Source organism: Bradyrhizobium sp. 27S5 (genome assembly GCF_037217225.1).
Taxonomy (GTDB): Bacteria; Pseudomonadota; Alphaproteobacteria; order Rhizobiales; family Xanthobacteraceae; genus Bradyrhizobium; species Bradyrhizobium septentrionale.
Genome location: NZ_CP147714.1, coordinates 855,134 through 909,426 on the forward strand (window position 1 = coordinate 855,134; position 54,293 = coordinate 909,426).

Annotated in this window: 61 protein-coding genes and 1 riboswitch (1 of these 62 cut by a window edge); of the genes, 37 read left to right on the plus strand and 24 right to left on the minus strand. The window is 65.1% G+C overall.

From position 1 onward, the window contains the following. Positions 1-72 precede the first annotated feature (72 nt). Positions 73-885 carry a response regulator gene (locus tag WDM24_RS04085; protein WP_016847263.1) on the plus strand — a complete coding sequence of 271 codons (813 nt, stop codon included), beginning with the start codon at positions 73-75 and terminating at the stop codon, positions 883-885. A 71-nt stretch (positions 886-956) separates the two neighbouring features. Here the strand turns inward: WDM24_RS04085 and WDM24_RS04090 are convergent, their stop codons facing one another. Then, positions 957-2,183, minus strand: a complete 1,227-nt coding sequence (locus tag WDM24_RS04090; protein ID WP_338830537.1) for a cytochrome P450 — start codon at positions 2,181-2,183, stop codon at positions 957-959. A gap of 106 nt (positions 2,184-2,289) precedes the next feature. Between WDM24_RS04090 and WDM24_RS04095 the strand changes: the two genes are divergently transcribed. The 3 genes from WDM24_RS04095 to WDM24_RS04105 all read left to right on the plus strand — a co-directional run bounded on the left by WDM24_RS04095 (position 2,290) and on the right by WDM24_RS04105 (position 4,220). Beyond that, positions 2,290-3,012, plus strand: a complete 723-nt coding sequence (locus WDM24_RS04095; protein ID WP_338830538.1) for a TetR/AcrR family transcriptional regulator — start codon at positions 2,290-2,292, stop codon at positions 3,010-3,012. A gap of 125 nt (positions 3,013-3,137) precedes the next feature. Further along, positions 3,138-4,019, plus strand: coding sequence for a DMT family transporter (locus tag WDM24_RS04100; RefSeq protein ID WP_338830539.1), 882 nt, complete (start codon positions 3,138-3,140; stop codon positions 4,017-4,019). Between the two features lie 60 nt (positions 4,020-4,079). Then, positions 4,080-4,220 (plus strand): hypothetical protein, encoded by a 141-nt coding sequence (locus tag WDM24_RS04105; protein WP_156928304.1) that lies wholly within the window; start codon positions 4,080-4,082, stop codon positions 4,218-4,220. Positions 4,221-4,250: 30 nt separating this feature from the next. On the opposite strand, the gene WDM24_RS04110 is transcribed toward WDM24_RS04105, so the two are convergent. After that, on the minus strand, positions 4,251-4,493 hold the full coding sequence (locus WDM24_RS04110) for a hypothetical protein (protein WP_029077723.1): 243 nt from the start codon (positions 4,491-4,493) through the stop codon (positions 4,251-4,253). A 178-nt stretch (positions 4,494-4,671) separates the two neighbouring features. On the opposite strand from WDM24_RS04110, the gene WDM24_RS04115 reads away from it, so the two are divergent. The 10 genes from WDM24_RS04115 to WDM24_RS04160 all read left to right on the plus strand — a co-directional run bounded on the left by WDM24_RS04115 (position 4,672) and on the right by WDM24_RS04160 (position 8,994). Then, on the plus strand, positions 4,672-4,845 hold the full coding sequence (locus WDM24_RS04115) for a hypothetical protein (RefSeq protein ID WP_166302109.1): 174 nt from the start codon (positions 4,672-4,674) through the stop codon (positions 4,843-4,845). Further along, a complete protein-coding gene (locus WDM24_RS04120; RefSeq protein ID WP_338830540.1) occupies positions 4,814-5,005 on the plus strand; it encodes a hypothetical protein in 192 nt (63 codons plus the stop codon). The genes WDM24_RS04115 and WDM24_RS04120 overlap by 32 nt, the downstream gene beginning before the upstream one ends. Before the next feature lie 60 nt (positions 5,006-5,065). Continuing rightward, positions 5,066-5,126, plus strand: a riboswitch (Fluoride riboswitch). A gap of 72 nt (positions 5,127-5,198) precedes the next feature. Then, positions 5,199-5,372 (plus strand): hypothetical protein, encoded by a 174-nt coding sequence (locus tag WDM24_RS04125; RefSeq protein WP_338695498.1) that lies wholly within the window; start codon positions 5,199-5,201, stop codon positions 5,370-5,372. Next, positions 5,369-5,755, plus strand: a complete 387-nt coding sequence (gene crcB, locus WDM24_RS04130; RefSeq protein ID WP_338830541.1) for a fluoride efflux transporter CrcB — start codon at positions 5,369-5,371, stop codon at positions 5,753-5,755. Before WDM24_RS04125 ends, crcB begins: the two co-directional genes overlap by 4 nt. A gap of 132 nt (positions 5,756-5,887) precedes the next feature. Then, a complete protein-coding gene (locus WDM24_RS04135; protein ID WP_224741888.1) occupies positions 5,888-6,148 on the plus strand; it encodes a hypothetical protein in 261 nt (86 codons plus the stop codon). Between the two features lie 30 nt (positions 6,149-6,178). Beyond that, on the plus strand, positions 6,179-6,859 hold the full coding sequence (locus tag WDM24_RS04140; protein ID WP_338830542.1) for a transglutaminase family protein: 681 nt from the start codon (positions 6,179-6,181) through the stop codon (positions 6,857-6,859). Between the two features lie 77 nt (positions 6,860-6,936). Then, positions 6,937-7,863, plus strand: coding sequence for a DMT family transporter (locus WDM24_RS04145; protein WP_338830543.1), 927 nt, complete (start codon positions 6,937-6,939; stop codon positions 7,861-7,863). A gap of 80 nt (positions 7,864-7,943) precedes the next feature. Then, positions 7,944-8,141, plus strand: a complete 198-nt coding sequence (locus WDM24_RS04150; RefSeq protein ID WP_166302120.1) for a hypothetical protein — start codon at positions 7,944-7,946, stop codon at positions 8,139-8,141. A gap of 133 nt (positions 8,142-8,274) precedes the next feature. Then, positions 8,275-8,448 (plus strand): hypothetical protein, encoded by a 174-nt coding sequence (locus tag WDM24_RS04155; protein WP_165126501.1) that lies wholly within the window; start codon positions 8,275-8,277, stop codon positions 8,446-8,448. A 342-nt stretch (positions 8,449-8,790) separates the two neighbouring features. After that, on the plus strand, positions 8,791-8,994 hold the full coding sequence (locus tag WDM24_RS04160) for a hypothetical protein (protein ID WP_338830544.1): 204 nt from the start codon (positions 8,791-8,793) through the stop codon (positions 8,992-8,994). Between the two features lie 403 nt (positions 8,995-9,397). Here the strand turns inward: WDM24_RS04160 and WDM24_RS04165 are convergent, their stop codons facing one another. From WDM24_RS04165 to WDM24_RS04175, 3 genes are all read right to left on the minus strand, one after another. Then, positions 9,398-9,844, minus strand: a complete 447-nt coding sequence (locus tag WDM24_RS04165; protein WP_338832576.1) for a hypothetical protein — start codon at positions 9,842-9,844, stop codon at positions 9,398-9,400. A 134-nt stretch (positions 9,845-9,978) separates the two neighbouring features. Next, positions 9,979-10,350 carry a DUF883 family protein gene (locus WDM24_RS04170; protein WP_166302124.1) on the minus strand — a complete coding sequence of 124 codons (372 nt, stop codon included), beginning with the start codon at positions 10,348-10,350 and terminating at the stop codon, positions 9,979-9,981. 137 nt (positions 10,351-10,487) lie between these two features. Then, positions 10,488-11,600 (minus strand): AI-2E family transporter, encoded by a 1,113-nt coding sequence (locus tag WDM24_RS04175; protein WP_338830545.1) that lies wholly within the window; start codon positions 11,598-11,600, stop codon positions 10,488-10,490. A 229-nt stretch (positions 11,601-11,829) separates the two neighbouring features. Between WDM24_RS04175 and WDM24_RS04180 the strand changes: the two genes are divergently transcribed. The 3 genes from WDM24_RS04180 to WDM24_RS04190 all read left to right on the plus strand — a co-directional run bounded on the left by WDM24_RS04180 (position 11,830) and on the right by WDM24_RS04190 (position 13,662). Then, on the plus strand, positions 11,830-12,648 hold the full coding sequence (locus WDM24_RS04180) for a L,D-transpeptidase (RefSeq protein WP_166302130.1): 819 nt from the start codon (positions 11,830-11,832) through the stop codon (positions 12,646-12,648). Positions 12,649-12,674: 26 nt separating this feature from the next. Continuing rightward, on the plus strand, positions 12,675-13,307 hold the full coding sequence (locus tag WDM24_RS04185; RefSeq protein WP_338830546.1) for a DUF2865 domain-containing protein: 633 nt from the start codon (positions 12,675-12,677) through the stop codon (positions 13,305-13,307). 199 nt (positions 13,308-13,506) lie between these two features. Next, positions 13,507-13,662, plus strand: coding sequence for a Thivi_2564 family membrane protein (locus WDM24_RS04190; RefSeq protein WP_061880958.1), 156 nt, complete (start codon positions 13,507-13,509; stop codon positions 13,660-13,662). A gap of 175 nt (positions 13,663-13,837) precedes the next feature. On the opposite strand, the gene WDM24_RS04195 is transcribed toward WDM24_RS04190, so the two are convergent. The 4 genes from WDM24_RS04195 to cysD form a co-directional block, all read right to left on the minus strand. Next, a complete protein-coding gene (locus tag WDM24_RS04195; RefSeq protein ID WP_224496526.1) occupies positions 13,838-15,004 on the minus strand; it encodes an integrase core domain-containing protein in 1,167 nt (388 codons plus the stop codon). Positions 15,005-15,264: 260 nt separating this feature from the next. After that, positions 15,265-17,427, minus strand: a complete 2,163-nt coding sequence (locus tag WDM24_RS04200) for a malate synthase G (RefSeq protein WP_338830548.1) — start codon at positions 17,425-17,427, stop codon at positions 15,265-15,267. Positions 17,428-17,686: 259 nt separating this feature from the next. Next, positions 17,687-19,606 (minus strand): adenylyl-sulfate kinase, encoded by a 1,920-nt coding sequence (gene cysC, locus WDM24_RS04205; protein ID WP_338830549.1) that lies wholly within the window; start codon positions 19,604-19,606, stop codon positions 17,687-17,689. A 48-nt stretch (positions 19,607-19,654) separates the two neighbouring features. After that, a complete protein-coding gene (cysD, locus tag WDM24_RS04210; RefSeq protein WP_338830550.1) occupies positions 19,655-20,449 on the minus strand; it encodes a sulfate adenylyltransferase subunit CysD in 795 nt (264 codons plus the stop codon). A 247-nt stretch (positions 20,450-20,696) separates the two neighbouring features. Between cysD and cysG the strand changes: the two genes are divergently transcribed. The 9 genes from cysG to WDM24_RS04255 all read left to right on the plus strand — a co-directional run bounded on the left by cysG (position 20,697) and on the right by WDM24_RS04255 (position 29,441). Beyond that, a complete protein-coding gene (gene cysG / locus WDM24_RS04215; protein WP_338830551.1) occupies positions 20,697-22,148 on the plus strand; it encodes a siroheme synthase CysG in 1,452 nt (483 codons plus the stop codon). Next, positions 22,145-22,462, plus strand: coding sequence for a DUF2849 domain-containing protein (locus WDM24_RS04220; RefSeq protein WP_029077708.1), 318 nt, complete (start codon positions 22,145-22,147; stop codon positions 22,460-22,462). The genes cysG and WDM24_RS04220 overlap by 4 nt, the downstream gene beginning before the upstream one ends. 12 nt (positions 22,463-22,474) lie before the next feature. Next, positions 22,475-24,130 (plus strand): nitrite/sulfite reductase, encoded by a 1,656-nt coding sequence (locus tag WDM24_RS04225; RefSeq protein WP_165126489.1) that lies wholly within the window; start codon positions 22,475-22,477, stop codon positions 24,128-24,130. Beyond that, positions 24,117-24,632, plus strand: coding sequence for a DUF934 domain-containing protein (locus WDM24_RS04230; protein WP_338695515.1), 516 nt, complete (start codon positions 24,117-24,119; stop codon positions 24,630-24,632). Before WDM24_RS04225 ends, WDM24_RS04230 begins: the two co-directional genes overlap by 14 nt. Next, positions 24,629-25,360 carry a phosphoadenylyl-sulfate reductase gene (locus tag WDM24_RS04235; protein ID WP_338830552.1) on the plus strand — a complete coding sequence of 244 codons (732 nt, stop codon included), beginning with the start codon at positions 24,629-24,631 and terminating at the stop codon, positions 25,358-25,360. The genes WDM24_RS04230 and WDM24_RS04235 overlap by 4 nt, the downstream gene beginning before the upstream one ends. Positions 25,361-25,570: 210 nt before the next feature. Then, entirely contained in the window at positions 25,571-26,560 is a 990-nt protein-coding gene (locus tag WDM24_RS04240) for a sulfate ABC transporter substrate-binding protein (protein WP_338830553.1), read from the plus strand. An 85-nt stretch (positions 26,561-26,645) separates the two neighbouring features. After that, a complete protein-coding gene (gene cysT, locus WDM24_RS04245; protein WP_234583975.1) occupies positions 26,646-27,431 on the plus strand; it encodes a sulfate ABC transporter permease subunit CysT in 786 nt (261 codons plus the stop codon). An 8-nt stretch (positions 27,432-27,439) separates the two neighbouring features. Continuing rightward, a complete protein-coding gene (gene cysW, locus WDM24_RS04250; RefSeq protein ID WP_414645680.1) occupies positions 27,440-28,402 on the plus strand; it encodes a sulfate ABC transporter permease subunit CysW in 963 nt (320 codons plus the stop codon). Continuing rightward, positions 28,392-29,441, plus strand: coding sequence for a sulfate/molybdate ABC transporter ATP-binding protein (locus WDM24_RS04255; RefSeq protein ID WP_028342240.1), 1,050 nt, complete (start codon positions 28,392-28,394; stop codon positions 29,439-29,441). The genes cysW and WDM24_RS04255 overlap by 11 nt, the downstream gene beginning before the upstream one ends. Positions 29,442-29,629: 188 nt before the next feature. Here WDM24_RS04255 and WDM24_RS04260 read toward each other — a convergent pair whose 3' ends face one another. Beyond that, complete coding sequence (locus WDM24_RS04260) at positions 29,630-30,100, minus strand: YybH family protein (RefSeq protein ID WP_166302164.1); 471 nt, start codon at positions 30,098-30,100, stop codon at positions 29,630-29,632. A 398-nt stretch (positions 30,101-30,498) separates the two neighbouring features. Between WDM24_RS04260 and WDM24_RS04265 the strand changes: the two genes are divergently transcribed. From WDM24_RS04265 to WDM24_RS04275, 3 genes are all read left to right on the plus strand, one after another. After that, on the plus strand, positions 30,499-30,996 hold the full coding sequence (locus WDM24_RS04265; RefSeq protein WP_166302167.1) for a CAP domain-containing protein: 498 nt from the start codon (positions 30,499-30,501) through the stop codon (positions 30,994-30,996). 206 nt (positions 30,997-31,202) lie between these two features. Continuing rightward, a complete protein-coding gene (locus WDM24_RS04270) occupies positions 31,203-32,372 on the plus strand; it encodes a patatin-like phospholipase family protein (RefSeq protein ID WP_338695519.1) in 1,170 nt (389 codons plus the stop codon). Positions 32,373-32,384: 12 nt separating this feature from the next. Next, the gene (locus tag WDM24_RS04275) at positions 32,385-33,173 is read left to right on the plus strand and encodes a 3-hydroxybutyrate dehydrogenase (protein ID WP_166302170.1); all 789 of its coding nucleotides are present in this window, start codon (positions 32,385-32,387) and stop codon (positions 33,171-33,173) included. A gap of 88 nt (positions 33,174-33,261) precedes the next feature. Here the strand turns inward: WDM24_RS04275 and WDM24_RS04280 are convergent, their stop codons facing one another. The 4 genes from WDM24_RS04280 to WDM24_RS04295 all read right to left on the minus strand — a co-directional run bounded on the left by WDM24_RS04280 (position 33,262) and on the right by WDM24_RS04295 (position 36,246). Then, the gene (locus tag WDM24_RS04280) at positions 33,262-33,615 is read right to left on the minus strand and encodes a type II toxin-antitoxin system RelE/ParE family toxin (protein WP_338830554.1); all 354 of its coding nucleotides are present in this window, start codon (positions 33,613-33,615) and stop codon (positions 33,262-33,264) included. After that, entirely contained in the window at positions 33,561-33,797 is a 237-nt protein-coding gene (locus WDM24_RS04285; RefSeq protein ID WP_166302175.1) for a hypothetical protein, read from the minus strand. The genes WDM24_RS04280 and WDM24_RS04285 overlap by 55 nt, the downstream gene beginning before the upstream one ends. A 33-nt stretch (positions 33,798-33,830) precedes the next feature. Then, a complete protein-coding gene (locus WDM24_RS04290) occupies positions 33,831-35,222 on the minus strand; it encodes an oligosaccharide flippase family protein (protein ID WP_414645681.1) in 1,392 nt (463 codons plus the stop codon). Positions 35,223-35,406: 184 nt separating this feature from the next. Next, complete coding sequence (locus WDM24_RS04295) at positions 35,407-36,246, minus strand: protein-disulfide reductase DsbD domain-containing protein (RefSeq protein ID WP_338830555.1); 840 nt, start codon at positions 36,244-36,246, stop codon at positions 35,407-35,409. A 136-nt stretch (positions 36,247-36,382) separates the two neighbouring features. Here WDM24_RS04295 and WDM24_RS04300 point away from each other — a divergent pair, with 136 nt between their 5' ends. Further along, entirely contained in the window at positions 36,383-37,042 is a 660-nt protein-coding gene (locus WDM24_RS04300; protein ID WP_166302183.1) for a YqgE/AlgH family protein, read from the plus strand. Positions 37,043-37,184: 142 nt separating this feature from the next. Here WDM24_RS04300 and WDM24_RS04305 read toward each other — a convergent pair whose 3' ends face one another. Further along, positions 37,185-38,072 (minus strand): TauD/TfdA family dioxygenase, encoded by an 888-nt coding sequence (locus tag WDM24_RS04305; RefSeq protein WP_338695526.1) that lies wholly within the window; start codon positions 38,070-38,072, stop codon positions 37,185-37,187. Positions 38,073-38,300: 228 nt separating this feature from the next. Then, the gene (locus WDM24_RS04310) at positions 38,301-39,080 is read right to left on the minus strand and encodes an SDR family NAD(P)-dependent oxidoreductase (RefSeq protein WP_338830556.1); all 780 of its coding nucleotides are present in this window, start codon (positions 39,078-39,080) and stop codon (positions 38,301-38,303) included. 176 nt (positions 39,081-39,256) lie between these two features. On the opposite strand from WDM24_RS04310, the gene WDM24_RS04315 reads away from it, so the two are divergent. Further along, the gene (locus tag WDM24_RS04315) at positions 39,257-39,991 is read left to right on the plus strand and encodes an SDR family oxidoreductase (RefSeq protein WP_338695530.1); all 735 of its coding nucleotides are present in this window, start codon (positions 39,257-39,259) and stop codon (positions 39,989-39,991) included. A gap of 61 nt (positions 39,992-40,052) precedes the next feature. After that, positions 40,053-40,418 carry a CsbD family protein gene (locus WDM24_RS04320; RefSeq protein ID WP_338830557.1) on the plus strand — a complete coding sequence of 122 codons (366 nt, stop codon included), beginning with the start codon at positions 40,053-40,055 and terminating at the stop codon, positions 40,416-40,418. A 171-nt stretch (positions 40,419-40,589) separates the two neighbouring features. Here WDM24_RS04320 and WDM24_RS04325 read toward each other — a convergent pair whose 3' ends face one another. Continuing rightward, complete coding sequence (locus WDM24_RS04325) at positions 40,590-42,320, minus strand: DUF459 domain-containing protein (protein WP_338695534.1); 1,731 nt, start codon at positions 42,318-42,320, stop codon at positions 40,590-40,592. Positions 42,321-42,654: 334 nt separating this feature from the next. Beyond that, a complete protein-coding gene (locus tag WDM24_RS04330; RefSeq protein ID WP_338832579.1) occupies positions 42,655-43,968 on the minus strand; it encodes a lytic murein transglycosylase in 1,314 nt (437 codons plus the stop codon). Positions 43,969-44,274: 306 nt separating this feature from the next. Between WDM24_RS04330 and galU the strand changes: the two genes are divergently transcribed. Next, entirely contained in the window at positions 44,275-45,150 is an 876-nt protein-coding gene (gene galU, locus WDM24_RS04335) for a UTP--glucose-1-phosphate uridylyltransferase GalU (protein WP_338830558.1), read from the plus strand. A gap of 984 nt (positions 45,151-46,134) precedes the next feature. On the opposite strand, the gene WDM24_RS04340 is transcribed toward galU, so the two are convergent. Further along, complete coding sequence (locus tag WDM24_RS04340) at positions 46,135-47,094, minus strand: LysR substrate-binding domain-containing protein (protein WP_338830559.1); 960 nt, start codon at positions 47,092-47,094, stop codon at positions 46,135-46,137. A 118-nt stretch (positions 47,095-47,212) separates the two neighbouring features. Here WDM24_RS04340 and katG point away from each other — a divergent pair, with 118 nt between their 5' ends. After that, complete coding sequence (gene katG / locus WDM24_RS04345; RefSeq protein ID WP_338830560.1) at positions 47,213-49,378, plus strand: catalase/peroxidase HPI; 2,166 nt, start codon at positions 47,213-47,215, stop codon at positions 49,376-49,378. 111 nt (positions 49,379-49,489) lie between these two features. On the opposite strand, the gene WDM24_RS04350 is transcribed toward katG, so the two are convergent. The 3 genes from WDM24_RS04350 to WDM24_RS04360 form a co-directional block, all read right to left on the minus strand. Further along, positions 49,490-49,687 (minus strand): hypothetical protein, encoded by a 198-nt coding sequence (locus WDM24_RS04350; protein WP_338830561.1) that lies wholly within the window; start codon positions 49,685-49,687, stop codon positions 49,490-49,492. A gap of 122 nt (positions 49,688-49,809) precedes the next feature. Beyond that, a complete protein-coding gene (locus WDM24_RS04355) occupies positions 49,810-50,820 on the minus strand; it encodes an aldo/keto reductase (RefSeq protein WP_338830562.1) in 1,011 nt (336 codons plus the stop codon). Positions 50,821-50,922: 102 nt separating this feature from the next. Beyond that, positions 50,923-51,348, minus strand: coding sequence for a PaaI family thioesterase (locus WDM24_RS04360; protein WP_338830563.1), 426 nt, complete (start codon positions 51,346-51,348; stop codon positions 50,923-50,925). Positions 51,349-51,441: 93 nt separating this feature from the next. Between WDM24_RS04360 and WDM24_RS04365 the strand changes: the two genes are divergently transcribed. Then, on the plus strand, positions 51,442-52,071 hold the full coding sequence (locus tag WDM24_RS04365; RefSeq protein ID WP_338830564.1) for a CoA pyrophosphatase: 630 nt from the start codon (positions 51,442-51,444) through the stop codon (positions 52,069-52,071). 10 nt (positions 52,072-52,081) lie between these two features. Here the strand turns inward: WDM24_RS04365 and WDM24_RS04370 are convergent, their stop codons facing one another. Further along, a complete protein-coding gene (locus tag WDM24_RS04370; protein ID WP_338830565.1) occupies positions 52,082-52,303 on the minus strand; it encodes a hypothetical protein in 222 nt (73 codons plus the stop codon). A gap of 132 nt (positions 52,304-52,435) precedes the next feature. On the opposite strand from WDM24_RS04370, the gene WDM24_RS04375 reads away from it, so the two are divergent. Beyond that, positions 52,436-53,629, plus strand: a complete 1,194-nt coding sequence (locus WDM24_RS04375) for a hypothetical protein (RefSeq protein WP_338830566.1) — start codon at positions 52,436-52,438, stop codon at positions 53,627-53,629. Between the two features lie 116 nt (positions 53,630-53,745). Here WDM24_RS04375 and WDM24_RS04380 read toward each other — a convergent pair whose 3' ends face one another. Further along, positions 53,746-54,045 carry a hypothetical protein gene (locus tag WDM24_RS04380; RefSeq protein ID WP_166302207.1) on the minus strand — a complete coding sequence of 100 codons (300 nt, stop codon included), beginning with the start codon at positions 54,043-54,045 and terminating at the stop codon, positions 53,746-53,748. 208 nt (positions 54,046-54,253) lie between these two features. Here WDM24_RS04380 and WDM24_RS04385 point away from each other — a divergent pair, with 208 nt between their 5' ends. Further along, on the plus strand, positions 54,254-54,293 hold the 5' portion of the coding sequence (locus WDM24_RS04385; protein ID WP_338830567.1) for a hypothetical protein. The gene runs 440 nt beyond the window's last position; only the first 40 of its 480 coding nucleotides appear in the window; the start codon lies at positions 54,254-54,256; its stop codon lies off the right edge, out of view.

Consider the following 54,293-nt stretch of genomic DNA (forward strand, 5'->3'; position numbering starts at 1 on the left):
CTCGAAATGGATGCGCCGCCCCCGGACAACGGGTTTTAGGCCGGCAGGCCTCACGAACAAGATGGAGTGGGAATGTCCCGATCGCAGATCGTTGCCGAACACCTTCCGCTGCTGCGCCGCTATGCCCGCGCACTGACCGGAAACCAGGCGTCGGGGGACGCCTATGTCGGGGCCATGCTCGAGGCCCTGTTGCAGGACGGATCGTTGCTGGACCAGACGCACGGCCCGCGCGCCGGGCTGTTTCGGCTGTTCACCCAGATCTGGAATTCGGTGTCGGTGAATAACAATGACAATGCCGACGTGGCGACGCTGTCGCTGCCGCCGGAGCGCCGGCTTTCCAACATTACGCCGCTGCCCCGCCAGGCCTTCCTGCTGCTGTCGCTTGAGGGCTTTTCGGAGGAGGAGGTTGGCTACATTCTCGGCACCGACATCGCCGAGACGCGCAAGCTCACCGATGCCGCCGGCCGCGAGATGGCCGCCGAGATCGCCACCGACGTTCTGATCATCGAGGACGAGACCTTCATCGCCATGGACCTCGAGAGCCTGGTGAAGAATCTCGGCCACAACGTGATCGGCGTTGCGCGCACGCACTCCGATGCGGTGGCGCTCGCCAAGAACAAGAAGCCGGGCCTGATCCTCGCCGACATCCAGCTCGCCGACGGCTCGTCGGGCCTCGATGCGGTGAACGAGCTGCTGCGGACCTTCGAGGTGCCGGTGGTGTTCATCACCGCCTATCCCGAACGCTTCCTGACCGGCGAGCGGCCGGAGCCGGCATTCCTGATCTCGAAGCCGTTCCAGCCGGCGATGGTGTCGGCGGTGGCGAGCCAGGCGCTGTTCTTCCAGCGTAACTCGCGCAACCGCACGCCGCGCGCGGCGTCGGCATGAAGTTCTGAAGGTAAGCTGGTCGACTGATCCGGCGCATCGCAAGGTGCGCCGGATTTTTCTAGGGTGGCCTGCTATTTCGGTGTGACGCGGACCGGCATCGTGCTGAGCGCCCGCAGGCCCGAGCTGTCGCGGAAGGCTGTGGGGCCCGCAATGTCGAACTGCTTCACGCGGGCCGCGAGCGCTGCGATCACGGCCTCCGCCTCCAGCCGCGCCACCATCTGCCCGACGCAGCCGTGGATGCCGATGCCGAACCCCATGTGCCCGGACAGCCGCCGTCTGATGTCGAACTGGTCGGCATGCTCCCAGCGCGTCTCGTCGCGGTTGGCGGAGGCGAGCAGCAGCAGCACCTTCTCGTGCTTGCCGATCCCAACGCCCGCGATCTCGGTGTCATGCGGCGTGGTGCGGAACACGAACGGCGCCGGTGAATCGAAGCGCAGCGTCTCGTCGAACGCCGCGCGCGACAGCGACGACGGATCGGCCGCGAGCAGCGCCCATTGGTCAGGATGGCGCGCGAGCGTGTACAGTGCCATGCCGATCGCGCTGATCGTGGTGTCGAGCCCGGCCGAGAGCAGCGAACGCACCAGCAACGGCGCTTCCTCCGCGCTGATCTCGCCGGTGTCGGCCGCCTCGTAGACCTGCGCGCCAAAGCTGCCCAGCCGCAGCGCCTCGCGCTGGCAGCGCGCCGCGACCCAGGGCAGCACGCGCGGCGCCTCTTTCATCAGGGTGCGAAAATAGTCGTTCTCGGGCCCAAAGCCGGCGAACACCATCGCGCCATAGGCCAGGAAATTCTCGCGTCCCTCCTGGTCGATGCCGAGCGCGTCGGGAAACACGCTGACCGGAAACACCTCGGCGATGTCCATGATCGCGTCGAACGATCCGCGCGCGACCAGTTCGTCGACCAGCCGTGCCGCCTTTGCCTTGAAGTCGTCCGCGAGCCGTCGCATCGCGCCGGGCGAGAGGATGCGCGCGAGCACCGCGCGGGTCCGGGTGTGCAGCGGCGGATCGGCTTCCAGCACGATGCTCGGCGGCCGCCACGGCTTTTCCTTGAAGTGGTTGGCAAGCCCGGCGCCGCCGGCGTTGCTGAAGTTGGCATGGTCTCCGAAGACCGTCTTGACCTCGGCAAAGCGCGGCACCGCCCAGATGTCGTATTTGGTCAGGCGAATGACCGGCGCCGCGGCACGCAGCTCCGCGTAAGTGCCGTAGGGATCGGCCCGCGTTGCAGGGCTGAACGGATCGAAATCGCTGCGGACAATTTCGCCGGCGAGGGGGCTCGCAAGGGCGCTCGCAAGGGCGCTCATTGCATCCTCCCATCTTATGATCAGTTAATTGACCATATAACTCGGGTATGGCAAGGGGAGCCTCGTTTCGATTCCATCGGCACGGAAAAGGCTCTAGGAGACGGCAATGTCGATCGAGGAGCGATCCAAAGGCGGGCGGCGCTTTCAGCGCCGGGCACGGCAGGAGGCCGACAAGGAGGCGTTGAAGGCGCTGATCCTCGAGACCGCGCGCAAGGAATTCGCCGCCGGCACGCTCGAGACCGTCTCGATCCAGAGGATCGCCGACGCGATCGGCTACTCCAAGGGCACCGTCCTCAAATATTATCCGACCAAGCTGCTGCTGCTGCTCGCTGTGAAGCAACAGAACCTCGAGGCGGTGGCCGAACAGCTCGAACGGGTCCGCGCGCAAACCGCCGACAGCGATTTGCGGCTGCGGCGCGTGATGGAAGCCTATCTCGACTATTGGGCCGACAATCCTGATCACTTCCGTTCGCTGTTCTCGATGTCGGGCACGGTCGAGGACCGCCGCTTTCCCGACGGCGTCTATTTCGGCGAGACCGAGATCGCGCGCCGCAGCTACGAGCTGTTCGTCACGTCGGTGCGGGAATTCCTGGCGGCGCATGGCGCCGAACCGGCGTCCGGCCTGCCGCAGCGGCTGGCGACTGCGCTGCTTGCGGCTGTGCATGGCGTGGTCGCGCTCACGCTCGGTACGCCCACCATGAAACTGCCCGACATGCGCGGCACCGGCCGCCTGCTGATCGCGAGCCTGATCGACGCCTGGGCGAGCAAGCTTGCCGCCGCACGGAAAAGCGAGGGCTGGCCGCGGATCATGATCGGCACCTTCGCCTGACCAAGTGGGATCGGAAGGGACACGCCGGATTATTCGCGCGTTCAACGCCCGCCCGCATACGCGATGCGATGCGGCATGCGCGATGCGCTGTGGAATCACGCTCGTCCGCCTGCTAAGCGCGGCCGATGGATACGACTCAACGCGATAGAACAGTCGGTTTTCTCTGCCTGGTCATCACGGCGTTCGGCTGGGCCCTGAACTGGCCGCTGATGAAGCTGTTGCTGCAGCAATGGCCGCCGCTGTTCGCCCGCGGGCTTGCCGGCATCTGCGCGGCGGTGATCCTGGGCACGCTGGCGCTGGCCCGCGGCCAGTCGCTGACCGTGCCGCGCGAGGCGATCCCGCGGCTGTTGTTCGCCTCCTTCACCAATGTCTTTGCCTGGATGGGCTTTGGCACCATTGCGATGAAATTCGTCACCGTCGGCGAGGGCGCGCTGTTGGCCTACACGATGCCGATCTGGGCGATGCTGTTCGCCTGGCCGGTGCTGCACAGCCGCCCGACCTTGCGGGATCTCGCCGCGCTGCTGCTCGGCGTCGCCGGCGTCGCGCTCCTGCTCGGCGGCAATGGCTTTGCCGTCAGCGCCGGCAAGCTCACCGGAATTGTGCTGGCGCTCGCCTGCGCCATCCTGTTCGCGCTCGGCAATGTGCTGAACCGCAAGCCGCTGCCGATGCCGCCGCTCGCGGTGGTCGCCTGGCAGGTCGGCATCGGCTGTCTCGTGATGCTGCTGCTCGGCATTCTCTTCGAGCACCCGAACTATGCCGCGATCACGCCGTTCGGCCTCGGCTGCTTCGCCTACATGACCCTGATGCCGATGGGCATCTGCTACCTTACCTGGTTCGAGACGCTGCGCCGCCTGCCGCCGACGTCGGCGTCGACCGGCATGCTGCTGGTACCTGTCATCGGCGTGGTCTCGGCCGCGATCATCCTCGGCGAGCCGCTTGGCCTGCGCGAGATCGGCGCGATGGCGCTGACGCTCGGCGGGGTGACGCTGGCGCTGCAGCGGGCCTGAGCGCGCGGCGGACGGAACCGACGTTCGCGAGGCGCGTTTTCCCCAAAAGGGAGCTTGGCCATGCGAAAGGCAATCGCGCGGCTCGATGCGGAGCAGAAGGCGCAGCTGCTTTATCTCGCGGATCTCGGCACGGCGATGTTCTCGTCGGCGCTCGTGGTCTCGATCCTGAAGGGGATCGTAGACCTCTTCGTCGCGGCTTGAGCCGCGACAGTCCTGCGCGCCAACGCGCCGCTATTCCTCTTGCGGCGCGTCCCCTTGGGTGTGCCCGTCCGGCCCCCGATTAAACACCCCATACTCGCTCGATTTCACCCCGGCTCCCCCATCGATGCCGTTGCCTGCCAGACCGAGCTTGAGCAGCTCGCGAACCGCCGCAGCACGGGTCGGCATGCGGTGCTTGAATCGGAAATCGTCGAGAGCAGCCAATTCCTCGGGTGACAACATGACTTGAAGACGTTCAGCGCGAAGCTCATTCATCGCAAATCGCCCAGAATTAGTTAGTTGAGTAATTTGCTAAACGAACCAAGTTGCGGCGGGTTCCTCAAGCTCCTAAAAAAACATCAATTTAGCATTTTTATCAAGTGATATCAATGACTTAGACAAAAGATTGAGGAACGATCCGGGTGCCTCTCCGTTGTCTGGCGGGAGTGATGCCATGACCAACCACGTCAAGTTGCCCCGCAAACTATCCGAGGAGCCGGAAGCCCCGGAACCGCGGCGTCCGAGCCACGCACAGGTCATCGATCAACTGGACCGCTGGGCCAACAGTCCCGGTCTGCAACCGCCAAGGATGAGTGATGAAGACGATTCAGAAGCGGAAGCGATCTGAACCCCACACCTTTGAGCAGCGCCTCGAGGAGCACCGGGTGCGGCTGGAAAGCCGGCTCGCACAGCTGCCGCGCGGCGCCGAACGCGAGCAGGTTGCTGCGCGCATCGAGCAGCTTCGGACCGCCGTCGAGCTGAACGCGATGCTGTCGATGAGCGAGTGAACCAACAGCGAAGCGGCGGGAGGGCTACTTGCTCCCGCCGCGCCGCTCGCCTACCATTCCCACGTTGATGGGGATGGAGTCCCCCGATAACCGCCGCAAGGCTGATGACTCCTACCGGGCGCGAGAGCGTCGGTAGGAGCATGCGCCACCGCCGATCCGCTACGCGCGCCCCGCGAACGAGAAGGGGCAGAGCATGACGGGTCTTCCTGGGTCACTCTCAATCGCATTGTCGCTGGTCGGGTCGATCTGGCTCGTCGGCGTCGTCGCCCTGTGGGTCGGCGCGCCGGGCGAGCCGGTCGCCGCGACCTTCGTTGTTGGGCTTGTGGCAGGCATCGTCGAGTGGCGGGGCGGAAAGGTGAGGCATTGAACGTTCAATTGTTGGCGGCGGTCGCGATCGGCGGTTCGCTGGGGTCGGTCGCGCGCTATCTGGTGGCGATCGGCGCGGGACGCCTGGTCGGCACGGAATTTCCCTGGGGTACGCTGGCGATCAACATCGTGGGCTCGTTCCTGATCGGCGTCTTCGCGGAATCCTTCGCGTTGAGCTGGAATGTCAGCCAGGCGACGCGGGTGTTTCTCACCGTCGGCATCTGCGGCGGCTTCACCACCTTCTCGACCTTCTCGCTCGATGCCATCGTGCTGATGCAGCGCGGCGAGTTATGGTCGGCCGGCGCCTACATCGCGGCCTCCGTCGCGTTCTCGATCCTCGCGCTGTTCGGCGGCCTGCTGCTGGTCAGGGCGTTCGCGGCCTAACCAGCCGCCCTGCCGTTCCAGAAAAGTGAAGGGCTGGAGGTATCGTCTGCCGCCCGGAATCCTTGGCGCGCCCGGGACCAGCCGGTAGTATGGAACCCGGATGATGGTCAGCGGACAAGGGAAAGAGCGGGGATGAAGCATGTCGACGTCGCGGTGATTGCTGCCACGCTGTGGCTGCTGGCGTCGATGGTGCTGGACATCCTGACGCCGAAGTCGATCACCGCGCTGATGATCGCTGCCGCGCTTGCCCCGCCGTTCCTGATCGGGATCGGCATCCATTTCGCGCGCGAATATTTCAAGGCCAAGCGGCGCAACTACCCGCCGCCGCAGGGACAGACGCTTCAGGACCTGAGCGGGGCAGGGCTGCAAGAAGGGCCGCACGAGCCGCATTGAACTGCGCAAATGGCTTGCTAAGCTCGCGCCATGACCGAGCATCTTCCCGATACGATCAGCCGCCTCTACACTGTTGCAGGCGAATATGTCGACAGCGACCATCCCGCCGTCGCGGCGTTCGCCCGCGCCGGCGTGCCGGCTGACGCCAGCGCGCGCGACAGAGCGAGCCGGCTCTACACCGCGGTGCGCGACGGCATCCGCTACAATCCCTATGTCAGCATGCGCTCGCCGGAGAGCTTCCGCGCCTCCAGCGTGCTCGCCGCCGGCAATGGCTATTGCGTCGGCAAGGCGGCGCTCTATGCGGCGGCCTGCCGGGTCCACGGCATCCCGGCCCGGGTCGGCTTCGCCGACGTCCGCAACCATCTGACCACCGAGAAGCTGCGCCAGAGCATGGGCTCGGACCTGTTCACCTGGCACGGCTTCACCGAAGTGTTCGTCGACGGCGCCTGGCGCAAGGCGACCCCGACCTTCAACGACACGCTGTGCGCCAAGCTCGGCGTCAAGCCGCTCGATTTCGACGGCCATTCCGATGCGCTGCTGCATCCCTTCGACGGCGCCGGGCGCGCCTACATGCAGTATGTCAACGACCACGGCACCTATCACGACGTCCCCGCCAAATTCCTGATGCGCGAGATGGCGCGCGACTACGCCAACATGCAGGGCGAGGACATGTCCGGCCGCGACATGGAGCGGGAAGCCGCCGAGCAGTGAGAGCGCGCGCGCCGCGGCGGGCGGCTGCGCTGACGGGATTTATCTTCGTCGATTGTGCCGGCTGAGGGGGCGGTGTCATGGATGCGGAGTTGCCGAAATCTCCGGTCGGCCGTCCGGCGACGGGCTGGGAGGACGCGGTCGCGCTGACCGGCTTCATTCTGGTTGCGGTCGGGCAGGCCTCCAACCAGGTGCTGGCGCGCGGCCTTGCCGGCTCGGTGCCGCCGTTTTCGCTGGCCTTCTTCCGCTGGAGCATCATCGCGATCGGGCTGGCGCCGTTTGCGATCGCGGCTGTCAGGGACGGCAAGATCCCGCTGGCGCAGAATCTCTGGCCGATCCTCGCCGCGGGCTTCCTCGGCATGTTCCTGTGCGGCGGCCCGGTCTACATCGCGGGCATCACGACCACCGCAATCCATATCGCGCTGATCTTCGCGCTGTCGCCGATCATGGTGTTCCTGATTTCGGCCGCGCTTGGCATCGAGCACATCGGTCCGCTGCAATGGCTCGGCACCGCGCTCGCGCTGGCCGGTGCGCTGTTGATCGTCTCGGGCGGCCATCTGGAAACGCTGACGCAGTCGAGCGCGGCCTGGGGCGACCTGCTGGTGGTGCTCGCGATGCTGGGCTGGTCCGGCTACACGCTGATGCAGTCGCGCGTCGGGCCGCGCGCCTCGCTGCTGGCGCGGGTCAGCCTGTTCTCGGCGGCCGGCGCGCTGTGCTCGCTGCCGCCGGCGATCCGGGAGATGTGGGCCACGCCGGCGGAGGTTTTCAACGCGAGGGCGTTCGAGGCCTATGTCTTCGCCGGCCTCGTGCCCGGCCTGATCGCCTATGCCGGCTTTGCCTGGCTCGGCGCAAGGTTCGGCTCGGTGCGGACGTCGCTCGTGCTCTACGTCGCGCCGATCGCCAGCGCGCTGTTGTCCTGGGTCATCCTCGGCGAGCCGCCGAAGCTGATCCATCTGATCGGCGGCCTTTTGATCCTCGGCGGCGTCTGGGCCAGCCTGCGCAAGTAGAGCCAGTTCCCTCCAGTGCAACCTTTTCCGGCCTCGTGCGTTGAATCCAGCGTTGATTCAAGAGCTTAGTTGGAGGCCATATGAATTTGACTCCCCAGCAGCGGAAGGCCCGCAACGAGTTGCGTCAGCAAGAGGCGTCGGAGGCGATCAAGGAGCATCGCGCCAGCGAGAAGGCCTTCTACGAGAATTTCAAGCGGCTCAAGGCCGAGCGGCAGGCGCGCGAAGCCGCGCAGTTCCAGACGAAGACGCAAGCTGCTTCGAAACAGGCTTCAAAATAAATCTGGGAACGTCACCCCCATTGTCCGGATTGCCCGGACGTTACCGGCCGAAAAGGAGTGGAAGCGATCGGAAGGGGCAGTCGAGTTCGCCCCAATGACGAGATGAAATCTCCAGCCCACGGAGGGACGTCCGATGTATTTTGCCGACAGCAAGACGGTGACCTGCAAATGTGGCGAGCCCCTGAGCGAATTGATGCTCGTCGACGACCAGACGACCGGAATCAAGTTTCACGTCGGTCGTTGCCTGTCCTGCCGTGAAGTGACAGTCGTTCGTTCCCAGGACATGCCAGCAAACGACAACGCGTAGTCAGGCGGTCCTCTCGCCAGTGAGGGGACCAAGCCCCCCTCGGCGCCTCACTCCAAATGCAACCGGTGAGTGAGATGCTGGCGGACGCCCGCCCGCGGCAGACCGCAAAAAAGAGCAGGGCGCGACCGGCATCACCACGGTCGCGCCCTACGTCGCCGGTCAATGGGGCAGGGGGAATAACCGGCTCTTGCAATGACTCGCATCCCCCCGGACTCGTTCCCTGCGCGAGAAAATATTTTCGTACACGGTTAAGTGATGGCCGGACGCGAGAACTCCACAGGTTCCGCTCGCGTTGTGTTCGTGATCGCCAAGGGAAATTTCCATGGGGCGAGGGACATCACCATGTCAAAGATTCAAAGGGGAATTTTCGCTGCGTTGGCGGGCGGATTGACGCTTGGCGCGGTGCAGCTCGCGTCCGGCCACGATCTCATTGGAACTCAGAAGGTCACCACCGCACTGGCACCGGAGAGCGCGGTCAACCGCGCCGCCAAGACCGACCGCGCGCGGTTCCATCGAGCGGCCTGCCGAGCCGGACCGTCGCGCTGAAGGTCGACCGGCTTCCGGAGACGTCGGTACTGGTCCGCGTTCCCGTGGCGCGGGAAGAGGCTCGCAATCGCCCCACAGCACCCGCCCGGGCCCGGCCCGGCGACACCCGCAAGGTGGCATGCGAGCCCGTGGTCAGCGTGCTGACCGAAGTGGCCAAGCTGCTGCAGCCCGGCCGCTGCGTGACCTGAGAACGGCGCTCCGCGATCTCAACTAGAGGCTCCGCGATCTCAACAGGCACAGCTGTCATCGCCCGCGAATGCGGGCGATCCAGTACGCCGCGGCCTATCGGCTCAATCACAATTGTCTCTGGAATACTGGATCGCCCGGTCAAGCCGGGCGATGACACCGGTTTGGGTGGTGACAGTTTGGATAGCTGACGGTCGCGCATTCTCGCGCGAGAGCGTCACTCCTCCGCCGGCTCGCTGCTCGCGGCGGCGCTGCGGCTGGCCATCAGGCCGAGTGCGAGGCCACCGACCGCCAGGATCGGGATCAGCCGCTTCACGCCGATCGCCCGGACGATCTGCAGGCCGGTGGCGATCAATGCGGGGTCGGCGAACATGGTCGCTGCAGCCGATTTCGCGGCCTTGGCCGCCTTCTCGGCACGCTGGCGTGCCTCGCGCTTACGCACGATGTAAACGGCGACAGTGACCAGCGTGACGACCAGGAACACCGCGGCGCCGGCGAGGCACGCCTCTACCGGACCATAGCGCTGCAGCACATAGACGAAGGCGGCCGCGCACAGGAAGGCGATGGTGATGGACAGCGCGATCGCAGCGGCGGCGGCAAGCGACGTCAGGCGCAACGCGCTGCCGGTGGATTCCTTGACGTCATTGATCAGCCGCTGAAGCATTGCCAAGCCTTGTTTTCAATCTCGCCTTGAAAAGCGCATCGACAAACGAAGCGGCGGCGCGCCAGCGCTGCCATCGCGTCTAGAAAGGTGGTTTTCACTTGACCGCCACCGCGGGCCTCATCCGAGAATATCCGTTAGCGCCGCCAGGCGACCCCGATCAGGAAGCCGAGGCCGAGCGCCAGGCCGACGGTCGCCAGCGGTCGCTGCGTGATCACGTCTTCCAGCGATTCCTCGATCGAGGATGCCGCGTCCTGCGCCGCGCCCATCATCGCGCTGCCGCGCTCCGACATGTCGTCGAGCGTCGATTCCGCGTTGGCGCGTGCATCCTTGTAGTGGCGGCGGGCCTGCTTGCCCGCGTTGTTGGCAAACGAGTTGAGCGCGCCGGTGATCTGTTCGGTAAGGGCTGCGATATCGTTCTTCACGGCGGTGACATCCTTTTCCAGGCGTTCGTAGGTCGCTTTGTCCGTCATGTTCTTGATCCCAAATGCGCTGTCCGTGCTCGACATCGAAAGCTCCCGGAGATTCGCGTGTTGTAAGGAAAAACGCCTCGCAGCAAGCAAAGTTCCTGATGCGAAACCGGGCCTGATCGTTCAGGAGGCTGTTCTCGACGCGAGCCGGCGCCTGCTTCGCTTGAAAACGCTTCCTATTCCTCGGGCAGCTGCGGCGAATTGTCCGGCATCAAATGCTCTTTGACGATCAACGCCACGATCAGCAGCGGTGACGACAGGAAGGCGCCGATCGGGCCCCACAGCCAAGTCCAGAACGCGAGCGCGAGGAAGACTGCGAGCGCATTCAGCGACAGCCTGCGGCCGACGATCATCGGGGTCACGAAATGTCCTTCCAGGAAGGTCACGGCCGCAAAGCAGGCTGGCGCGATCAGCCCGGCGCCGATGGTCGGCGAGGAAACGATGCCGACTGCGACCAGAACCACGAACATCGCGACCGGCCCGATGATCGGAATGAAGTTCAGTGTCGCGGCGAGCGCGCCAAGTCCGGCCGGATTGGGCGTGCCTGTCGCCGCGCAGATCGCACCGGTGACGATGCCGACGCCGACATTGATCATGGTCACCGTCAGCAGGTAGTTGCCGAGATGGGTCTCGATCTCGTTGAGGATGCGCAGCGTGCGCAGCCGCGCCGCGCGTTCGCTGAAGTTCATCACCAGCGCGCGGCGCAGGTCGTTCCAGCTCGCGATGAACAGGATCAGGGTTGCGATGAACAGCAGGAATTCGGCAAATGTCGGCGACAGGAATTCCAGCGTCGGCTGCACCCATTCGAATTTCGGCAACTGCAGGGTGGCAAGCGTGTCGGAGCCGCCGAGCATGCTCTGCAGCTCCTGCCACAGCGCGAGCGGCCGGTCGAACACGTGCAGCTTCTCCCTCAGGATCGCGCCGAGCTCGGGCAGCCGCGAGCTCCATTCCATCAGCGGGGCCGAAATCAACCCGACCATGAAGCTGACGGTCGCGACGACCGCGAACACCAGCAGCACCGCACCAAGCGCGCGCGGGATCCGGTAGCGTTCGAGCAGGCCTGCGGCCGGCGACAGCATGGTGCCGACAATGAAGGCCATCGTGATCGGGAGAAAGAACGCGCGCGCCAGATGGAGTACGGCCACCACGACGATGACCAGCAGCGCGACCAGCGCGAAGGCGACGACCTCGGCACGGTTGATCACCGGCGGCAGTTCGGCTTTGCTGTCGGGGAAGGGCGTGCCTTCGGGCGGATTGCCAAGCAGACGTTCACCCGGTAACGCGCGCACCAGTTTCCTCCGCAGGCCGGTAAAATCAATTTCGCGCTGCGAGGTGACCCCGCGCGTCCAATAGCGCCTGACAACGGCCCGCGTCGGCAAAGGTTCCATCGCGGGTTCGTGAGACGCGGCGGGTTGACAATCTCGGCCTTGCGATGATTCGCGCCGGAACTGTCTGGCGGCCACGCGCGTTGCTCCGGCATCGCATCACCACGATGCGCATCCCGTCCAGGGGCAGCACATGACACATCAGTCTCTCTCCAGCCGCCGGCTTGCGTCGCGCGCCGCGCGCACCGTTGCCTTCGCCAGCGTCCTGTTCGTGACGCCGTTCGTTGTCACCACCTCGGCCAACGCCCAAGTCCGCTCGTCTGCGCTCGGCTATGCGTCGACGCAGCCGGGTGCATTTCCGTCCGACGAAATGATGAACGATCCCTCGACCGGGGCCAGAGAGGACGGCGCGCTGCCGGAGCGGCTGCGCCGCACCACCGTCGCGCTCAACACGACGGAAGCGCCCGGCACCATCATCATCGATACCGGGAACACCGCGCTCTATTACGTGCTCGGCGGCGGCCGGGCGATCCGTTACGGCGTCGGCGTCGGCCGCGAGGGCTTTACCTGGGCCGGCGTCCAGACCATCAGTCGCAAGGCGGAGTGGCCGGATTGGCATCCGCCGGCCGAGATGATCAGGCGCCAGCCCTATCTGCCGCGCTTCATGGCCGGCGGCCCGGGCAACCCGCTCGGCGCACGCGCGATGTATCTCGGCTCCAGCGAGTACCGCATCCACGGCACCAACGATCCCTCGACGATCGGCAAGTACGTGTCATCGGGCTGCATCCGCCTGACCAATGAGGATGTCTCCGATTTGTTCAGCCGGGTCGATGTCGGCACCAAGGTCGTGGTGCTGCCGAAGAACGCGCCGCATCTCGCCGCCCGCGAACTCGGCCCGACCACGACGCAGATTTCGGTCCGGCCGGCACCGGTGCAGCCGCGTCCCGCGGTGATGACGCTGCCCTCAGGCCGCCAGGCGATGAACATTCCGACCGCTTCCTCGTTGTACTGAGGATCGGCGTTGTATGAGGGGCGGTGATGGTGAAGCGACATTCCAGGCGGTGGGTGTTCGGGACGGCGGCGTTGCTTGGCCTGTCCCTTGCGCCTGCCGCGCAAGCCCAGGATTTTTTCTCGCAACTGTTCGGCGGCTTCATGCAGGGCCGGCCGCCGGTGGTCCGGATCCCGTTCGACGACGGCCCGGCGCCTGTCGCGCCGCGGGCCGAGCGTCGCGCGCGCTATGACGGCGGTCAGGCTTACTGCGTGCGGACCTGCGACGGCCGCTATTTCCCGCTGGCCGCGACCGGCAACCAAAGCAAGGCGGAGAGCTGCAACAGCTTCTGCCCGGCGAGCGCGACCGAAGTGGTCTATGGCGGCAATATCGACAACGCCGCGACGGAGGACGGCAAGCCCTATTCCGAGCTGCCGAACGCGTTCCGCTATCGCGACCAGATCGTCGCGGGCTGCACCTGCAACGGCAAGGATTCGGTCGGCCTGGCCGCGGTGAAGATCGAGGACGATCCGACCCTGCGCAAGGGCGACATCGTCGCCGGCAAGGACGGGCTGATGTCGGTCGGCCGCCCTGACCGGCGCGGGGCATCGCTCAACTTCACGCCGGCACCGGATCGCATCCGCGCCAAATATCAGCGTCCGGCGGTGCTGGCGCGCGAGTAGCGCCGCTCACTAGAGCGTTTTCGAGCGAAGTGGACACCGGTTCACGTGAAGAAAACGCGTCAAAACAAGAATCGAGAGCTTCGGTTCTGATCTAATCAGAACCGAAGCCACATTCGGTTCCTGGCCCGGAACCGACTTCCCTCCTGCACGTTAGCAAAGGGCGAACAGCACATTCACCGATGCCATCAGGGGGCCCCGCATGCTCGTCGGCGTACTCGTCACCTTCCTTGTCGTTATTCTCGTTCTTTATCTCATCAACATGCTGCCGCTCGACGGCCGCGCCAAGCAGATCGCGCGCGTCGTCGTCATCATCATCGGCATCGTCTCGCTGCTGAAATATTTAGCGGTGTTTTAGAGCGTGATGATTTTTGGTGGAATCAGCCGGTCCGCAGACGCTTCGCCTCTCCCGCTTGCGGGGGAGGCCGACGCGCGTAGCGCGGCGGGTGGGGGCTCTCTCCACGATGTGACTCGCGTGTTCAACCGGCATGATTCCCGACATTTTGGACCGGCATGATCCCCGACAGTTTGGGTTAAGCGGTCTGTTCGCCCGGTTCGCGCAGCCCCTCACGAGGCGGAGCGAACCGGGTGAACAGGCCGCGGCGGTCGATGAGACCGACGTCGAGGTCGCAGAAGCGGACGACGTGGTCACCGGTATCGAGTTCGGCGATGCCGACAAGTTCGTTCACCAGCGCCTGACCGATAAAGACGAACTTGCCTTTCCATTTAATCTCCCCATTGCCGCGAACACGGCGGGCCTGGTGATCGGCGTCATACCAGGGGTCTTGCTCGCGATCCGGCATGGTGCGTTGAGATGCTCGATAGGCGTCCTCCGGCGGCCGTTGGCCCAGCGCTTCGTGAGGACGTTCCTTATTGTAATGCTCTCGGAAGGCGTCAAAGCGGGCCTGTTGCTCGGACGCATTATCTGCCGGTGGGCTCGATGTTTGCGCCTTCAAGGTGCGATGCATGCGCTCATGGCGACCGTTCTCCTGCGGCGAGGCCGGACGGATGAAGTGCGGCGTAATGCCGAGCTTCAGCCACCAGACCGACAATGTGGTGAGACCGCCGGCGCCGCGCGAGCCGAACGGCGAACCATTGTCGCAGCGGATTGCCCGCGGCAGGCCATGCTCGCGGAAAGCCCTCTCGAAGCGGGGGCGGACGCCCTCGGTCGTCGGTGCGACGATCTGCAGTTCGATCAGGAAGCGACTGTGGCTGTCAGCCACCGTCAACGGATCAATCCGGCACTGGTCGCGGGTGCGGAACCAACCCTTGAAGTCCACGCTCCACTCGTCGTTCGGCTCCTGCACCGGCGTGCAGGGACGCCGCTGGTCGAGCGGACGGCGGCGGCGCTTCACCGGCGAGATCAGCCCCGCGCGCTTGAGAATGCTCCCAATCGTCGACGCCGCCGGCCAATCGATCTCCGGCGCCTGGCGGTCAAGCAGGGCGAGCAGCTTGCGCGGTCCCAGATAGGGAAAGCGCTGCCGAGCCGCGATCACCTTCTCTGCAATCGCCGCATCGGTCGTTTGTCGGCATTGCTGCGGCGCGTGCGAACGGTCCCTGAACCACTCCGGATCGCCGCTCTGCTTCCGCTGGCGCCATGCGTAAAACGTGTCGCGGCAGATACCGTGACGGCGGCACAACTCCGACACGCTCCAGTTCCCGCTCTCGTACTCCATAAGCATCCGGATACGCTCTTCCATCCGACTGGTCTCTCTGAACGGCATCGTCGGGCCCTCCCGCCGATGCTTCTAGAAACCTGTCGGCAATCATGCCGGTCTAAACTGTCGGGTATCTATCCGGTCTGTACCCGCGGTGATACCCCCACCCCAGCCCTCCCCCGCAAGCGGGAGAGGGAGCGCAGTGTCTTCGCGGTCGCCAGATCACACTCTAGTGCCGCACGTGGCGCCAACAAAAAGTCCGGCGCATGCCGGGGCTTTTGCTTGTCGTCGTGACCCGCGGATCAGCCCGCGGCCTTGGCCTCGCGGCGGCGTGCGGTGAGGATGTATTCGGTGTAGCCGTTCGGCTGCGTACGTCCCTCGAAGATCAGGTCGCAGGCGGCCTTGAAGGCGACACCGTCGAACGACGGCGCCATCGGCTTGTAGAGGGCGTCGCCAGCGTTCTGCTTGTCGACGACGACGGCCATGCGCTTCAGCGATTCCATCACCTGATCCCTGGTGATGACGCCCTGATGCAACCAGTTTGCCAGATGCTGGCTCGAGATGCGCAGCGTCGCGCGGTCTTCCATCAGGCCGACATCGTGAATGTCGGGCACCTTGGAGCAGCCGACGCCCTGGTCGATCCAGCGCACGACGTAGCCCAGAATGCCCTGGCAGTTGTTGTCGATCTCCTGCTTGACGTCGTCGGGCGCCCAGTTCGACTGCGACACCGGAATGGTGAGGATGTCGGAGAGCTTTGCGCGCGGCCCGCCCTTGGCGAGCTCCTGCTGCCGGGCGGTTACGTTGACCTGGTGATAATGCAGCGCGTGCAGCGTGGCCGCGGTCGGCGACGGCACCCAGGCGGTGGTGGCGCCGGCCTGCGGATGGCCGATCTTCTGCACCAGCATGTCGGCCATCTTGTCGGGCGCGGCCCACATGCCCTTGCCGATCTGGGCATGGCCGGGCAGGCCGTCGATCAGGCCGTTGTCGACGTTCCAGTCCTCATAGGCCTTGATCCAGGGCTGCGCCTTCATGTCGTTCTTGCGGATCATCGGACCCGCTTCCATCGAGGTGTGGATCTCGTCGCCGGTGCGGTCGAGGAAGCCGGTGTTGATGAACATGATGCGCTTGGAGGCGCGCTGGATGCAGGCCTTGAGATTGACCGTGGTGCGGCGCTCCTCGTCCATGATGCCGACCTTCAGCGTGTTCTCGGCGAGCCCGAGCATCTTCTCGACCTCGGCGAACAGCTCGCAGGTCAGCGTCACCTCGTCGGGGCCGTGCATCTTCGGCTTGACGATATAGACCGAGCCGGTGCGGCTGTTCTTGACCTTGGAATTGCCCTTGAGGTCGTGGATCGCGAGCAGGCCGGCGACCGCCGCATCCAGCAGGCCTTCCGGGATTTCCTCACCCTTGGCGTCGAGCACCGCGTCGGTGAACATGTGGTGGCCGACATTGCGCATCAGCAGCAGGCTGCGGCCGTGCAGCTTCAGCTCGCTGCCATCGGGCTTCTTGTAGACGCGATCTGCATTGAGCGAACGCGTCAGCGTCTTGCCGCCCTTGTCAAAATCGGCCGACAGCGTGCCGTTCATCAGGCCGAGCGTGTTGCGATAGACCAGCACCTTGTCCTCGGCGTCGACGGCGGCGACCGAGTCCTCCATGTCGAGAATGGTGGAGACCGCCGATTCCAGGATCATGTCGGCGACGCCGGCCGGATCATCCTTGCCGATGATGTTGCTGCGGTCGATCTTGATCTCGACATGCATGCCGTTGTTGACGAGCAGGATCGCGGAAGGGTGGGCGGCATCGCCCTGATAGCCGGCGAACTGGGCGCCGTCCTTCAGCGCGGTCGAATTGCCGCTCTTCAGCTTGGCCGACAGCTGGCCGGCGATCACGCTGTAGGAGGTCACATCGGTGTGGCTTGCGGTCGCAAGCGGCGCTGATGCGTCGAGGAAGGCCTTCGCCTTCGCGATCACCTTGTCGCCGCGGGCCTTGTTGTAGCCCTTGCCACTTTCGCTCGGATCATGCGGGATGGCGTCGGTGCCATAGAAGGCGTCATACAGCGAACCCCAGCGCGCGTTGGCGGCGTTCAGCGCATAGCGGGCGTTGGTGAGCGGCACCACGAGCTGCGGGCCGCAGATCTTGCCGATTTCCTCGTCGACATTTGATGTCTCGACCTTGTGGGTCGCGGGCTCCGGCAAGAGGTAGCCGATCTCCTTGAGGAATGCGGTGTAGGCGTTGATATCGAATGCCTTGCCCTTGTGGGCGCGATGCCAGTCGTCGATCTTGGCCTGCAGCGTGTCGCGGACCGCGAGCAGCTCGCGGTTCTTCGGTCCGAGCTTCTGGATGATGGCGGCAAGTCCGGCCCAGAACGCGTCGGGAGCGATCCCGGTCTTGGGCGTCGCCTCCTTGGCGATGAAATCGAACAGGACAGGGGCGATCTTCAATCCATGGGCATCGACACGAGTCATGATGGGCTTTCTCAAAGAAACGGGCGTTTTAGGAGCTGTTTTCGAAAGAAATCAGCAAAAAACGCGCCAAAGGGCCGCGTTCACGGCCCTTTTAGCCTTAAAGTCCTGGCTCTGAGAAGGCCCTCTGTCACCCCACTCTCAGGTGTCATGCCCCGCTTCAAGCGGGGCATCCAGTACGCTGCGGCCTATCGGCTCAATAATTGCTGTCTCTGGAATACTGGGTCGCCCGGTCGAGCCGGGCGATGACAGTTGAGCGAGGTCAGATATTCGCCGCGAGATCGGTCAGTTCGTCGAACAGGATGCCGGTCTCGGACAGCATCCGCTCGATCTCGTCGGTGGCCTCGGTGACCGAGCGGTTCGAGGTGTCGATGGTCAATTCGTTGCCGGTGGGCGGCTGGTAGTCGTTGGTGATGCCGGTAAAGGACGGCAATCCACCGGAACGGGCCTTGGCGTAATGGCCCTTGGGGTCGCGGGTCTCGCAGACCTCAGCAGGCGTAGCGACATAGATCTCGCGGAACGCGCTGTCGGCGATGCGGCGGGCCGTCGCTCGGTCGGCGGCCGACGGCGACACCGCGGCGACGATCGCGATATGACCGTTGCGCGCCAGATGGGTCGCGACCTCGGCGAGACGGCGGATGTTCTCAGCCCGATCCTGCGGCGAGAAGCCGAGATCGCTGTTGAGGCCCGCACGCAGCGTGTCGCCGTCGAGCAGGATCGGCGAGCCGCCATTGCCGAACAACCGCCGCTCCAGCGCCCGCGCCAGGGTCGACTTGCCCGAACCGGGCAGGCCGGTCAGCCAGATCACCGCGCCGTTGTGGTGGTAGCGCGCCGAGCGCTCGTCCGCACGCAGGGCGGATTCCACCGGCACGATATCGACCGGCACGGCAGGCCGGCCGGCGTCGACCGACAGCACGAGGCCGCCGCCGGCGATACGGCCGTTGACCTCGATCACGAGGCGCCCGGTGCGCGGATTGTCAGTGTAGGGATCGGTCGCCACCGGTTGCGCCAGCGAGATGTCGATCTCGCCGACATGGTTGCGCGCGATTGCGCTGTTCTCTTCGTTGGAGAGCGCGCCGGGATCGATCGCCTTCTCGATCGCGACCACGGTGGCGCGGCTTTCCTTGGTGCCGAGCCGGATCAGGATCTGCTCGCCCTTGGTCAACGGCTTGTCGTGCAGCCAGAAGATCCGCGCGCGGATGCGGCGGGTGTCGCGCGGGCTCTGCCCGCTATGTCCGATGATGTCGCCGCGCTCGAGGAACAGCTCGCGGTCGAGCGTGATGCCGACCGAGCGCCCCGCGCCCTGCGTGCCGTTGACCGGCGTCACCGGCCAGCTCTCGACCGTCTTGATCTTGGCGATCTTGCCGGTCGGCATGATGACGATCTCGTCGCCGGCCTTGAGGCTGCCGGACTCGATGCGGCCCGCCACGATGCGGCGGTCGTCGAACTTGTAGATCGCCTGCACCGGCAGCCGCAGCGGCAGCTCGGCGAGCGGGCGCGCCGGCTCGAGCGCATCGAGCGCATCGACCACGGTCGGTCCCTTGTACCAGTCGATCCGCGCCGTGCGCTCGGCGACGCCGTCGCCGTCGCGCGCCGAGATCGGGATCACAGCCGTCGGCCTGACGCCGAGGCCGATCAGATGCGCCGAAATCTCGTCGCTGATTTCCTTAAACCTCTCGGCGCTGAACTCGACGCGGTCCATCTTGTTGACCACGACCGCGACCTGCTTCACGCCGAGCAGATGCAGCAGATAGCCGTGACGGCGGGTCTGGTCGCGCACGCCTTCGAGCGCGTCGATGATCAGCACCGCGCCATCGGCCTGCGAGGCGCCGGTGATCATGTTGCGCAAAAACTCTGCATGGCCCGGCGCGTCGATCAGCACGACGTCGCGCGAGCGGGTGCGGAAGCGGATCTGGGTGGTGTCGATGGTGATGCCCTGGTCGCGCTCGGTCTGCAGCGCGTCGAGCAGGAACGACCATTCGAACGGCATGCCGCGCCGCGTGCTGACCGCCTTCAGCATTTCCAGCTTGCCGTCCGGCAGGCTGCCGGTCTCATGCAGCAGGCGCCCGACCAGCGTCGACTTGCCGTGATCGACATGGCCGACGATGACGATGCGCACTTGCGGCCGCGTCGTGCCGTTGGGCGTTGCCGAGATCGAGGCGGTGGGAAGGATCATGTTCATCGGAACGCTCGCGCGAAGTGGGAAGCCAAATGTTGAGAAGCCAGTTGATCAGAGATAGCCGGCGACACGCAGCCGCTCGAACGCATCCTCGGTCTCGTGGTCGAGCGCGCGGCCGGCGCGCTCCGGGATCTTGGTGGCGTCGAGTTCGGCGAGGATCTCGTCGATATTGGACGCGGTCGAGGCGACCGGGTTGGTGATGTCCTGATCGCCCAGCGAGCGGTAGCGCTTGCCGTCCTTGGCGAGATACAGCGGAATGATCGGGATGTTCTCGCGCTTGGTGTAGGCCCAGATATCGGCCTCGGTCCAATGCAGGATCGGATGGATGCGCAAATGCGCGCCCTGCGGCGGCGAGGCGTTGAACTGGTCCCAGAACTCCGGCGGCTGGTCGCGCACGTCCCACTCGCCCTCGAGGCCGCGCGGCGAGAACACGCGCTCTTTGGCGCGCGTCGCCTCTTCGTCGCGGCGGATGCCGGCGATCAATCCGTCAAAGCCATACTTATTGAGTGCGAGCTTCAGACCTTCGGTCTTGCGCGCCGCGGAGCGCGCGGCCGGCGGCAGGGTCGGATCGACGCTGTCGATCGACGGGCAGGGTTCGACGCGCAGGTCGAGATCCCATTCCTTGCCGAAGCGGTCGCGGAACGCGTACATCTCCGGAAACTTCTTGCCGGTGTCGACATGCATCGCGGGGAACGGAACCCGGCCGAAGAATGCCTTGCGTGCCAGCCAGATCATCACATTGGAGTCTTTGCCGAGCGACCAGAGCAGCGCGAGCTTCTTCAGCCGTGCGAATGCCTCGCGCAGGATGTAAATGCTCTGCGCCTCGAGCTCGTCGAGATGGTCCATGGTCGGGGGGGCCTGATGGGCCGAAATCCCCGGCACGGAAGATGCTTGTGCAAGGGCTGCAGACCGTGATCCGGCAGCGGCGGATTCTTTGTCGAGAAGATGCATCTATCGGCCTTGGCCTGTGGAGTTGAAAATTCTAAAGTTGCGCTGCAATAGAGAAGAAATAATTTTCTCTTTGCTGGCCTTGATCGAGAGATAAATAGAAAATAATTTCAGTCAACCCCCAAGTTGGGGAAGCGAGTGTCTGATGCGATATCTGCCGGTGTTTCTGGATCTGCAAAGCGGCAAGGTGCTGCTCGTTGGAGCGGGCGAGCTCGTGCGCGCCAAGCTGCGGCTGCTTGCGGCCGCCGGCGCCGCGGTCCGCTGGTACGCGACCGACGGCAACCATGATCTCGCCGGCCTCGCTGCGGAGGAGGCAGCGCGGATCGAGCGCGCCGAGGGCGATCCGCTCGCCGCTGATCTTTCAGATGTCATCGCCGTGCTGTGCGCCGGCGCCGGCGACATCGGCATTGCGATGTCGGTGCGCGCCAAGGGGATTGGCCTGCCGGTCAATGTGATGGACGACCTCGTCCACTCCACCTTCATCATGCCTGCGATCGTCGATCGCGGCGATGTCGTGGTCGCGGTCGGCACCGGCGGCACGTCGCCGGTGGTGGCGCGCCGCATCCGCGAGAAGATCGAGGCGGTGCTGCCGGCACGGATCGGCGACCTCGCCGGCTTCATCGGCCGCTTCCGCAAATCGATCCATGCCCGCATCGAAGAGTTTCCGCTGCGCCGCCGCTTCTGGGAGCGCATCGTCGACGGCCCGATCGGCGCGCTGGTGCTGGCCGGCCGCAAGGACGAAGCCGAGCAGGCGCTGAACGCGATCCCTGATCCCGCCGCATTCGCCGGCGCGAGCGCAGAGGGCAAAGCCATTGGCCACGTCACGCTGGTCGGTGCGGGTCCCGGCGATCCTGATCTCTTGACGGTGAAGGCGCTGCGCGCGCTGCAGGATGCCGACGTCGTGTTCTATGACGAACTGGTGTCACCTGAAATTCTCGACCGCATCCGGCGCGATGCCGCGCGCATTCCGGTCGGTCGCCGTGTCGGCAAGCCCGGCATCGGCCAGGACGCCATCAACCGCCTGATGATCGAGGCGGCGCAGGCGGGCCAGCGCGCGGTGCGGCTGAAGGGCGGCGATCCCTTTGTGTTCGGCCGCGGCGGCGAGGAAATCGAGGCGCTGCGCGACGCTGGCGTTGCTTACTCCATTATTCCGGGCATCTCCGCCGGTCTTGGCGCGGCCGCGCAGTTCGAAGTGCCGCTGACCTTCCGCCACGAGGCGCTGCGCATCACCTTCCTCACCGCGCACAAGGCGCGCGATGCCGAGGTCGTCGACTGGTCGGTGCTGACCGACAATAAGATGACCGTCGTCGTCTACATGGGCATGACCGCGGCGCCTTCGATCCGCGAAGGCCTGCTCGCCGCGGGCCGCTCGCCGGAGACGCCGGTCGGCGTGTTCGCGCGCGTGACGCGGCCGGACGCCAAGGCGGCGGTCGGCACGCTGGCGCGGCTGCCCGAGCTGGTCAAACAGGTCGATGGCGGTCCCGCTGTCCTCATTATCGGCGACGTGGTCGCGCATTCCGCGCCGTGGAGCCGATCCAACGTCACCCAACTCTTCTCCAACCAGATGTTCTCCGAACTGCTGAAAGCTGCCGAATGACCTCTCCGCTTGAACAGAAGAAAATCAGGATCACGGGCCCGTCGGTGGTCACCGCCAACCGCACCTGGGATGGTGCGGTGGTGTACCGGACCGCGCAAAAGGGCTGGTCCACCGAACTCGCTGACTCCGCCATTGTCAGCACCTCCGACGATGCCCGCGCACTGCTGGCCGAAGCCGCCGCCGACGACGTCGGCGCGGTCGGCCCCTATATCGCGCCGGTCGAGCTCAAGGACGGCGGCAAGGTCAAGCCGGGCAATCTCCGCGAACACATCCGCGCCAAGGGCGTCACGATCGATCTTCAGGTGCCGGCGTAAGGCTCATCCATCATGTATGCATATGACGAACTCGACCGCACGCTGATCAACGAGCGTGTTTCGGAATTCCGCGACCAGGTGAAGCGCCGCCTCTCCGGCGAGCTCACCGAGGACGAATTCAAGATCCTGCGTTTGCAGAACGGCGTGTATTTGCAGCTGCACGCCTACATGTTCCGCGTCGCTATCCCCTACGGCACGCTGTCGTCGAAGCAGCTGCGCCGCTTCGCCCATGTCGCGCGCCGCTACGATCGCGGCTACGGCCACTTCACCACCCGGCAGAACATCCAGTTCAACTGGATCAAGCTCAGCGAGCTGCCCGACGCGCTGTCCGACCTCGCCGAGGTCGGCATCCACGCGATGCAGACCTCCGGCAACAACATGCGCAACGTCACCTCGGACCAGTGGGCCGGGGTCGCGCCGGGCGAGATCGAGGACCCGCGGATCTGGTCGGAGCTGATCCGCCAGCACACCACGCTGCATCCGGAATTCTCGTTCCTGCCGCGCAAGTTCAAGATCGCGATCACCGCCTCCGAGCACGATCGCGCCGCGATCAAGATCCACGACATCGGCCTGCGGCTGCACAAGAATGCCGACGGCGAGACCGGCTTCGAGGTGCTGGTCGGCGGCGGCCTCGGCCGCACCCCGTTCATCGCCAAGACCATCAAGCCGTTCGTCCCCGGCCGCGATATCCTGAGCTACATTGAGGCGATCCTGCGCGTCTACAACCAGTACGGCCGCCGCGACAACATCTACAAGGCGCGGATCAAGATCCTGGTGCACGAGCTCGGCATCGAGAAGTTCGCCAAGGAAGTCGACGAGGAGTGGAAGCAGATGGGCGATGTTGGGCTGACGCTCGATCACGCCGCCATCGAGGAGGTCCGCTCGCGGTTCTCCTATCCGGCCTACGAAAAGCTGCCGCACATGCCGGACGAGCTGAAGCAGGCCGCGCATGACAAGCTGTTCGAGCGCTGGCGCAAGAACTCGGTGTTCCCGCACAAGGTGCAGGGCTACTCGATTGTGGTGCTGTCGCTGAAGCCGGTCGGCGGCCCGCCCGGCGACGCCAGCGCCGAGCAGATGGACGCGCTCGCCGACCTCGCCGACAAATATTCGTTCGGCGAGATCCGCGTCGGCCACGAGCAGAACCTGGCTCTGCCGCACGTCGCCAAGCGCGACCTGCCGGCACTGTTCAAGGCGCTCGACCGGCTCGGCCTGGCGACGCCGAACGTCAACCTCGTCACCGACATCATCGCCTGCCCGGGACTCGACTACTGCTCGCTGGCGAATGCGCGCTCGATCCCGATCGCGCAGGAGCTGACGCGGCGCTTCGCCAATCACGACACCGCCGACCTGATCGGCCGGCTCCACATCAACATCTCCGGCTGCATCAATGCCTGCGGCCATCACCATGTCGGCCACATCGGCATTCTCGGCGTCGAGAAGAACGGTGAGGAATTCTACCAGATCACGATCGGCGGCCGCGCCGACGAGAACGCGCAGATGGGCACCTTGATCGGCCCGGCCGTTCCCTATGCGGAAGTCGCCGACGTGATCGAAGACATTGTCGAAGCCTATCTCGCGCTGCGCGACCGTCCCGAGGAATTGTTCGTCGATACGGTGAAGCGTCTGGGCGTCGAGCCTTTCAGGGAGCGGGTCTATGCCACTCGTTAAGCAGGGAAGACTAACCACCGATTTGTTCGTCCATGTCGCCGACGGCGCCGAGCTGCCGGGTGACGGCGCGGTGCTGGTGAGCGCCGAACGCTTTCTCGCCGGTCCGGAGGCGCTGCTGCGCCGCTCCGGCAAGGTCGGCGTGATCTGGCCGAACAACCGCAATCTCGACGATCTGGTGTCGCATCTCGATCGTCTCGCCTCGGTCGCGCTGGTGTTCCCGACCTTCCGCGACGGCCGCGCCTACAGCCAGGCGCGCCTGCTGCGCGAGCGCTACGGCTATGACGGCGAGCTGCGCGCCACCGGCCAGGTGCTGCGCGACCAGTTCGTGTTCATGACCCGCGCCGGCTTCGACGCCTTCGAGGTCAAGAAGGACGCCGATGCCGATGCCTTCGCCGCGACCATGAAGCGCTATTCGGTGTTCTACCAGCCGACCGGCGACGGCCGCGTCACCGCGCTCAACCGCCGCATGCAGCTGCGTCACTCGGAGAGCGCTGGCCAGTGAGCACGCTTGCACCAGAGCTCGCAGCCACGGCGCCGGGCGGATTGCCCGCGGCCGATGCGCTCGATCGCGCGCTGCGCACGGCATCGCCCGCCGAGGTGATCGCGGCCGCATTGAAGACGGTCGGCCGCGAGAGGCTGGCGCTGGTGTCGTCGTTCGGCACCGAGTCCGCCGCGCTGCTCAAGGTGATGGCGGATGTCGATCCGGCAATCCCGGTGGTCTTCCTCGACACCGGCTGGCTGTTCGAGGAGACGCTGGCTTATCGTGACACCTTGATAGCCATGCTCGGCCTCACCGATGTGCGTTCGATCAAGCCCGACGAGCAGGCGCTGTCGCGGCAGGATCCGGACCGCGAATTGTGGTTCACCGATCCCGATGCCTGCTGCCGGATCCGCAAGGTCGAGCCCCTGGCGCGCGCGCTAAAACCGTTCGCCGGCTGGATCAATGGCCGCAAGCGTTTCCAGGGCGGCGCCCGCACCGACATTCCGGTCGTCGAGGACGACGGCGTCAGGCTGAAATTCAATCCGTTCGCCAACGTCTCGCGCGAGGAGATCGAGGCGATCTACGCGCTCGGCAAGCTGCCGCCGCATCCACTTGTCGCATCGGGATATCAGTCGGTCGGGTGTATGCCTTGCTCGAGCCGGTCTGCCACCGGCGAGGATGCGCGCGACGGCCGCTGGCGTGGCCGGGCGAAGACGGAATGCGGCATCCATACGATAAAGATGTCGTAGTGCATGATGTCGTGGAGCAGGCGCTCAATCGCGATGACGGTTCATCGCGATCTGGCGACGCGACAAAGCCTTCGCAGTGCGGCGCCTTCGTAGCACAAGCGCGCTGCACGGCCGCAAACAAAGAAAACCGGTTTCGTTGACTTAAAGCCACTTCGCCGCGAGTTATGTCTGGCGTGTTCCCTGACATTCTCGGGTTGAATGGAGACAGAAATGATCCGTCGTATCCTGCCGCTGGTCGCGGGATTGTTGTGGGCGAGCTCGGCCTTCGCGGCCGACTATTCGCTGCTCAACGTGTCCTACGATCCGACCCGCGAGCTCTATGTCGATTTCAACAAGGCGTTCGCCGCGGCCTATCAGAAGGAAACCGGCAAGAGCGTCGAGATCAAGCAGTCGCATGGCGGTTCGGGCTCGCAGGCGCGCTCGGTGATCGACGGACTGCAGGCCGATGTGGTCACGCTGGCGCTCGCCTATGACATCGATGCGATCGCAGGCAAGGGCCTGCTCGCGGCCGATTGGCAGAAGCGGCTGCCGCTGAACGCCTCGCCCTATACCTCGACCATCGTGTTCCTGGTGCGCAAGGGCAACCCCAAGGGCATCAAGGATTGGGATGATTTGATTAAACCCGGCGTCGCCGTGATCACGCCGAACCCGAAGACCTCGGGCGGCGCGCGCTGGAACTATCTGGCCGCCTGGGGCTATGCGCAGAAGAAGTTCGGCTCAGTCGACAAGGCGAAGAAGTTCGTCGCCGATCTCTACCAGAACGTCCCGGTGCTCGACACCGGCGCGCGCGGCTCGACCGTGACCTTCGTCGAGCGCGGCGTCGGCGACGTGCTGCTCGCGTGGGAGAACGAAGCCTTTCTGGCGCAACGCGAATTCGGCAAGGACAAGTTCGAGATCGTGGCCCCGGCGCAGTCGATCCTGGCCGAGCCGCCGGTCGCCGTGGTCGACACGGTTGCCGACAAGAAGGGCACCCGCGCCGTCGCCGAAGCCTATCTGAAGTACTGGTACACCAAGGAAGGCCAGGAGATCGCCGCGCGCAACTCCTACCGGCCGCGTGATCCCGAGATCGCCAAGGAGTACGAAAAATCCTTCGCCAAGGTTGAACTTTTCACCATCGACGACGTTTTTGGTGGTTGGACCAAGGCGCAGAAGGAGCATTTCGCCGAGGGCGGCATTTTCGATCAGATCTACAAGAACTGATCGGGACTATCGTTCGGGTTAAACAGGGGGATTTGTGAGCACAGCGGTTGCACGGCGCAGTACCCTGCCGGGGTTCGGTCTCACCATGGGACTGACCCTGACATGGCTCTCCGTTATCATCCTGATTCCGCTGGCCGCGCTGTTCCTCAAGACGTTCGAGCTCAGCCTCGATCAGTTCTGGGCCATCATCACCAGCCGCCGCACCCTGAATGCCCTGAAAATTTCGTTTGGGCTTTCGTTTGCGGCCGCCTGCGTCAACCTGGTGATGGGCACCATCATCGTCTGGGCGCTGGTGCGCTACCGTTTTCCGGGCCGGCGGCTGTTCGACGCCATCGTCGATATTCCATTCGCCTTGCCGACCGCGGTCGCCGGCGTCGCGCTGACGCAATTGTTCGCGCAGAAGGGCTGGCTTGGCGCGCCGCTCGCCGAACTCGGCATCAAGGTCGCGTTTACGCCGATCGGCATCTTCATCGCGATGATCTTCATCGGCATTCCCTTCGTGGTGCGCACGGTGCAGCCGGTGCTGATCGATCTCGATCCCGAGATCGAGGAAGCCGCCGCGAGCTTAGGTGCCAACCGCTGGCACACCGTGTTCCGCGTCATCCTGCCGAGCCTGATCCCGGCGCTGCTCACCGGCTTTGCGCTAGCCTTTGCCCGCGCCATCGGTGAATACGGTTCGGTGATCTTCATCGCCGGCAATCTGCCCAACGTCTCCGAAATCGCGCCGCTGTTGATCGTGATCCGGCTGTCCGAATTCCGCTATGCCGACGCCACCGCGATCGCGGTCGTGATGCTGGTGGCCTCGTTCTTGATCATCTTCGTGATCAATCGCCTGCAGCGCTGGGCGCAAGCCCGCATTCCCGTGCATTGAGGTTCGCGATGTCGATGCAGACGGGATTGGTGACCTCGACGACGCAACTGCGGACCTACGCGCCCGCGACCGATGTCAGCGTGGCGGCGCCAGCGCCGCGGCTCGAGATCGCGCGCGCGGAGCCCGGCACGGCGCAGCGCAATCTGCGCACCGAGCCCGGCCCGATCCGCTTCATCATCATCGCGCTGGCGATCACCTTCCTCAGCGTGTTCGTCGTGCTGCCGCTGGTCGTCGTGTTCGCGTCGGCCTTCTCGAAAGGGATCGGCGCCTATGTCGCCGCGCTGGCCGAGCCCGAGGCGCTCGCCGCGATCAGGCTGACGCTGCTGATCGCCGCGATCTCGGTCACGCTCAATCTGGTGTTCGGCGTGGTCGCGGCCTGGGCGATCTCGAAATTCGAATTCACCGGCAAGACCTTCCTGATCACGCTGATCGACCTGCCGTTCTCGGTCTCGCCCGTGATCTCCGGCCTGGTCTTCGTGCTGCTGTTCGGCGCCCAGGGCTATTTCGGTCCGTGGCTGCAGGCGCACAACGTCCATATCCTGTTCGCGGTGCCAGGCATCGCGCTGGCGACGATCTTCGTCACCTTCCCGTTCGTGGCGCGCGCGCTGATCCCGCTGATGCAGGAGCAGGGCACCCAGGAGGAGGAGGCGGCGATCTCGCTCGGCGCCTCCGGCCTGCAGACCTTCTTCCGCGTGACGCTGCCCAATATCAAATGGGGCCTGCTGTACGGCGTCCTGCTCTGCAACGCGCGCGCGATGGGTGAGTTCGGTGCGGTGTCCGTCGTCTCCGGCCATATCCGCGGCGAGACCAACACGATGCCGCTCCTGGTCGAAATTCTCTACAACGAATATCAGTTCGTCGCGTCGTTCGCGATCGCATCGCTGCTGGCGATGCTGGCGCTGATCACGCTGGTGGCGAAGACCGTTCTCGAGCAACGGCTCGACGAGGCAGAGGTGCCCGATGGCGATTGAAGTCAAGAATATCGTAAAGACGTTCGGCAGCTTTGCCGCGCTCGACAATGTCGATCTCAAGGTCGCCGATGGCGAGTTGTTGGCGCTGCTCGGCCCGTCCGGCTCCGGCAAGACCACGCTGCTGCGGATCATCGCGGGACTGGACTGGCCAGACAGCGGCGAGGTCGCGATCGACGGCGAGAATGCGCTCTCGCGCGGTGCCAGCGAGCGTCAGGTCGGCTTCGTGTTCCAGCACTACGCGCTGTTCCGCCACATGACGGTGTTCGAGAACGTCGCGTTCGGGCTGCGCGTACAGCCGCGCGCGATCCGCAAGGACGAGGCGACGATCCGCGCCCGGGTCAAGGAATTGCTCGACCTGGTGCAGCTCGATTGGCTCGCCAACCGCTATCCCAGCCAGCTGTCCGGCGGCCAGCGGCAGCGCATCGCGCTGGCGCGTGCGCTCGCGATCGAGCCGCGCATCCTGCTGCTCGACGAACCGTTCGGCGCGCTCGATGCCAAGGTGCGCAAGGAGCTCAGGCAATGGCTGCGCTCGCTGCACAACGAGATCCACGTCACCTCGATCTTCGTCACCCACGACCAGGAGGAGGCGCTCGAAGTCGCCAACCGCGTCGTGGTGATGGACAAGGGCAAGATCGAGCAGATCGGCTCGCCCGGCGAGGTCTATGACAATCCGGCGACCGCTTTCGTGCACGGCTTCATCGGCGAATCCATCGTGCTTCCGGTCGACGTGGCCGGCGACGCGGTGCGGCTCGACGGCCGCCCGCTGAACATTCCGGCGCTCGGCGCTGCGTCGGGCGCGGCAAAGCTGTTCGTCCGCCGCCACGACATGGCGGTCGGTCCGGCCGGTACCGGTGCGCTGGAGGGCGCCATCCGTCACGTCCGTTCGTTCGGGCCGATCCAGCGCGCCGAAGTGGCGCTGTCGGGTAGCGAGGGCAAGACCGTGATCGAGATCGACGCCCCCCGCGATCGCGAGCTGCAGGCCGGCGAAATCGTCTCCTTGCAGCCCCGCCGCTACCGGATTTTTGCGGCACAGGAGTAGGACCCGGCCGCCGTGCCCCAACCACCCCTTGAAAAGGGGAGGTCGCTTTGCTCGTCAGAGCAAAGCGGGTGGGGATCCTCTCTCCACGACATCGGCTGTCGCCTGTGGCCGACCCCCATCCCGACCTTCCCCCTTGCAGGGGGAAGGAGAAGCAAGTGCCGTAGCTCGGATGAGCCAACAGCCTGTGACTAACGCGCCCTGACCGGCCGGTTGCCGTGGCTGTCCTGCGGTACGCCACGCTGCAGCGACATGTGCGAGTGAATGCCGAGCCAATGTCCGTCGGCCTGACGCGCGAGGATGATCGTCGCCCGCCCTGGCCGATCGAAGCGGCTTCCGTCGGGATGGAAGCCAGCGCTCGTCCACGGCGTGATCACCGTCGCCGTGCCGCCGTCGGCGCTCACCAGCACCGCCGTATTGTCGAGGTCGAAGGCGAAATCCGCCGTGCGGGGCCAGACATTGTCCCATTGCATCTCGGTCCAGCGCGTGCGGCCGCGGATCAGTTCCTGGTAGGTGCCAAACGAGATGATATCGGAATGCCAGAACGGACGGGCCGCAGCATAGTCCACCGCCCTGACGCAGGCCGCGAACCGCTCGAGCCAATCGAAGACGGATCGGGTCGTCGCTGAATCGGCGATCGGCAGGGCTGTTTGCTGGCTCATCATCTTCCTCAACCCGACGGCTATGGCGGCCGACGGAGCCAGAAACGCACAATGGTGTCAACGAAGCGAAATCCGGGGACTTGCTCCGCGGATCGGTCCCGGCTCGTGTGGGAGCTCCATCCGGGCCACGGGGTCAAAACCTCCCCTTGAAAAGGGGAGGTCGCTTTGCTCGCCAGAGCAAAGCGGGTGGGGATCTGCTCTCTCCACTTGCAGCGTCGCCTGTGGCCAGACCCCCATCCGGACCTTCCCCCTTGCAGGGGGAAGGAGAAACAGGGCTCCCACGAAACCCGGGCGTTCCAGGGAATGACGGCATTTGGCGGCCAAAAGTTAGCCCCTGTTCACCATTCAGCCACGGTTGGTATGCAACAACGGCGGGCCAACCTTGGGGGTTTTTACCAGTGAAACGGACGACGGTTGCCCTGTTCGGGCTACTGGTGCTCGCCGGCTGTGCCGCAGACACCAAAATCCCGGAAGAACCGACCATGTATCTCAACATGGCGCAGGCCGGCGCGGTGCTGGATAGCCAGGCGGCCGCGATCATGTTTTCGCAATACCGCCAGAACAATGGTCTTGGCACCGTCGTGGTGGATCCGGACCTGACGAAGCTTGCCGAGCAGCAGTCGCAGGCGATGGCCGCCCGCAACAAGATGGACCATGACGTGAAGGCCCCGCTCGGCAAGCGGCTGCAGGCCGGGGGCTATCCCGCAACCGTCGCGGTCGAGAACATCTCGGCCGGCTATCACACGCTGGCGGAAGCATTTTCAGGGTGGCGCGATTCACCGCCGCACAAGGCCAATATGCTCAAGAGCGGTGTCACAAAAATGGGCATCGCGGCCGTCTATGCTCCCAACACCAAATACAAGGTGTTCTGGACGCTCATTTTGGCGGCAACCTGATTTCGATAAAATCCGCGTGATCCGCCCTCCGCATCTGGCGCAAGCATGATCCGGAAAAGTGGAGACCGGTTTTCCGAAAAGATCATGCGAAAACAAAGCAATGAGATCGTGATGCGATCGTCGGAGATCGCATCACGATCTCATTGACGCGGCTGCGAACAGCCGCCACGGTGCGCTGCAAGGTAATCCTGACTGGGCGGTTACGAATGGATACTTCTGACACCGCGCCCGCCTCGACGCCGGCGCAAGCGCAGCGTGTGCTGGTTCTTCAGGGCGGCGGTGCGCTCGGCTCCTATCAGGCCGGCGCCTTCCAGGCGCTCTGCCATGCGGGCTTCGAGCCGGAATGGATCGCTGGCATCTCGATCGGCGCCATCAATGCCGCGATCATTGCCGGCAACGAGCCGGACAAGCGCGTGCCGCGGCTGAAGGAATTCTGGGAGATGGTGTCGGCGCCGGTGCCGTGGAATCCGGTCTTGAAGCATGAGCGCGCCCGCTCGCTGTTCAACGAGACCTCTGCGGCGATCATCGCGACCTTCGGCGTGCCCGGCTTCTTCACGCCGCGGCTTCCGCCGGCGCCGCTGTGGCCGCCCGGCAGCTCGCAATCGCTGAGCTATTACGACACCGCGCCCCTGAAGAAGACGCTGGAGCGGCTGGTTGACTTCGATCGCATCAACGATCTGAAGACGCGCCTGTCGGTCGGTGCGGTCAGCGTCACCTCGGGAAATTTCTGCTATTTCGACAATTACGAGTTCAAGAAGCGCGGCAAGAAGATCGGCCCCGAGCACATCATGGCCTCGGGTGCGTTGCCGCCGGGCTTTCCCGCCGTCGTGATCGAGGGCGAGCATTACTGGGATGGCGGCATCGCCTCCAACACCCCGCTCGACTTCGTGCTGGACGAGGAGATCAGCCGTGATCTCCTGATCTTCCAGGTCGACCTGTTCAGCGCGCGCGGGCTGTTGCCGGAGACGCTGCTGGAGGCCGCCGAGCGCGAAAAGGACATCCGCTTTTCCAGCCGGACGCGGATGAACACCGACAAGAACAAGCAGATCCATAACGCCCGCATGGCGGTGCGCGACCTGATCAGCAAGCTGCCGGATTACCTGAAGAACGATCCGTCGGTCGAGCTGCTGCGCAAGGCGTCCAAGGAGAACACCGTCACGGTGGTTCACCTGATCTACAAGAGCAAGAACTACGAGAGCTCGTCGAAGGACTACGACTTCTCCCATGTTGCGATGGTCGAGCACTGGGGCGCCGGCGTGCGCGACGTGCATTTGTCGATGCGTCACAAAGAATGGCTAGAACGGCCACAGTCCGGGGAAACCATGGTGACTTACGATCTCACGGGGGACGAACCCACGCCCCCGGCAAGCAAATAGGAGCGAACAACAATGGGTACGTTGACAGGAAAGACCGCCGTTGTGACCGGCTCGACCAGCGGCATCGGATTGGCTTATGCGCGCGCCTTTGCCGGCGCCGGCGCCAATATCGTCCTCAACGGCATGGGCGTGCCGGCCGACATCGAGAAGGAGCGTTCCGGCATCGAGACCGACTTCAAGGTCAAGGCGGCCTATTCGCCGGCCGACATGACCAAGCCGGCCGAGATCGCCGACATGATCGCGCTCGGCGAGAAGACCTTCGGTTCGGTCGACATCCTCGTCAACAATGCCGGCATCCAGTTCGTTTCGCCGATCGAGGAGTTTCCGCCGGAGAAGTGGGAAGCGATCATCGCGATCAATTTGTCGTCGGCGTTCTACGGCATCCGCGCCGCGGTGCCCGGCATGAAGAAGCGCGGCTGGGGCCGCATCATCAATACGGCTTCCGCGCACTCGCTGGTCGCCTCGCCGTTCAAGTCGGCCTATGTTTCGGCCAAGCACGGCATCGCCGGCCTGACCAAGACCGCGGCGCTCGAGCTCGCGCAGTTCAAGATCACCTGCAACTGCATCAGCCCGGGCTACGTCTGGACGCCGCTGGTCGAGCACCAGATTCCGGAGACCATGAAGGCGCGCAATCTGACCAAGGAGCAGGTCATCAAGGACGTGCTGCTCGCCGCCCAGCCGACCAAGGAGTTCGTCACCTCGGAGCAGGTCGCAGCACTCGCGCTGTTCCTGTGCGGCGACGATGCCGCGCAGATCACCGGCGCCAATCTCTCGATCGACGGCGGCTGGACCGCGGAGTAGTTTTTCCGGCGGGATTTGTCGCTGGACTGCCAGAAACAATGAGCCGGCCCTGATTGAATCAGGACCGGCTTTTACTTGAGACCGCGAGCTAGTGGGGATCCGGATCGGACGGGGAGAACGGCATCCGAGATGTATGTCTGATGTGCAGGATGTCGATTGTATCGCTGCGGACCCGATAGAAGATACGGAACGGATAGCGCAGGACTGTGATCGCACGGACCGCGGAGCGCTGTGAGACGCGCGGCGCTGATCCGGGCGCGCGGCTCACACGGTCAATAACTTCGTGGAAGCGGCGTTCAGCCGCAGCGATTGTCGGGCTGGCGTGGGTCGAATAGTAAGTCGCGATTTCGTCCAGATCAGTCAGCGCTTGGCGCGAGAAGACGACCTTCACTTGCGACGAAATTTGGCAAACGCGGCTGCGACCTCTTCGTCGGTCGCGCACTCGCCTGCGTCGATGGACTCCATTGCGGCATCGATGACCCGCAATTCGTCCCGCGTCGCGACGTAGTCCTGGGCCTGCAGTTCGATTTCGATCTGGTTTGCGATCGATACGAGTTCATCCTGTGCCGACTCGGGCCAGGATTGAACGCGATCGAGCAGATTTTTCAGTTCGGCGGCGGTCATGTCGCGTAATATATGCCGTAGTCGGTGGAAATGCTACGGCGCGGAACGGGCCTTCCCGAACGCCAGCACGTGCAGCCCGAGCCGCGAGCGCACCACATAGAACAGCAGGATCGTCTCGAAGGTCAGCGACAGCGAGGTCGAGGCGGCCGCGCCCATGCCGCCGTAGCGCGGGACGAGCGCGATGCAGAGCCCGACATTCATGAAGAAGGATACCGCATAGGCCGTCGCACAGATGCCCTGGTGTCCGAGCATGTTCAACAGGCGCTCGACCGGCCCGATCGCCGAGCGGATCACAAGCCCGATCGCGGCGACGAACATGATGCTGTAGCCGTCGACGAATTTCGGGCCGAACAGCCACAGCAGCGGCTTGCCGAACGCGAGCAGCGCGATGGTCGCGAACAGCGAAGGCCAGAATGTCCAGCTGATGGCGTGCGCGACATAGGCCGACAGCCGGTCCTTGTCGCCGAGCGCGTTGTACTCGGCGAAGCGGTGCGCCGTCGTCGCCGACATCGCGTAGTGCACGAACGACACCAGCGCCAGCGTCTTCACCACGGCGAAATAGATGCCGACCTCTTCCGACGAGCGGAATTGCTGCAGCATCAGCACGTCGGTGTAGCCGAGCAGCAGATAGAAGCTTTCGACCAGCATGATCGGCAGCGAGATCGCGAACCAGCCCTTGACGTCATAGGTCTTCTCGCCGGGCCCGACATGGGCGGTGAGCCGCCGGTTCAGCACGATCATCTGGCCGATCGCCGCGATGTACACGGCAGCCGCGCTCGCGATCATCGCCACCGTCGCGCCGAGATTGAGGCCGAGCGCCAGCGCGCCGGCAGTCAGCGCGATGATCAGCCCCTGCCGGACGATGAACTGCGGCATCAGGCCGAGCTGCATCCAGTCATGCGCGCGCGAGATGCCGTCCTGGGTGTTGGCGACCACGAAGGGCGGCAGCGTCAGGCAGCCGATATAGAGCGGCACCACCGCGTTGGGATCGATCCAGGGCGAAGCGAAATGGATCACGCCGGCGAGCAGCAGCGCCACCGTGCTGGACGTGGCCAGCACCACCCAGCGGCCGCCGGAGAGGAAGCCGCGCAGCGCGGCGAGGTCGCCGCGCGCGCGATATTCCGGGATGATCTTCTGCGAGGAGGGCGCGATGCCGAAATCCATGGTGCTGCCGAGCAGCAGCACCCAGGTCCAGACATAGACATAGATGCCGTAGTCCGAGCCGCTCATCCAGCGCGCCAGCAGGATCTGCGCGAGATAGGCGATCGCGGCGCTGATGACGCGGATGACGAAGATGGTACCGGCCAGGCGCTTGGTGACCGAGGCCTCCTTGGTGCCGCCGAGCAGGCGCGCGGCGAGGCCCCGCAGGCGTGCGACCGGGCCCGATGGCGCAGAGGTTGCGGTTTGGGTTTCCATCACAGCCAAGGCGCAAAATTCCTGAAGCGCCGCAGCGCGGCAATGCGCCTCGATCTATCAACGAAACGTTAAGATTGGGTTGGATGTCCGCCCGGGCAGGGAACCTGCCGATGCGCCGACTGCGTATCGGACGCGGCTCGCGCTTGCGGAACTGCCCGCTTGGCGAGCACCCACGGCACTAGCTCAAATGGCGTCAGTTCAGATTGATATTGAATTCGTAGCTCTTGTCGCCGCCGACCAGCGTCAGTTTCAGCGCCGCGCCGTCCGCCGTGGCGCCGGGCGGCAGCCCGTCGAGCTCGAAAGAGAAGCGCTTCACGCCGGGCGGCGCGTGCTCGACCAGCTTGGGCACCGGCAGCGCCCAGTCGGGCGTCGGCCCCTCGACGAACAGGCTGAGGTCACGGCTCTCGGGCGCGGTGACATCGACCAGCACGTTGTTCTTGCCGTCGCGCTTGACGTCGCGGATCGTGAACGGGGTCGGATCGCCGATATTGGCGGGCTTCGGCACCGCGTTGAGCGCGTCGGTCAGCGCGGCGTCCTCGGTCGAGGCGACGCTGGCGAATGCCAGCTCGGCCTTCGCCTCTACCGGCACGCACAGCTTCTCGCACACCGCGTAGTTGATGTCGGCGCGCAGCACCAGCGGCTTGTCGGGATTCTTCGCGACGATGCGCAGCGGCAGCACGACCTGGTGCTTGTAGCCGAGCGAGGTGCCGCCGGCGCCGTCGTCGAACTGGCGCGGCGCGGGCCACATCACCGTGACGGCCTCGACATTGTCCGACCTGGAGAAATCGAATCGCGGCGGCACGCCGGAATCGCCCGGTGTCCGCCAGTAGGTCTTCCAGCCGTCCTGCAGCTGGAAGGCAATGCCGCCGAGCAGCACCGTGCCGCTGCGCGATCCCGCGAGCAGCCGTACCGCCGAATGCGTGTCCTGCTGCCACGGCGAGGCGTCGTCGGCGCGAACCTCCGTTGCCATGGACGCGACGGAAAGTAGGGCGGCAACGCCAAAGGCGGCCCGCAGGGGAACTGTGACGATCATGAGACGTCTTTACCTGCAACTTTCGTTGCAAACCATTGAATTGCTTGTGATGCATCGCCGCATGGCGGGCGATGGTTGATTGACAGAACCGCGACCCAATATCAGGATGCCAAATCAGCAGGAAAGGCCTTTGCGGATGCGCCCTGAAGGCAAAACAGGCAAGACTCGCAGGACCGCCGCCGGCAGAAACCCGGCCCCCGGTCCCCATGCCGCCGATGATGGCTATCTCGACGGCCAGATGCTGATTGCGATGCCTGTCATGAACGACCCGCGCTTCGAGCGCTCGGTGATCTACATGTGCGCCCATTCCTCCGAGGGCGCCATGGGCATCATCGTCAATCGCCCGGCCGGCAGCATCGATTTCCCGGGGCTCCTGGTGCAGCTCGACATCATCGAGAAATCGGACCAGATCCAGCTGCCCGAGAATGCCGAGATGATGAAGGTGATGAAGGGCGGCCCGGTCGACACCGGCCGCGGCTTCGTGCTGCATTCCAGCGACTTCTACATCCAGGATGCGACGCTCAACATCGACGACGGCATCTCGCTGACTGCGACCGTCGACATCCTCAAGGCGATCGCCAAGGGCTCAGGCCCCAAGCACGCGATCCTCGCGCTCGGCTATGCCGGCTGGGCGCCGGGCCAGCTCGAGAACGAGATCCAGCACAATGGCTGGCTGCACTGCGACGCCGATCCGGAGCTGATCTTCGGCGCCGATGTCGACGAGAAATACGCGCGCGCCCTGCGCAAGATCGGCATCGAGGCCGGCATGCTCTCCAACGACGCCGGCCACGCGTAGTTTGTGCGCGTCTCTCTCCGTGTCTCCCGCGAAAGCGGGGCATCCAGTACGCCGCGGCCCTTCGGCAATCCACAAATGTCTCTGGAATACTGGATCGCCCGGTCGAGCCGGGCGATGACAGCTTGGGATATGGCTGCGCCCGCTACTCCGCCGCTTCCTGCGCCACCGTCGGCTGGGTGCCCGCCACCGTGGCGCGGCGCATGTCGCGGGGCTGCGACTGGTCGTAGCGGCGGACGCGGTGCACGGTCTGGCGGTTGTCCCACATCACGAGGTCATGCACCGTCCATTTGTGCACATAGACGAACTCGCCCTGCGTCGCGTGCTCGGTGAGGTCGCGCAGCAGCAGCCGTGCCTCCGGCATGCTCATGCCCCTGATGGCGCCGGCATGCGACGACAGATACAGCGACTTGCGGCCGTGCACCGGATGCGTGCGCACCAGGCGCTGCAGCACCGGCTTGAACATCTGCTTTTCTTCATCCGTATAGTCGAGGAAGCCGAGCGAGCCGCGCGAATACATCAGCGAGTGCTCGCAGATCATGTCCTCGATCTCCGCCTTGGTCTCGTCGTCGAGCGCGTCATAGGCGGCGCGCATGTCGGCGAATTCGGTGTTGCCGCCCTTCGGGTTCACCACGCGCGCCGACAGCAGCGAGAATTTCGCCGGGATCGGCCGGAACGAGCTGTCGGAATGCCACAGGCAGTTGCCGAGGTTGAACAGATGGGTGCGATGATCCTTCGGCAGCGGCTTGCCGTCCTTGCCGAGATTGGAGACGTCGTTGAGCCCGGCGGAGAGACGGTAGTCCTCCTTCTTCGCCACGGTGCCGCCGCGCGCATCCTCGCGCTCGCCGAAATTCAGCGCGAACGCCATCTGCTGGTCGTCCGTGATGTCCTGGCCGTGGAAGACGAGCACGGCGTACTTGTCCATGCCGGCCTCGATGTCGATCGCTTCCTGCTTCGTCAGCGGCTTGCGCAGATCGACGCCGGAGACCTCGCCGACGAAATGCTTGTGAAGCTGGCGGATCAGGACCGTCATGGCGTATCTCCCCGTATCGCGCGGGCGGTTGTCCCGCTTCGTTTGCCGGGAAGGCTACTCCCGAGGAGCGCCCTGTCAACGCACGGTACGACATGCAGGGTTGCGCCGACTCGTGTCCCGGACGCGGTGCAGCGTCTCTTGACGGTGCACCGCAGAGCCGGGACCCTTGCTGCGTGGCCCCGGATCAGCAGCGCACCACTCTGTGCTGCGCCGCATCCGGGGAACGCATCAAGCGTTTCTGGCCATCAACCCGCCGTCAACCGGAATCACGGCGCCGGTCAGGAACGATGCCGCGGGCAGGCACAGGCTCAGCGTCATGTGCGCGACCTCTTCGGGATCGCCGTAACGCGCGAGCGCGGTGCGGCGCTTGGCGTAGATCGTCTTGTGCTCCTCGGAGATGCGGTCGGTGATGGCGGTGCGGATCGGGCCCGGGCAGATGCAGTTCACGGTGATGCCCTCGCGCCCCAGTTCCACCGCGAGCGAGCGGGTCAGGCTGGTGACGCCGCCCTTCGCCGCGGAGTAGGCGCTGTGCAACCCGGTCGCGCCAAGCGCCTCGGTCGAGGCGATGTTGACGATGCGCGGCGATCGCGACTTGCGCAGGTACGGCAGTGCGGCGCGGATGATGCGTGGATGCGCCGTCAGCATCACCGCGATGCCCTTGGCCCAGGCGTCCTCGTATCCGGGATCGTCGATCGCCACGCGCACCGAGATGCCGGCATTGTTGACGACGATGTCGAGCCCGCCGAAATGCGCGGCGACATCGTTGACGACCTTGGTGATCGCATCGCGATCGGCGACGTCGAGCGTCCAGGCCTTTGCCGAGCCGCCGCTCGCCGAGATTTCCTTCGCCACCGCCTGCGTGCCTTCTTCGGTCAGGTCGGTGACCGCGACATTGGCGCCTTCGTCGGCGAACACCCGCGCGGTGGCGCGGCCCATGCCGCTGGCGGCGCCGGTGACGAGAACGGTGAGGCCCTTCACCGAACGGCTGAGCTGTTTGAATTCGGACATGACGGACCCCCGTTGATTTTTTTGCGTTGTGAGATCGACAACGCTGGCACCGATCCGCGGAGACGTCAAACCACCGATCCGATATCGGCGCGCGCGCAGCGCGTTAACGCAAGTTTCCCAGTTGGCTTTTCGAAAAGGATGATGCTCAATCAATAAAACAGAGAAGGAGGAACGCGATGAACGAGCTCGATTTCGGCGGCAAGCAAATATTGGTGGTCGGCGGCTCCAGCGGCATCGGCAACGGCATCGCGCAGGCCTTCCGCGCCAAGGGCGCGCGCGTCAGTGTGTACGGCACCCGTGCGCAGGCGAGCGATTATTCGAAAGAGGAGGGCTCGGATCTCGAGGGCCTCGCCTACGCGCAGCTCGATGTCTCTAATCCGCAGGCGATCGAGAGTTTCACGCCGTCATTCGACCGGCTCGATGTGCTGGTGCTGGCGCAGGGCGCGGTGATTTACCGCCGCGGGGAATTCGAGATGGCGGGCTTCCGCAAGGTGCTCGAGGTCAATCTGATGAGCCTGATGGCCTGCGCCACCAAATTCCACGCGATGCTGACCGCGAGCAAGGGCTCGCTGATCATCGTGAGCTCGACCGCGGCCTATCATTCCACCATGGGCAATCCGGCCTACAACGCCTCGAAGACCGGCGCCGTCGGGCTGACGCGCACGCTGGGCGAGGCCTGGGCGGAGAACGGCATCCGCGTCAACGGCATCGCGCCGGGCCTCGTCGACACCAAGATGACCAAGGCGACGACGGCCAATCCAAAGCGTCTCGAAGGCGCACTGGAGCGCATTCCGCTGAAGCGTCTCGGCACGCCCGCCGACATGGCCGGCGCCGCGCTGTTCCTCGCCTCGCCGCTCGCCTCCTACATCGTCGGCCAGACCATCGTCGTCGATGGCGGGCTGATCCTTTAACGCCAGGAACCTGCACGCGGTTCGCCGGTTAGCCCCCTGACATTTTCAGGGAGTCGTTGTGATGGACAAGGATCGGATTCTCGGTACGGCGAAGGAGTTCGCGGGCAAGGCCGAAGGCGCAGTCGGTGACGTAGCCGGCGATGCAAAGACGCAAGCATCGGGCCGCGTGCGCGAAGCGGCTGGCGCGGTGCAGGATCTCTACGGTCAGGCCAAGGACGCGGCCGACACCGCGGTCAACTACGCCAAGGATGCCTACGAGCAACGCGGCGAGACCGTTCGCAGCGGGCAGAAGGCGATGGCGCAGACGGTGCAGGACAATCCGCTCGGATCGCTGCTGATTGCCGGCGGCATAGGCTTTGCGCTCGCGCTCTTGATGACGCGCCAGCCGCGCCGCCCGTCGCCGTCGCGCTGGCGCTATTACGGCTGAGCGCCGTAGCTGCGTAGGGCGGGTTAGCGATAGCGTAACCCGCCGTTTCTCCACGATTGCGATATCGGCGGATTACGCCGGAGCCTGTCATCGGGCCGCGCTTCGCGCGGACCCGGTGGGTTAATCCGCCTTACAAACCCTCAGCTATGTTTGAGGCCGCGCGCCTCGCGCTTACCACTGCCAGGGATTCCCCGGCGCCGCGGCCCGCTGTCCGATATTGCCGGGCGGCCGCGGCGGGCGCGGCGGCGGTGCGACCAGCGGGCGCTGCTGCGGCGCGCCGAAGCCGAAGATGTCGCGCAGCCAGGGTTGGGTCTGCGGCTGCTGTTGCTGCGGTTGGGCCTGGGCCGGACGGAACGCACGCCGTTGCGGCTTCGGCGCGGTGATGATCGAGCCGTCGGGCGCGATCGCCGTGGTGGAGGGCGGCGGATTCGCCGGCGCACCGCTCGGCGCGGCTGGCGTGGTCGCGGCGACAGGCACGTCGCCCTTGGCCTGCTCGCGGCCGATCTCGCGACGCGGCCAGGCGAAATCGTCGGCGCGGCCGGCGGGCGGCGCCAGGGCCTCGCCCTTCACCAGCGTGCGCGCGGCGAGCGCATCGACGGCGGCGGGCCGCGAGCCCGGTCCGCCGAGCAATTGATCGGTGCCGACCGTGGAGGCGACCAGCGGCAGCACGGGGCCCGCCAGCGGCCGCGGCGCCGGCTTGCCAGGCTCGGCGCTGGTATCGGGCGTTGCCGGCTCGCTCGGCAGCGCGATCGGGCCGGTGCGCACCGCAAGCAGCCGCGTCACCTCGCGCTCGACATAGTGCGCGAGCTTGCGCGCGCCGGCCTTGGTGAAGAACACGCCGTCATCGGAGCGCAGCTTGCGGGGCTGGCCTTCGAAGTCCGGGCCCTTCTGCATGAAGCGGCCGGCCTCGTCGACAAAGCCGTCCCAGACGTCGACATAGGTGATGCCGGCCTTGCCGGCGCCGTCGCGATACAGCGCGTCGAGGAACAGCATGTCCGACGTGCCCTTCTGGCCGCGGATCGCGGGCAGGCCGACCCACAGCACCGGCACGCCCTTGCTCTTCAGCACGTTGATCAATTCCTCGATCTTCTTGCCGTAGAGCTCGACCCAGCGGTCGTCGCGGAATTCATAGAGGCCGTTGGGCGAGCGCGCGGTCTTTTCCGGCGCGGCCTGGGCATCATTGTCGGCGTCGTCGGCTAGCGGCTCGGCATCGGCGGGCTTGCCGTCGGTCTTGCCATCAGTCTTGGCGGCGGTATCGGGCTTGTCGCCGGGCTTTGCGTCCGGTTTGGCGCGCGCGTCCTTTTTGTCGTCCTTCTTATCGACCTTCTTCTCCACGACAGGTTCGCGGATCGCGGTGCGATCGTTGAGGCCGAGCATCACGACGATCGCGTCGGGGTTCTCGGTGGCGAGAATGCCCTTGGCGGCGGCGGCCCAATCGGCCGGATCGCCCTTGGGCTGATAGCGGATCAGGCCGGACACCGTCTTGTGCTTGCGGATCACGCCCATGTCGGGCTGGTCGGAATAGGCATCCTCCAGGCCATAGGCGAGCCAGTCGGCCATCGCGTCGCCGATCACGAGCACGTTGCGCTCGGCGGCGGCCTCGCGCTTGGCCGGCGCCGGCGCGCGCGAGAAATCCTCGCGCGGCCGCTGCTGCTGTGATTGCGGTTGCTGCTGCTGCTGGAACGGCGCGAAGAAATCGCCCCCGAACCAGCCGCCGCCGCCACCGCCACCGCTGCGCGGCGGCGCCGCGCGGCGCTGGGGTGCGTCACCAAAGCCCGGGAAGCCGAAGAACTGGGCCGAGGCGGGCTGGGCGACGCCGATCAGGAGCGCAAGCGCCACCGCGAGCGCGACCAGCGGGCCGGCTTCGGTGAATATGCGCAGGAAGGACTTCGGCTTTCGCATCGGGCGGTCGCAATGATCTGGAAGTACCACCCCATACTAGCGGAATCGGGCCGCAAGCGGGCAGCTTTTCCACCATAAATCGGGTGCCCCCGGCGGCCGTCAAGGCGCCGGGCAAATATCGGATTTCACGGTTACTTTTGGGGATGAGGGGGCCGGATGCCGCCACGACGGAACTGCGCCCCCTCTCCCGCTTGCGGGGGAGGGCTGGGGTGGGGGTATCACCGCGAGTCACCTAGCGGAAGGAGCCCCCACCCGGATTGCATCTAACGATGCAATCCGACCTCCCCCGCAAGCGGGAGAGGTGCAGCGAGCTCGCGGCTACGAGTGGATCGCCCTACCTTCCCCGCAGCCGCTCCAGCACCTCGGCGGTGGCAAAGCCGTCGGCGGGGGCGCCGATCGAGACCTGGAAGCCACGCAGCGCTTCGCGGGTCTGGCCGCCGAACTGGCCGTCGGGCGTACCCTTGTAGAAGCCGCGCTGGGCCAGCAGCTGCTGCAGTTCCAGCCGCTCGGCGCGCGACAGTACCCGTTCCTGGCGCGGCCAGGGCTGCACGAAGGGCTGGCCGCCGCGCAGGCGGTCGGCGAAATGGCCGATGGCGAGCGCATAGGCCTCGGCCGGGTTGTACTTCATGATCACCCGGAAATTCTGCTGCATCAGGAAGCCCGGCCCCGCGGCGCCGGCCGGCGCCAGCAGATAGGCCTTGTCGGAGGACCGTGGGAACGGCTGGCCGTTCGGCCGCTTGAGGCCGAGCTGCTCCCATTGCGACAGCGGCATCGCCTTGGCGCGATCGGCCAGCATGTAGTTGAAGCCTTCCGGCAGCACGACCTCGTAGCCCCAGCTCGCGCCGGTCTGCCAGCCGTCCTTTTTCAGATTGTTGGCGGTCGAGGCGATCAAATCGCTCGGATCGTCGACGACGTCGCGGCGGCCGTCGCCATCGCCGTCGACCGCGTAGCGCTTGAACGCGGTCGGCATGAACTGGGTCGGGCCGAAGGCGCCGGCCCAGGAGCCGCGCATCTGCTCGGGCCTGAGATCGCCGCGGTTGAGGATTTCCAGCGCCGACAGGAACTCGTCCTTGAAATAGGCCTGGCGGCGACCGATGCAGGCAAGGGTCGCGGTCGACTGCACCACGCTGCGATCGCCCATCTGGGTCGAATAGTTCGATTCGATGCCCCAGATCGCCGCGATGATATAGCGATCGACGCCATAGGCCTGCTCGGTCGCGTCGAATTGCGCCTTGTACTTCGCAAGGATCTCGCGGCCTTTCGCCAGCCTCGCGTCGCTGACGAGAATGTCGAGATAGTCCCAGATCGCCTTGGTGAATTCCGGCTGCGAATCCATCAGATCCATGATGCGCAGATCGGGCGTGAGGCCCGCAGTGAAGCGCTCGAAATTCTCGCGCGTGATGTTGCGTCGTGCGGCATCTGGCCACATCGCTGCGAGGCAGTTCGGGAAGTCCGACGCGGCCTGGCGGATCGCAACGGCGGTCATCAAAGGATGGCCGGAGGCGCCGTCCTCCCCACTCCAGGGCGGCGCGGTGCCGTCGCCTCCGGTCGCGGCCTGCGGCGGCGTCGCGGCATTGGGTCCGGAAAAGATGCTGTCGATCAGGTTGGTCAGGCCGTTGCCCGATTGGGCCCGGGCGCCGCCGGGCATCAACAGCGCCGCGCCTGACAGCAGAAGGGCCAACGCGACGAGGCGCGCGCTGAAAAGCCTGGTCCTTGATGTTCCCGTCGCGTGCATTGTCGTGTGCCTGTCAAAAACGTGCGGTTTCAGAAGGCCCCGGCACGGTTTCCATTAACTTAACATCGGCGAGATTTTGCTGCCGCAGCTTTGGCCGGCGGGAACGGCGGAATTAAGCCTCACCACACATCCGCCTTTGTTGGCGGCTGCAAAACAGGTACCAAGGCATGATTCATTTCGTGCCGCCGTCCCACCCATTTCAAGGCTTCCGATAATCCAATGAAGATCCGCAAAGCCGTATTCCCCGTCGCCGGTCTCGGTACCCGCGTGCTGCCCGCCACCAAGGCGATGCCGAAGGAGATGCTGACGATCGTCGACAAGCCGCTGATCCAGTACGTGGTCGATGAGGCGAGGGAAGCCGGCATCGAGCACTTCGTGTTCGTCACCGGCCGCAACAAGGGCGTCATCGAGGATCATTTCGACCGCATGTTCGAGCTCGACACCACGCTCGCGCAGCGCGGCAAGAAGACCGAGCAGGAGATCCTGGCGCAAAATCAGCCCGAAGCCGGCGCGATGAGCTTCACCCGGCAGCAGTCGCCGCTCGGTCTTGGCCACGCGGTGTGGTGCGCGCGCGACATTGTCGGCAACGAGCCGTTCGCCGTGGTGCTGCCGGACGAACTGGTGCTGAACACGCCGGGCTGCCTGAAGCAGATGATCGACGCCGCAAGCAAGCTCGGCGACAAGTCGAACCTGATCGCGGTCGAGGCGGTGCCCGACGAGCTCACCCATCAATACGGCATCTGCAGCGTCGGCAAGCGCTCCGGCAACATCTTCGAGGTCGATCGCATGGTCGAGAAGCCGCCGCAGGGCACCGCGCCGTCCAACCTCTCGATCACCGGCCGCTACATCCTGCAGCCGGAGATTTTCGATATCCTGGCCACCCAGGAGCGCGGCGCCGGCGGCGAGATCCAGCTCACCGACGCGATGATCGGGCTCGCCAGGACGCAAAAATTCTACGGCGTCGAGTTCGAGGGCGAGCGTCACGATTGCGGCTCGAAGCCCGGCTTCCTCCGCGCCAACATCGCCTTCGGCCTCAAACGCCCCGAACTGCGCGACGGCCTGATCACCGAGATGAAGAAGTATCTGGAGAGGTGAGGCGCGGGGCGCTGCGCGCGCCATTCCGCGGCGCATAGCGCGATGCCGCGGGGCGCGGTGAGGTAAGCACGCCGCTCAGGCTCCCTCTCCCCTTGCGGGAGAGGGTGGGGAGAGGGGTAGCCCCGGGCAAGCTGATCGATGAGCGCATCGTTCGCGCAACTTGTTCGCTTGCCGCCGTGACTAATACGGTGAGAGCACGTCGTGTGGCACCCCTCTCCCTAACCCTCCCCCGCAAGGGGGGAGGGAACCCTGCCGTCGGTGCGTCCCTCACGCGCGCGTGCCACTGAGTTGCCCGACGGCGCAAGCCCCTTCGGCGAAAATATTTCGCTTTATCAGAAATGTAACTCGGTGTATGGTCTGCTCGTCTCACCCGATTGAGGGGCGCTGCGCATCGTCACGGGTGTTGCGGTGAGATGCGGTGGACGCCGAGTGTGCAACTGACGAGTGCGCATGACGCGGACGGTGAAGTCGTGTGGTCCTGACGCCCTAGCGGCCGGTGTCCCCTTGTGAGACGCAATTGCGTCTTGCGAAGGCGGTGACAAACAAGCCCAGTCTCGCCGGGGAGAGCACGAAGTAAGCCGTAACCCATCGCGCAGGGAAAGCCGGATTGTTCGGTTTCACCTGTGGTCCTACCCCCGAGCTTTCTACCCTTTGCTCGGGGCCCATGGGTGCGATCGGCACCCGGCTTTCCCTGCGCCCTCTGATCCTCAGAGAGGCGAAACGAGATGCAAAGCTCGGGCAAATCATGTCGCGAGAATGCGGATGCGTGACTCACAGGCCATGCAACACACTCGGTGTCGTCCCGGCGAAGGCCGGGACCCATAACCACAAAAGGATGTTGCTGAGCGTCGCTGGAACGACGAGTCCCGTTCACTATAATTGCTGCGGCGTATGGGTCCCGGCCTTCGCCGGGACGACAGTTGTGGGGGTGGTGCGACGTGCGTGTCAAACGCGGCCTGCGGCTCCGTCGTGCCACAAGAGCGATCAAGCGACCTTGCGCCGCCCCGCGCGCTTTGCCGGCTCTTTCGCACCATTCCCCTTCGGCGCGCGCAATTCTTCGGCGGCGAGCGAGACCACTTCGGCGATCTGCTGCAATTGTGCCGCGAGCGGGCTGGTCTTGCGCCAGACCATGCCGATGGTGCGCGAGGGCTGCGGGTTCTTGAAGCGCGAGACCGTGACCGGCGCCGAGCGCGTCTCGACCGTCACCGCCATCTCGGGGATCAGGGTGACGCCGATGCCGGCGCCGACCATCTGCACCAGCGTCGACAGCGAACTCGCGTCCAGCACCTCGCGCGGAGGCGACGACGACTGCATGTTGCAGAACGACAGCGCCTGGTCGCGGAAGCAATGGCCTTCCTCGAGCAGCAAGAGCCGCATCTCGCGCAGCATCTCGGCGCTCGGCACCGGCGTCTTCGCGTCCTCGCCTGGCCGCACCAGCAAGAAGCTTTCCGTGAAGAGCGCGACCTCGGTCAGCGACGGTTCATGCACCGGCAGCGCCACGATCGCGGTGTCGAGCCGGCCTTCGGCGACCTCCTTGATCAGCTTCGGCGTCAGCGTCTCGCGGACATGGATGTCGAGCTCGGGATGCAGCCGCGCCAGCGTCTCGATCACCTTCGGCAGCAGATATGGCGCAATCGTCGGGATCATGCCGACGCGCAGGCGGCCTGCGAGCTTGTCGCGCGAGGCGCGCGCGAAGTCGCCGAGCTCGTCGACCGAGCGCAGGATGTCGCGCACGCGATGCAACAGGTCCTCGCCAAAAGTCGTCAGCGTGACCTGTCGCGCATTGCGTTCGATCAGCACGCCGCCGACGGCGCGTTCCAGCTCGCGGATCTGCATCGACAGCGCCGGCTGCGAGACCGCGCAGGCCTCCGCGGCGCGGCCGAAATGCCCGTGCTGCGCCAGCGCATCGAAATACCTCAATTGCCGGAGTGTGACATTTATCATCAGATTATCTTATCGTCGCGATCATTAAAGTCAATTTCACCTGATGGATTGGGGCGCGTAGAATTGTTCTTGGAAGAGCTCCAGCCCATTCCAGAATCCATCACCTCGGAGAAGAAACATGGACGCAAAAACCGACGAAGGCGCGGGCAAATGCCCATTCACGGGCGGGCCCCGCGGGCACTCGAATCGTGACTGGTGGCCGGAGACGCTCGACGTTCAGGTGCTGCATCAGAACTCCAGCCTGTCCGACCCGATGGGCAAGGGCTTCGACTACGCCAAGGAATTCAAGACCCTCGATCTCAACGCCGTGATCAAGGACCTCACGGCCCTGATGACGACGTCGCAGGAATGGTGGCCGGCTGACTTCGGTCACTACGGCGGCCTGATGATCCGCATGGCCTGGCACTCGGCGGGCACCTACCGCATCACCGACGGCCGCGGCGGCGCCGGCGCCGGTCAGCAGCGGTTCGCTCCGCTCAACAGCTGGCCCGACAACGCCAACCTCGACAAGGCGCGCCGGCTGCTCTGGCCGATCAAGCAGAAATACGGCCGCAAGATCTCGTGGGCCGATTTGATGGTCCTCGCCGGCAACGTCGCGCTGGAATCGATGGGCTTCAAGACCTTCGGCTTCGCCGGCGGCCGCGCCGACGTGTGGGAGCCCGAGGAACTGTACTGGGGTCCGGAAGGCACCTGGCTCGGCGATGAGCGTTATAGCGGCGAGCGCCAGCTCTCCGAGCCGCTTGGCGCGGTGCAGATGGGCCTGATCTACGTCAACCCGGAAGGCCCGAACGGCAATCCGGACCCGGTTGCCGCGGCCAAGGACATCCGCGAGACGTTCTTCCGCATGGCGATGAACGACGAGGAGACGGTTGCGCTGATCGCCGGCGGCCACACCTTCGGCAAGACCCATGGTGCGGGCGATCCGTCGTTGATCGGTCCGGAACCGGAAAGTGGCGCGCTCGAGGAGCAAGGCCTCGGCTGGAAGAGCAAGTTCGGCACCGGCGTCGGCGCTGACGCGATCACCGGCGGCCCCGAGGTCACCTGGACCCAGACCCCGACCAAGTGGAGCAACCACTTCTTCGAGAACCTGTTCAAGTACGAATGGGAGCTGACGAAGAGCCCGGCGGGTGCGAAGCAGTGGAAGGCAAAGGGCGCGGACGCCGTCATCCCGGACGCGTTCGACCCGTCGAAGAAGCATGTCCCGACGATGTTGACGACCGACCTGTCGCTGCGCTTCGATCCGGCCTACGAGAAGATCTCGCGCCGGTTCTATGAGCATCCGGATCAGTTCGCGGACGCCTTTGCCCGCGCCTGGTTCAAGCTCACCCACCGCGACATGGGTCCGATCGTGCGCTACCTCGGCCCGCTGGTGCCGAAGGAAACGCTGATCTGGCAGGATCCGCTCCCGGCGCTCGATCATGCCGTGATCGACGACAAGGATGTCGAGGCGCTCAAGGCGAAGATAACAGCCTCGGGTCTGTCGGTGTCCGAACTGGTGTCGACCGCCTGGGCCTCGGCCTCCACGTTCCGCGGCTCCGACAAGCGCGGCGGTGCCAACGGCGCGCGCATCCGTCTCGCTCCGCAGAAGGACTGGGATGTCAACGAGCCGGCGCAGCTCAAAACCGTGCTGGGCAAGCTCGAAGCCATCCAGAAGGAGTTCGGCAAGAAGGTCTCGCTGGCCGATCTGATCGTGCTCGGCGGCGCCGCTGCGATCGAGAAGGCGGCGAAGGACGGCGGCACCAATGTGAAGGTCCCCTTCACGCCGGGCCGCACCGATGCGACGCAGGATCAGACCGACGTCGAATCGTTCGCTCCGCTCGAGCCGCGGGCTGACGGCTTCCGCAACTACATCAGCGGCAAGCGTCAGTTCATGTTGCCCGAGGAGGCGTTGGTCGATCGTGCACACCTCATGCGGCTGACCGGACCGGAATTGACGGTTCTGATCGGCGGCCTGCGCGTGCTCGGCGCCAACGCCAAGAAGTCGAAGCACGGCGTCTTCACCGGCAAGCCGGGGACGCTGACCAACGACTTCTTCCTCAACCTGCTCGACATGGGCACGGTGTGGAGCGATGCCGGCGAGGGCGTCTATGAGGGCCGCGACCGCAAGACCAAGGCGGTGAAGTGGACCGGCACCCGCGCCGACCTGATCTTCGGCTCGCACTCGCAGCTGCGCGCGTTCGCCGAGGTCTATGGCTCGTCGGATGCCAAGGAACAGTTCGTCAAGGACTTCGTCGCGGCCTGGGCCAAGGTGATGAACGCCGATCGCTTCGAGCTCGCCAAGTAAATTGGTCGAGTAAGCGGCCGGCAACGGCAATCAGGACAGGGCGGCGCTTCGGCGCCGCCCTGTCTCATTTCAGGGACGATAACGAAGGGTTTCGCGGTTTGGCTATTCCGCTCAGTCGTGCAGCTTCATGTCGCGAATCATCGCTGCGATCTCCGCCTGGGTCGGAGCCGCGAGCGGGACCTGCGGCACGCTGCTTGTCGCATAGGGGACATCGCACTGTGAGGCCACGCGCGAGGGCTCGAAGATCGCGGTCAGGCTTGCCCAGCAGACCAGCAGCGCCACGATCCAGTCCAGTACATTGGATGCCATCATTGCAGCACCAGTATCAGCATTGTCATGCCCTGATGCTGCAGCCGCCGCGGACATTGCGCAATTCGGAAGGTGCGAAACGTAACTTCGGCGCAGCCGAGACAAACGCCGACGCCGCGATGCTATTCGGTCCGCGCCCGGCGTCCTTCGATCGGATAGGCGGGATCGTTGAACCCGGGCGTCGAGGGATGGCCGGTGACGACGAGGCGATCGATCAGCGCCTCGTCCTCGGTGGTGAAGCGATAATCGAGCGCGCGGATGTAATCGTCCCATTGCGCTTCGGTGCGCGGGCCGGCGATGACGGCGCTGACGAACGAGGAGTTCAGCACCCAGGACACTGCGAACTGCCCGGCGGTGATGCCGCGGCTCTCGGCGTGGTGCTTGATCTGCTGCGCGAGCTGCAGCGATTCCGGCCGCCACTCGGTCTGCATCATGCGCTTGTCGTTGCGCCCCGCGCGCGTGTCCGCGGGCGGCGCCGCATCGGGCGCGTATTTGCCGGTCAAGACGCCGCGCGCCAGCGGGCTGTAGGGCACGATGCCGAGGCCGTAATTGGCGCAGGCCGGGAAATGCTCGACCTCCGGCATCCGGTTCATCGCGTTGTAATAGGGCTGGCTCGCGACCGGGCGGTCGATGCCGAGCCGGTCGCAGATGTTGCAGATCTCGGCGACGCGCCAGGCGCGGTAGTTGGAGACGCCGAAATAACGCACCTTGCCGGCGCGGATCAGGTCGCCGATCGCGCGCACCGTCTCGTCGAGCGGCGTGGTGTGGTCTTCCTTGTGCAGGTAGTAGACGTCGATGTAGTCGGTGCCGAGCCGCTTCAGACTCTCGTCGGCGGCCTGGAGCACCCAGCGCCGCGACAGTCCGCCATGGTTGGGGTCGTCACCGATCGGATTGGCGAGTTTGGTCGCCAGCACCCAGTTCGACCTTCTGTTCGAGATCGCGCGTCCGACGACCTCCTCGGATTTGCCGCCATTATAGGCGTCGGCGCTGTCGATGAAGTTGATGCCGGCCTCGCGCGCCTTCGCCACGATCCGCGACGAGGTCGCCTCATCGGTCGGTCCGCCGAACATCATGGTGCCCAGGCAGATCGGCGAAACCTTCAGGCCGCTGCGGCCAAGCTGGCGATATTGCATCGATCGTTCCTCCTGATGTCATTCCGGGATGGTCCGAAGGACCAGACCCGGAATCTCGAGGTTCCGGGTTCGATGCTGCGCATCGCCCCGGAACGACGATGGTCAACTCTCGTTCTTCAGAATCTTGAACACGCCGTTGGCCATCGCGATGCAGCGCTTGTCGACGGTCACCTCGGCCGTGATGAAGATCAGGCTGCGGGTCGAGCGCACCACGCGCGGGCGCGTCATCAGGATCTCGCCGATCTTGCCGGCCTCAACGAAATGGGTGTCGAGCTGCACCGTCGCAAGCGTCGGCCTGCCCGAGACGAAACGCGCGGCCATGCCGCAGGCGCGGTCGGCGAAGGTCATGATGACACCGCCCTGCACCAGGCCGCGGCGGTTGTGGTGCTTGTCCTCGGTGATCAATGCGAGTTCGAGCGCGCCGTCCTTCAGCCGTTCCCACAACGGGCCGATCAGCGTCAGGAAGCCGGTGGTGTCGGCGACCTTCCAGCCGTCGGATTTGAGCTTGTCCGCGGCCTTGGCCGTCATGAGGTGAGGATCCGTTGCTTGCAAATGATTGATCGCAGGAGGCATGCCGTTCAGGTCATTTCATCAATCGCGGTTGTGTTGTAGTCAAGGTCAATGGCCCGCACATTTGACGATGCCACCCGGCGGAATATCGCAGAGCTCTGCTCGGCGTTCGCGCGTCTCGCGCCGGCCGATGCTGCACCGACACTGAAGCGCGCGGCGGTCGCGATCGTGCTGACCGAAGCCGATGACGGCAGCGGCGCGGCCTTCCTCTTGACCCGCCGCAGCGCGCGCCTGCGCGCCCACAGCGCGCAATGGGCGTTGCCGGGCGGGCGCTGCGATGCCGGCGAGACGCAGGCCGAGGCTGCGCTGCGCGAATTGCACGAGGAGCTCGGCATGGCGCTGTCCGACCGCGATGTGCTCGGCGTGCTGGACGACTATCCGACCCGGTCCGGCTATCTGGTCACGCCGGTCGTGGTCTGGGCCGGCGCCAACGCGGCGATCGTGCCGAACCCGGATGAGGTCGCTTCTGTCCATCGCATCGGCCTCGATGCGATCGAGCTAGAGGACGCCTTCAGCTTCGTCACGATCCCGGAGAGTTCGCGGCGGGTGATCCGCTTCCGGCTCGGCGGCCAGCATATTCATGCGCCGACCGCGGCGCTGATCTATCAATTCCGCGAGGTGCTGGCCGGCCGCAACACCCGCGTCGCCGATCTGGAGCAGCCGGTGTTCGCTTGGAAGTGAGTGGAGGAAACTATCTGTGGTGCCGCTTGTGGCGGCGCGGCTTCGTTACTTTCGGTGGTGCGGCAGGATGCGCCGCGACCGCGGGTTCCGGATTGGGCGCCCGCGACACGTTGTCGTAACAGGTGAGACGTGAACGGGTATCCGGAAACGATCCGCAATCCGGACGTTCGGCGCGCGCCGGCGCCGTCAGCGTCAGCGCGCCTGCGGCGGCGAGCCAGAGTGCGTTCCTCATCGCGATCTCCACTGCTTTCCTCGGAGAACACCGCATTATGGCGAAAATTCTGGATTTGGTCGCGGCATCCCGCCGCTTTCGATCCGGACAATTCCGGGCTGACTTCACGGCCGCGCTTGCTACAAGGAGGCGATGCGCTCGCAATTGATTCGCCTCTCGTCAGGATTTGTCGCGCTCGCGCTGGTCGCTAGCGTGCCGTCTGTGTTGGCCGGCGAGGCCGATGCGTTGCCGCCTTCCATCGCCAATGCGATGGCGCAGGCCGCGCCGCAGGCGATCATGGAATATCGCCGCAAGCTGCAGGAATATCAGGAGGCGCGCGCCGCCTTCGAGCAGGATGCGACCGCCTATTGGAACGCGATCGCCGACAAGCGGCGCGGCCGCAATGCCAAGCGCCGCGACCGCGTGCAGATTTCGCTGGACGATTACGTGCTGCAGCAGCCGCCGGTCTATGAGGGCCCGAAGCGGCCGGTCAACCCGGCTCCGGAAGAGGAGGAGGGCGGCAAGCGTCCGCCCAAAACCATACCGGTGGTCTCGGATTTGCTCAGGGCGGCGGCCGAGCAATTCCAGTTTACGCCGCAGCGGCCGGCCAAAGAGCTCGAGTTCAAGCGCGCCTATGCCCGCTACGCACGCGCGGCGGGGCTGACGCCGGAGCAGGCGGTGCGGGTCTATTCGTTCGAGACCGGCGGCACCGGCAATTACGACGTGCAGGCGGGCATCGAGCATGGCGGCAAGCGCGCCATTTCCACCGCGATGGGCTACAACCAGCTGCTCACCACCAATACCGTGGAGCTATTGGCCGAGCAGGGGCATGAATTCGTGCGGGACCTCTCCGAGCGGGTGGCGGCGACGCAGGGGCCGGCGCGCAAGGCCATGGAGCACAAGCTCGCGGTGCTGAAGAAGATGGTCGCGTTCAGTCGCACCGTGCCGGACGACTGGTCGGCACATCAACGGCTCGCCGACACCGCGCAGGGCTGGGCCTGTCACGCCATGGTGCTCGACATCGATGTCGGCCCGATGCTGCAGACCCACAAGCTGCTGACCTCGGTGATCTTCGCCCGCAACAAGGGCTACACAAGGCCGCTGACCGCAGCCGAGCTCGAGATGATGAACCTGACCGGCGACGGCACCGGGCTCGACATGGTGACCATGCCTCAGGCGATGCGCGAGCAGGTGCCGACCTCGAACTTCTTCCAGCGCTCCGGCTATGAGCGCAACCCGGTCGCGATCCGCCACAACACCGTGGCCCGGCTGCTCGCCGTCACCAATGAGCGGATGGACTTCAACAGCAACAAGCCTGGCGCCCGGGAATTGGCCGCGGCGTTCTGAGGTCGGCCGAAAAACGCTAGAGCTTCGGTTCTGATTGAATCAGAACCGAAGCTCTAGACTCTTGTTTTGACGCGTTTTCTTCACGCGAACCGGTGTCCACTTCGCTCGAAAACGCTCTAGTTCGAGCCGAACATGAACTTGCCGTCGCCCTCGAGGTAGGGCCCGGAGCGCATGTAGAGCTGGCCGTTGTGGCCGATGAAGAACAGCGTTCCTCTCGGCACCTTCTTGGCGCCCTTCAATAGCGTGCCGGCATTGCTGGTGCCCATCTTGTAGGCCCAGGTCTTGCCCTCCTTGTCATAGGCGTAGCCCATGTCGGGCTTCAGCTCCCACGGCGCAGCCTCCTGCGCGAAGGCGCAGGTCGTCAGCGCGGCAAACGCCGCAGTCGCAACAAAGGTCTTGGTCAAAAAATGCGTCATGATCCACCTCCGGCCGAGAAAAACGGCGTCGTCCCCACGGTTCTGAACAAATCACGAACGCCATTCGTGCGTCAATACGACAATCGGCGCGACCGCTTACGCCTGTCAGCGACTTTGTGATTTCCCGCATCGAGCTTGACGACTATCTTCGCGTTACCGTTTACAAACGCCTCGATTGCCAGAAACACGACCTTGGGGATGGATCAGGATGAACCACGTCATGAAGATCGGTATCGGTGTCGCGCTGT

Coding starts and splice junctions, on each gene's coding strand:
- WDM24_RS04085 (WP_016847263.1), top strand. CDS start 73: ATGTCCCGATCGCAGATCGTTGCCGAACACCTTCCGCTGCTGCGCCGC.
- WDM24_RS04090 (WP_338830537.1), bottom strand. CDS start 2,183: ATGAGCGCCCTTGCGAGCGCCCTTGCGAGCCCCCTCGCCGGCGAAATT.
- WDM24_RS04095 (WP_338830538.1), top strand. CDS start 2,290: ATGTCGATCGAGGAGCGATCCAAAGGCGGGCGGCGCTTTCAGCGCCGG.
- WDM24_RS04100 (WP_338830539.1), top strand. CDS start 3,138: ATGGATACGACTCAACGCGATAGAACAGTCGGTTTTCTCTGCCTGGTC.
- WDM24_RS04105 (WP_156928304.1), top strand. CDS start 4,080: ATGCGAAAGGCAATCGCGCGGCTCGATGCGGAGCAGAAGGCGCAGCTG.
- WDM24_RS04110 (WP_029077723.1), bottom strand. CDS start 4,493: ATGAATGAGCTTCGCGCTGAACGTCTTCAAGTCATGTTGTCACCCGAG.
- WDM24_RS04115 (WP_166302109.1), top strand. CDS start 4,672: ATGACCAACCACGTCAAGTTGCCCCGCAAACTATCCGAGGAGCCGGAA.
- WDM24_RS04120 (WP_338830540.1), top strand. CDS start 4,814: ATGAAGACGATTCAGAAGCGGAAGCGATCTGAACCCCACACCTTTGAG.
- WDM24_RS04125 (WP_338695498.1), top strand. CDS start 5,199: ATGACGGGTCTTCCTGGGTCACTCTCAATCGCATTGTCGCTGGTCGGG.
- WDM24_RS04135 (WP_224741888.1), top strand. CDS start 5,888: ATGAAGCATGTCGACGTCGCGGTGATTGCTGCCACGCTGTGGCTGCTG.
- WDM24_RS04140 (WP_338830542.1), top strand. CDS start 6,179: ATGACCGAGCATCTTCCCGATACGATCAGCCGCCTCTACACTGTTGCA.
- WDM24_RS04145 (WP_338830543.1), top strand. CDS start 6,937: ATGGATGCGGAGTTGCCGAAATCTCCGGTCGGCCGTCCGGCGACGGGC.
- WDM24_RS04150 (WP_166302120.1), top strand. CDS start 7,944: ATGAATTTGACTCCCCAGCAGCGGAAGGCCCGCAACGAGTTGCGTCAG.
- WDM24_RS04155 (WP_165126501.1), top strand. CDS start 8,275: ATGTATTTTGCCGACAGCAAGACGGTGACCTGCAAATGTGGCGAGCCC.
- WDM24_RS04160 (WP_338830544.1), top strand. CDS start 8,791: ATGTCAAAGATTCAAAGGGGAATTTTCGCTGCGTTGGCGGGCGGATTG.
- WDM24_RS04165 (WP_338832576.1), bottom strand. CDS start 9,844: ATGCTTCAGCGGCTGATCAATGACGTCAAGGAATCCACCGGCAGCGCG.
- WDM24_RS04170 (WP_166302124.1), bottom strand. CDS start 10,350: ATGTCGAGCACGGACAGCGCATTTGGGATCAAGAACATGACGGACAAA.
- WDM24_RS04180 (WP_166302130.1), top strand. CDS start 11,830: ATGACACATCAGTCTCTCTCCAGCCGCCGGCTTGCGTCGCGCGCCGCG.
- WDM24_RS04185 (WP_338830546.1), top strand. CDS start 12,675: ATGGTGAAGCGACATTCCAGGCGGTGGGTGTTCGGGACGGCGGCGTTG.
- WDM24_RS04190 (WP_061880958.1), top strand. CDS start 13,507: ATGCTCGTCGGCGTACTCGTCACCTTCCTTGTCGTTATTCTCGTTCTT.
- WDM24_RS04195 (WP_224496526.1), bottom strand. CDS start 15,004: ATGGAAGAGCGTATCCGGATGCTTATGGAGTACGAGAGCGGGAACTGG.
- WDM24_RS04200 (WP_338830548.1), bottom strand. CDS start 17,427: ATGACTCGTGTCGATGCCCATGGATTGAAGATCGCCCCTGTCCTGTTC.
- cysC (WP_338830549.1), bottom strand. CDS start 19,606: ATGAACATGATCCTTCCCACCGCCTCGATCTCGGCAACGCCCAACGGC.
- cysD (WP_338830550.1), bottom strand. CDS start 20,449: ATGGACCATCTCGACGAGCTCGAGGCGCAGAGCATTTACATCCTGCGC.
- cysG (WP_338830551.1), top strand. CDS start 20,697: ATGCGATATCTGCCGGTGTTTCTGGATCTGCAAAGCGGCAAGGTGCTG.
- WDM24_RS04220 (WP_029077708.1), top strand. CDS start 22,145: ATGACCTCTCCGCTTGAACAGAAGAAAATCAGGATCACGGGCCCGTCG.
- WDM24_RS04225 (WP_165126489.1), top strand. CDS start 22,475: ATGTATGCATATGACGAACTCGACCGCACGCTGATCAACGAGCGTGTT.
- WDM24_RS04230 (WP_338695515.1), top strand. CDS start 24,117: ATGCCACTCGTTAAGCAGGGAAGACTAACCACCGATTTGTTCGTCCAT.
- WDM24_RS04240 (WP_338830553.1), top strand. CDS start 25,571: ATGATCCGTCGTATCCTGCCGCTGGTCGCGGGATTGTTGTGGGCGAGC.
- cysT (WP_234583975.1), top strand. CDS start 26,646: ATGGGACTGACCCTGACATGGCTCTCCGTTATCATCCTGATTCCGCTG.
- cysW (WP_414645680.1), top strand. CDS start 27,440: ATGTCGATGCAGACGGGATTGGTGACCTCGACGACGCAACTGCGGACC.
- WDM24_RS04255 (WP_028342240.1), top strand. CDS start 28,392: ATGGCGATTGAAGTCAAGAATATCGTAAAGACGTTCGGCAGCTTTGCC.
- WDM24_RS04260 (WP_166302164.1), bottom strand. CDS start 30,100: ATGAGCCAGCAAACAGCCCTGCCGATCGCCGATTCAGCGACGACCCGA.
- WDM24_RS04270 (WP_338695519.1), top strand. CDS start 31,203: ATGGATACTTCTGACACCGCGCCCGCCTCGACGCCGGCGCAAGCGCAG.
- WDM24_RS04275 (WP_166302170.1), top strand. CDS start 32,385: ATGGGTACGTTGACAGGAAAGACCGCCGTTGTGACCGGCTCGACCAGC.
- WDM24_RS04285 (WP_166302175.1), bottom strand. CDS start 33,797: ATGACCGCCGCCGAACTGAAAAATCTGCTCGATCGCGTTCAATCCTGG.
- WDM24_RS04295 (WP_338830555.1), bottom strand. CDS start 36,246: ATGATCGTCACAGTTCCCCTGCGGGCCGCCTTTGGCGTTGCCGCCCTA.
- WDM24_RS04300 (WP_166302183.1), top strand. CDS start 36,383: ATGCGCCCTGAAGGCAAAACAGGCAAGACTCGCAGGACCGCCGCCGGC.
- WDM24_RS04305 (WP_338695526.1), bottom strand. CDS start 38,072: ATGACGGTCCTGATCCGCCAGCTTCACAAGCATTTCGTCGGCGAGGTC.
- WDM24_RS04310 (WP_338830556.1), bottom strand. CDS start 39,080: ATGTCCGAATTCAAACAGCTCAGCCGTTCGGTGAAGGGCCTCACCGTT.
- WDM24_RS04315 (WP_338695530.1), top strand. CDS start 39,257: ATGAACGAGCTCGATTTCGGCGGCAAGCAAATATTGGTGGTCGGCGGC.
- WDM24_RS04320 (WP_338830557.1), top strand. CDS start 40,053: ATGGACAAGGATCGGATTCTCGGTACGGCGAAGGAGTTCGCGGGCAAG.
- WDM24_RS04325 (WP_338695534.1), bottom strand. CDS start 42,320: ATGCGAAAGCCGAAGTCCTTCCTGCGCATATTCACCGAAGCCGGCCCG.
- WDM24_RS04330 (WP_338832579.1), bottom strand. CDS start 43,968: ATGCCCGGCGGCGCCCGGGCCCAATCGGGCAACGGCCTGACCAACCTG.
- galU (WP_338830558.1), top strand. CDS start 44,275: ATGAAGATCCGCAAAGCCGTATTCCCCGTCGCCGGTCTCGGTACCCGC.
- WDM24_RS04340 (WP_338830559.1), bottom strand. CDS start 47,094: ATGATAAATGTCACACTCCGGCAATTGAGGTATTTCGATGCGCTGGCG.
- katG (WP_338830560.1), top strand. CDS start 47,213: ATGGACGCAAAAACCGACGAAGGCGCGGGCAAATGCCCATTCACGGGC.
- WDM24_RS04350 (WP_338830561.1), bottom strand. CDS start 49,687: ATGGCATCCAATGTACTGGACTGGATCGTGGCGCTGCTGGTCTGCTGG.
- WDM24_RS04355 (WP_338830562.1), bottom strand. CDS start 50,820: ATGCAATATCGCCAGCTTGGCCGCAGCGGCCTGAAGGTTTCGCCGATC.
- WDM24_RS04360 (WP_338830563.1), bottom strand. CDS start 51,348: ATGACGGCCAAGGCCGCGGACAAGCTCAAATCCGACGGCTGGAAGGTC.
- WDM24_RS04365 (WP_338830564.1), top strand. CDS start 51,442: ATGGCCCGCACATTTGACGATGCCACCCGGCGGAATATCGCAGAGCTC.
- WDM24_RS04370 (WP_338830565.1), bottom strand. CDS start 52,303: ATGAGGAACGCACTCTGGCTCGCCGCCGCAGGCGCGCTGACGCTGACG.
- WDM24_RS04375 (WP_338830566.1), top strand. CDS start 52,436: ATGCGCTCGCAATTGATTCGCCTCTCGTCAGGATTTGTCGCGCTCGCG.
- WDM24_RS04380 (WP_166302207.1), bottom strand. CDS start 54,045: ATGACGCATTTTTTGACCAAGACCTTTGTTGCGACTGCGGCGTTTGCC.